Source organism: Colwellia sp. Bg11-12 (genome assembly GCF_014076955.1).
In the GTDB taxonomy this organism is placed as follows: domain Bacteria; phylum Pseudomonadota; class Gammaproteobacteria; order Enterobacterales; family Alteromonadaceae; genus Colwellia_A.
In genome coordinates this window covers 1-57,671 of sequence record NZ_JACGUZ010000086.1, presented here as the reverse complement: position 1 = coordinate 57,671, position 57,671 = coordinate 1, and the positions used below count along the sequence as shown (strand labels likewise).

The following is a 57,671-nucleotide window of genomic DNA, read 5'->3' as shown; positions in this document are numbered from 1 at the left end:
AATTAATCACTCTATGCCAAGGTACATTTTTCCCTTTCCAACCATTATCAGGTATTTTTCCTAACGCTTTTCCAACGAGCCTTGCTTTACCAGGTAAGCCGGCTAAATCAGCTATTTGACCATAACAAGCCACCTTTGAATACGGGATCGCTTGTACCGTTTGCCAAATACGTTGGTAATTAGCGTTAGGTGGTGGTTGATTTTTTAACATTGCCTACATCCATATAATTTAAACGGTTTAATTGCTTCGGTAACATCCATAAAAAAATGATCTTTAGATGATAATAATTGATGAAAAGTAGCCGTTATATTTTTATGATCGACAGATGTTAATTCATTCATTAAAGGCTCTATATTTTCCAAAGTTAAACTATTATAACTGCCTGCTGGTATATTAAAAAATAAGTCAGTTTTATTTTTAAGTCGTAAATAGCCTGTCAGTTAATCTATAGGCAGACATAGCCTAACAACAAAACTTTACCCCTATTGAAAGACATCTTTTTTGTGTATAATCGCGCGCAATTGACACACCAGCTTAAATGCACGACCAAGGATTATCCTATACTTACAGCAAATAATATCACCCAACAATTTGGCGCAAAACCGCTTTTTGAAAATATTTCACAAAAATTTGGTGGCGGTAACCGTTACGGTTTAATTGGTGCAAATGGTTGTGGTAAATCAACACTAATAAAAATATTAGGTGGTGATTTAGAGCAAACCTCTGGAAATGTTAGTTTAGACACTAACGAACGTTTAGGTAAATTGAGCCAAGACCAGTTCGCTTTTGAACACTTCAGTGTTATCGATACGGTTATCATGGGTCACACCGAATTATGGGCTGTAAAAGAAGAGCGTGACCGCATCTATGCTTTGCCTGAAATGAGCGAAGCAGACGGCATGAAAGTCGGCGATTTAGAATCTGAATATGCTGAGATGGACGGTTACAGTGCTGAAGCGCGCGCTGGCGAATTATTAATGGGTGTTGGCATTCCTATTGATCAACACTATGGTTTAATGAGCGAAATAGCGCCTGGCTTCAAACTACGTATTTTATTAGCACAAGCGTTATTCTCAGATCCAGATATATTATTACTCGATGAACCAACCAACAACCTTGATATTCATACTATTCAATGGTTAGAAGAAACATTGAATGCACGTGATTCAACCATGATCATTATTTCGCATGATAGACATTTCTTGAATAGTGTTTGCACGCATATGGCTGATTTAGATTACGGTGAACTTAGAGTTTTCCCAGGTAACTACGACGAATATATGCTTGCGGCCACTCAAGCTCGCGCTAATTTACTTGCTGACAATGCTAAGAAAAAAGCACAGATTGGTGAGCTTCAAGCATTCGTTGCACGCTTTTCAGCGAATGCTTCAAAAGCGAAACAAGCCACTTCTCGCGCTAAACGCATAGATAAAATTCAGCTTGAAGACGTAAAACCTTCAAGCCGTACCAATCCATTTATTCGTTTTGAGCAAGAAAAGAAGCTATTTCGTAATGCTTTAGTCATTGAGAAATTAAACAAGCACTTTGATGATGCGCATATTTTAAAAGATATTTCTATGCTGGCTGAGGTCGGTGAACGTATTGCCGTAATTGGTGAGAATGGCATAGGTAAAACAACCTTTTTACGAACGTTATTAAGCGAAGTCGGCTACGAGTCAACGTCGGGAGAATTTACTTGGTCTGAAAATGCTAATATTGGTTATTACGCACAAGATCATGAGTTTGAATTTGAAAATGACATGACATTATTCGAATGGATGAGCCAATGGCGCCAACCTACTGACGACGAACAAGCTGTACGTGGTTATTTAGGACGATTATTATTTTCTGCCGATGATATTCTAAAATCAGTTAAAATATTATCCGGTGGCGAGAAAGGTAGAATGCTTTTTGGCAAACTGATGATGCAGTTACCTAATATCCTTGTAATGGACGAACCAACCAACCACATGGATATGGAGTCTATTGAATCGCTTAATATGGCTTTGGAAAATTACGAAGGCACCTTGGTATTTGTTAGCCATGACCGTGAATTTGTTTCAAGCTTAGCAACACGTATTATCGAATTAACCAAAGACGGTTATATAGACTTTGCCGGTACTTATGATGAGTACTTAGCAAGTCAAGCGTAGACGCAAATAACACCGTCTATACCAATAGATAAAACACTGATCAAAGAGTGTTTTATCTATAACTTCCCCTCCCCATTTTAGATTAAGGAATTCCTTTGCTCAGTTATCGTCATGCTTTTCACGCAGGAAACTTCGCTGATGTTTTAAAACATTCAGTGTTAACACTCGTACTTGAATATATGGTGCGAAAAGATAAAGGCTTTACTTATATTGATAGCCATTCTGGTGCAGGTATGTATTCGCTCAACGATGAATATGCACAGAAAACAGGTGAATACAAAGACGGCATTGCTAAAATTCTTAATGCGGTAAGTGATGAAAATTTCCCTGAGGCATTAACGCCTTATGTTGAATTATTGCAACAATTAAACGCTGAAAATAGCGAGTTAGAAATTTACCCAGGGTCGCCAGGTATTGCCAAAAAACTGATGCGCCGCCAAGACAGTGCTCACTTATTTGAGTTACATCCTACCGACATTCAACATTTGACTGAATTCTGTACGCGTTGGAATAAGTCACATGTAAAACAGTCTGATGGTTATCAAGGTATATTAGGCTTAGTGCCACCGCCAAGCCGTCGAGGCGTTGTACTTATCGACCCACCTTATGAATTAAAAGAAGATTACGCTAAAGCGGTTAAGACTATCGTAAAAGCGTATAAAAAATTCAATTCTGGTACCTATATCCTCTGGTATCCGGTGGTTACCCGTGAACGAATTAACGCCATGGAAACAGATTTTTCACGCAGCGAAGTAAAAAATTTACTGCAAGTTGAGTTTTGTTTACATGCCGACAGTGATAAATATGGGATGACTGGTACGGGGTTATTTATTGTTAATCCTCCTTGGCAGTTAAAAAAACAACTAGAAGAAATACTTCCTTTTATGAAAGCAAAGCTAGGTGAAGCTAGCACAAGCTTTACTTTACAACAGCTTATTGCTGAATAATACACTGCTGAACTACACTTTATATAACGATATAACGCAATACCTTGCACTGTAAAGCACCCACTTAAGGAAAATGATGAAGCCAATAGTCTTAATAACAGGTGGTAGTCGAGGCATTGGCGCTGCAACAGCAAAAAACCTTGCTCAGCAAGGATATCGTGTTTGTATTAATTATCGTTCAAATGAAGATACTGCCAATAAGCTTGTCGCTGATATAAAAAAAGACGGTGGTGAAGCCATCGCAATACAAGCCGACGTAAGTGATGAACAAGCTGTGATAATGCTTTTCAAAATTATTGATGAAAAAGTGGGTGCACTAACGCATTTAGTCAATAATGCGGGTATTTTATTGCCGCAAATGAAAGTAACAGAGATGTCGGCACAGCGTATTAATAAAATGCTCGCGACCAATGTGACCAGTTACTTTCTCTGCGCAAAAGAAGCGATAAAACGTATGAAAGACGGTGGCGCTATTGTCAATGTATCTTCAGCCGCGGCAAGGCTAGGAGCCCCTAATGAATATGTAGATTATGCTGCATCTAAAGGTGCCATCGATACCTTTACAACGGGATTATCGTTGGAAGTGGCAAGTCTAAATATACGTGTTAACGGGGTGCGCCCTGGGTTTATTCATACCGATATGCATGCTGACGGTGGAGAGCCAAACAGAATAGAACGCGTTAAAGGCCTTATTCCTCTGCAACGAGGTGGTAAACCAGAAGAAGTTGCTAGTGCTATTGCTTTTTTGTTGTCTGAACAAGCGTCCTATATTACAGGGTCTTTTATCGAACTTGCCGGCGGTAAATAAGTTTTACAAAGCTCTATATCTATTGGCACCACTGAACGTGCTCAAGTCGTTAAACCTCACACCATTTTCTCTCATCACTTTATGCGCTGTACTCGCTAACATTTGGCGCAAATAAAAAGGTTGCTGCACGACAAAATGATGAATCGCATGTGTGCCAGCAAAATTAAAAGTAAAAAGGTTCAGTGGCCAAATAACGATCCCTTTAAATATTTGCGTTTGCTGTAATACACTCTTAACGCCACCGTAGTAATGCAAATAAGACGTCACTAGGTTTAAGCAGCCAGACCGTAAAAAATTAGGCGCGATAATAATTACCATCATAAGGTTACTTAATTCAATAAATGTCAGCAACCATTGAGGATAGACATACGCACTCGGCATGAAAAAATGGATACTGTGAAATAAAAGGAAACTATAACCGAAAATATAATAAAAAATTGTCAATGGGAAGCCCGCATTAAAAACCGTTAAAAAGCTAAAAAATTTCACCTCTTTATTCAGTTTATCTCTTTGCAAAACCAAACCGAGTAAACCATCAAACATAACGATAAAACGTACCAATAGATTCGCAATACCATTACCAACAAGTCGCTCCTCTAAATCTTGCGCTGTGCCAGAAGTCTTATGATGTTGTAAATGAATTTTTCGACGATACCATGGGTTAATCGTACTGGGACGCATTAACCAAACGACAGTCATCATAAAATTATGCATAAAGGGGTTATGGCGAAAATACAGTTTATGAATTAAGTCATGCTCTAATTCATGTGATATGGAGGCAAAAATGGCAGCCAAGATAATACAAAGCCATGCAGGAATAAAGGCATAATAATAGAGGGCTGCACTTGAAGCCATTCCACAAAATGAAACAATAAGTATGATTAATCCGATACTGTCTTGTTTATTGAGTAAGGAATATTTTTGTCGTAAACGGTCTTCTTCCGCTTTAACACTCGACACTATGTTTCTAATTTTTTGAGCGTCTGTTTGTACTTTCATTTTTAAACAACCGATGTTTATATTCAGACGATCATGATAAACCGAGTCAGTAACCGTCTTTATTTTTCATCAATACATTCATCGTATGAAGAGACAATATTTTTAAATCATATTTAAAAACACTTCATAATATGAATGCTTTATAACACGATGTACTTAATTTTCTTCAGAACCACTCTCTATGTCACTGGCGGGTAAAATAGCTTTCTTACGTAGTACAGGTAACTCACCAACATCTTGTGCAACAAAAACTCTCTTTATCACTTTTTTAGTTTGAGTGTTTTTACTTTGCTCACGCGTTTTCACTGCTGATTTTGTTTTAACAGCTACTTTAGCTTTTTTAGGTTTGATACCTTTAAACTTAGCTTTTAAACCATCAATAACATCAAAGTTAAAGGTTTGCTGTAAAAAACCTTCAACATTTTTGAAACTGATCCAGTCTTTAGGGCCAACAAATGAGATAGCATCACCTGTACTTCCCGCTCGGCCTGTACGACCAATGCGGTGAACAAATTCTTCAGTGTGTTTTGGCATATCGAAATTGAATACATGTGAGACATTCACCAAGTCTAAGCCCCGAGAAGCTAAATCAGTGGTGATCAATATTTTTTGTTGCCCCTTACTAAAACCGTCCATTATTTGATTACGCTGACCTTGATTAAGCTCGCCACTTAAGGCAACCGTACTTAATCCCTGCTCGGTGAGCAACTTTGATAGTCGGTCAGTGTCACTGCGCGTAGCAGTAAAAATAATAACTTGTTGGTAGGTTTCTGTTTTCAAAAAGTGTTCTAGTAAGTCTTGCTTATGGTCTAAGTTGTCGCATAGATAAAAGCGTTTAGTAATGTCTTTGTGCTCGGTATGTGCGGAACCTATGGCAATGCGTTTTGGTTTTTTTAATAACGCCAGTGCGAATTCATTCACTTGTGCGTGATCTAATGTCGCTGAAAACATCAATGTTTGGCGTTTTCGATGATCGGCTGCGCTATTAATTTGTTTTAATTGTTTTGAAAAGCCAAGATCTAACATTCGATCAGCTTCATCGAGAATAAGAAGCTCTAAGCCCTTTAAATAAAAATGACCTTGCGATAGGTGATCAGCTAACCTGCCTGGTGTAGCGACAATAAAATGAGGGTCTTTCTCTAGCGTTTTTACTTGATCATTAAAGTTTTCACCCCCTAATATAAGCACCGCTTTAAATTGCGAGCCTGTGGTAAATAAACGTAACTGAGTAAAAACTTGTTTTGCTAACTCGCGCGTTGGCATAAGAATCAGTACACGAGGATCACGTTTAGATAATGCCCTATTTCGAATTAAACGTTGCATAGCAGGAATGATAAACGCTAAGGTTTTTCCTGAACCTGTTTTTGACGAAGCAATTAAATCATGCCCAGCCATTGCAGCAGGAATAGCTTGCTGCTGAATTTCTGTCGGCTCTAAAAAACCTAAATGCTCAACCGTTGACATTAAACGACTGTCTAAACCAAAATCTGAAAACTGCAAACTACACTCCAAAACAAGACCAATAAAAACACCGTCATTATACCCTGCTATCAACAAGAATGGCGTATAGTATTTCTATCGGTTAGGTAAAAAAATAAAAAATCTAAAAAAGAGCCAAAATCTGTGCAACTTAACACCGTATTAAACATGTTCGTCGCGTAACCAATCAACATAACCGACAAAAAAGTGCTGCCAAAAGTCGTTGGTTTGCGAAAATTCAACCAGTTGCTTGCCAAAGGATTCTAATACCTGGAGATCAAAAATACAGTTATCGTCAGGAAGATACATTGCTGACTTTTGTTCGCATTGCTGATAAATTGCCGTTAAACACTTTTCAAAGCCATCCAAGGAAGCACTAACGAGTGTGGTTTGCCATTGATTTTCCTCTTCGGCAACTGCAGTATAAACGGCTAAGTGTTCGTCAGCAAAATCAATAAAATAGGGATCGCCTAATTCGGTATCTGTGGCAATAACAAACCATGAGCTTTGCCAATTACCAACATCACTATTAACTAAACTCGCTCCTTTTTTATCGATAGCGTAGCCAATTTGTGCTTTTTTCAGTACGGCGGTTTTAGTGATAACACTAAAACCTTGTGGACCAAAAAAAACCTCTTTATGTTCAAAAGCCTTTAATCTATTTAATAGTTCACTTTGGTTCATATTTTATCTCGCCCTTTTCAATACAATAAGGCCGTTGATAGCTAACCATCAACGACCTTATATTTTGTTAAAATAAAACTTTATATAATTAGCTATTAGCTATTCTTGCTTCAACCACTTCAATAGCATGGTCAATACGGGCAAGTACTTTATCTTTATCCAATAAAGCCAAAGTAATATCTAAAGACGGTGAATTTCCACCACCAGTAGCCGCAACACGCAATGGCATACCCACTTTACCCATACCGACTTCAAGCTCTGTGGCTGTATCGTTAATTGCGGCATGAATGAGTTCAGGTGACCATTCGCTTAAGGCGGCAAGTTTAGCTTTCACGAGAATAAGTGGCTCTTTAACAACAGGGCGTAAATGCTTTTTAACAGCAGAAGCGTCTAGTTCGCTAAAGTCTTCATAAAAGTAGCGAGATATTTGCGCCATTTCTTTAAGCGTTTTAACACGGTCAGCTTGAATTTTAACGATTTCTTCAAGCGTAGGGCCGTTCTCAGTATTAATACCTTGATCATTCATGTGCCAAGCTAAGTGTTTTGCAACATCGCTTGGGTCCATGGTTTTCATGTAATGCTGATTTACCCAAATTAATTTATCGGTATTAAAACCAGAAGCTGCACGGTTACAATCTTTTAAATCAAATAATTCGATCATTTCTTCACGAGAAAAGATTTCTTTATCGCCATGAGACCAACCTAAACGTACTAAATAGTTCAGTAACGCTTCTGGTAAATAACCGTCATCACGATATTGCATAACACCAACAGCACCATGACGTTTAGATAAACGTTTACCGTCATCACCTAAGATCATCGGGATGTGGGCATACTCAGGGAGTGTTGCCCCTAAGGCGAGTAAAATATTAATTTGTTTTGGCGTATTACTAATATGGTCGTCGCCGCGAACAACATGCGTTATCTTCATATCCCAATCATCAACAACAACGGTTAAGTTATAAGTCGGTGTACCGTCGCTGCGCGCAAGAATTAAATCATCGAGCTCTTCGTTAGCAATAGTAATATCGCCTTTAACCATATCTTTGATAACAACTTCGCCATCAAGTGGGTTTTTAAAGCGAATAACATAAGGCTTGTCTGCAGGATAGTCAGTGCGGTCACGCCACATGCCGTTATACTTTTCTTTTGCGCCTGTTTCACGTGCTTGTTCACGCATTGCTTCAACTTCTTCACTGGTACTGTAACAACGATAAGCATTGCCAGATTCGAGTAATTGGTTAATAACTTCTTTATAGCGGTCAAAGCGTTGAGTTTGGAAATATGGGCCGTGTGTCCATTCAAGATTTAACCAGTTCATACCGTCCATAATTGCATCGACAGATGCTTGGCTTGAACGTTCTAAATCAGTGTCTTCTATACGTAAGACGAAATCACCGCCATTTTTCTTGGCATATAACCAACTATAAAGGGCAGTACGTGCCCCACCAACGTGTAAGTAACCGGTAGGACTTGGCGCAAATCGAGTTGTTAAGCTCATAAAAATCTCACTATAAATTTTAAAACTCAAAAGAAAACTCTTTAAAGTCTATAATTGGTACGATAAAAACTGCTGATATTTTATCAGGCATAGCTAAGGAAAACATCATTTGGAATAAGAAACAAAGAAAAGAAATAAATAAAAGAGGATAAAACAATCAAGGTGTTGTATTTTACAGCAAGTAAATTAAATATATGAAAAAAATTGAAAAAAAAGCAGAAAAACCTTTCTTTTAGGTTGACAGCTTTTTTCATCTCCCTATAATACGCCCCACTGAAACGCAGACAGTCTTTAATTAATTAGGCAGTTAACGATTCAGAGAATTAAGATTGGGCGATTAGCTCAGTTGGGAGAGCACCGCCCTTACAAGGCGGGGGTCACTGGTTCAAGCCCAGTATCGCCCACCAATCTTAATTTTGATACAAAAGTAATTATGGGCGATTAGCTCAGTTGGGAGAGCACCGCCCTTACAAGGCGGGGGTCACTGGTTCAAGCCCAGTATCGCCCACCATAATTACTTACCTATAGATATAAATCTATATGGACGATTAGCTCAGTTGGGAGAGCACCGCCCTTACAAGGCGGGGGTCACTGGTTCAAGCCCAGTATCGTCCACCATCTTTATTTGATTCAAATCCTGCATTAAAATAATAATATACATACCTTCGAATTGTTAATCCTTCAGCTAAATATAATTTAAAATTTCCTATAACATCATTTTTTATTAAGTTTTCTAAAGCAATAACTGCAAATATCCCCTAGTTTTACTTCACACCTCAACAATAGAATAACTAATTTTTTTTATTATCGACAATTTGTATTTAAAAACGCTTTTGTTACTTGAAGAAGCTTTACACGGTTGTTATTAAAACTATGGTCGTCTTTGATTAAGGTATAATTTACATTATTATCTTTCACTTTGCGCATTGCGTTAACAAGCGTATTTATTTCGGTAATAGGAATAACATCACTGTCTGCAGGAATAAATAAGATTGGACGAACGCCAATTTCATCAGCTCTAGATAATAAATTTAATTGCTCCCCCCTCTCTGCTAACTCTCTAAAGAATACTTCACCAGACCAGCCACGCAGCATAAACAAGGAATCGGCATACGAAGTCCAGAAATTCTGAGTTTTTACATCATCGCTTTTGAATGTCACACCAATATTGGCTCCATCGTAAACAACACCACAGGTCACTTCAGGGTTATCAAACAAACCTGAAACAGCCATGTGTCCGCCCATACTGTGCCCAACATAAGATATTTTCTTTGTATTTACTTTGAATTTTTCAGCATTAATCGGGGTTTGAAAGAATTGGGTTACCGCCGTTACATCTTGCTCCGAACCTGTAAATGAAAAGTTTCCCTCGGCTCCCCAAGCCCCCCTATAGTGGAAAAAGATCACATTCCAACCCGTGTCACGCATTCCTTGTGCGATATCCAAGTTTTTTTCATTTCCAGGATAACCATGCAACAATATAATGGTAGGATGAGGCCCTTTGCCCTGCGCACCATAATAAATAACGGGTAAACGTTTACCATGAGATAACACGGTAATTTCGGCAGAGTGCTTCGGGTAAACCTCTCCTTGCGACAGATCAAGCTTGGCGTGAACGCTAAAAGAAAAACTCAACAGTAGACTGACTAAAATATACCGATAACTCATAGTAATTTCCATGAACAAGACTCCAAACAATAAAATACAAAAGATGGCACGCGATAGATAAAACTATATATAAGTAATAGCTTTAGCGCAAAGCTAACTTTTAAGCAGTAAAAGCTTTTATACAAACAGCAGTAAGTAGCCGTTCGCTTGTTTAATTTTAAAGTCCTCAAAGGTTTATATGAATTTTAGTCATGAAGCACTTTTATTTACGAGCCGTGGGGCTTGTGGTTATGGTGAGATGACAACTGGTGGCTAATAAAATCGTATTTTAAGAATGAATTTGTGCTCTATTTTTTCTGGTTTTGCAAGATTCGTTACGCTAGAGTGCACAGACTAACAAGGAGTTAATGTGATTGAAGTCAAAAACTTGTGTTTTAGCCGTAGTGATGGCGAGAACAAAGAGAACATTTTAAACCAGCTTAATTTATCAGTACCTGCAGCGCAACACCTAGCTTTACTCGGTGATAGTGGCTCGGGTAAAACTACTTTGCTGCATGTTTTAGCAGGACTACTGCAAGCCGATAGCGGTTTGGTTAGTGTTAATGATCAAGAGCTATCTTTGCTTGATGAAACACAACTCACACTTTATCGTCGTAAAATTGGACTAATATTCCAACATTACCAATTACTTGATTGCTTAACCGTCAAACAAAATATTTTATTTCAACACAAACTAAACTTTCCAAAACAAGATGCTAATGAATTTGACCATCTTGTCACTGAATTAGGTCTACAAGACAAGCTCGATGCATTACCTCACCAGTTATCGGGTGGCGAACAACAAAGAGTTGGCATCGCAAGAGCCTTACTTAATAAGCCTCAGATAATTTTTGCCGATGAACCCACCGGTAACTTAGACAGAAAGCGCTCACACCAAGTTGTTAAGCTACTTACCGAATTGTGTAGTGCGCGAAAAATCAATCTAGTGATGGTGACGCATAGCCACCAATTAACCGATTATTTTGATCACGTAAAAGTGCTGAGAGACGGTCGTTTTGACTAATGAAATCAAGCTGATCCTAGCCACCCATTTAGCGTTTTATCGAAGACATCCTTGGTTAATGGCGTTATTCTTTTTAGGGTTTAGTTTAGGTAGTGCACTCTTAACTGCAATTTCGGGTCTTAATCAAGAAGCTAATACCCGCTATAAAAATTCGTCAGCGTTAATCAATAACCCCGTTACGCACTTAATTAAACCATTAACAGGAAAGTACTATATTGATGGCAACTTATGGCTTACTTTACGACAACATGGCTTTATCAATACACAACCTGTTTTACGTGGTCGATTAAAAACCAATAATGGGCAAACACTTGCCATTCAAGGTGTGGATACTTTGTTGTGGTTAAACCGAAAGCAATACCAACAGAGCGATGCAAGTGCAGATAAAACACCTCAGCGCTTTTCCCTTTCTACTTTATTAGTTGACTCGCAATTTACCGAGCGCCTATTCAAAAAAGCGGATAACCCAGTAAGTTTTTCGCTGCAAAATGACCAACAGCAACCTGAAGTTGTATTAGCTGACGATATAGGACTTTGGGCGATTACCGACATTGCCAATGCTGACTATTTATTAGAGGCTAAAGGGCAGCTCAGTTTTATTGAGCTCTCACATGTTACCGAGCAGCAGTTAACAAAAATAGAACAGCTAATTGCGGGGCAAGCACAGCTGATTGAGGCAAAGCAACAATCGTTTGATGTTTTATCTAAAGCCTTTTTTTTTAATCTCACAGCACTTGCTATGCTTGGTTATATTGTTGCCGCATTTTTGAGTTTTAACGCGATAAAACTGACGCTAACCGCACGACAAAAATTACTCGAACAAATGCAGTTATTAGGCTGTATTAAACTAAGCATTCAACTGAGTCTTGTTATTGAGCTTATTATTGTCAGTATTTGTACAGCGTTATTAGGGACATTAGGTGGCTACGTAATTGCCAATGCATTAGTGCTTGATGTTAATAGGACCTTGGTTGGCTTATATCAACTCGATAAAGCGCTTGTTATCAATTGGCAATGGTCTAATGTTTTATTGGGTTTTATCCTTAACATTTCTGCTTTAGCGGTAATATTGCTAGCACAAGCCAAGCAAGTTGCCCAAAAAAGTCAACTGATGTTCTACACTTTGTTGGTCAGTACATTAGTCGCCGTCGCTGGGTTACTCTATTATGCGACTAACGAGTACCAAGCATTACTGTTATGTTTTGCCCTGTTAATGTTATTTATTTTGATAGTGCCCAAAGCGCTATCTGGTTTGGTTTCATTACCTTTCGTAATTTCAAATCCATTAACGCAATGGCTTCATGCCGATACACGTCATCATGTAAAAGACCTCCATATTGCTATTATTGCAATTTTAGTCGCCCTTGGTAGTGCTATCGGAATGCAAATAATGGTGAAAAGTTTTAGTCATACCTTAAATGCCCATCTTGAAAAACAATTGAGTGCAGATATATATTTGCGATCAGATAAACTCGATAACAGCTTAAGGCAAACACTCAGTAACTTGCCTGAAGTTGAGAAGTTAAGTGTTTATGTAGAAAGCGATGGTTCTGTAAATAATATTCCTACAAACCTTGCAAGCTTTGGTGGAACCTCAGCGCATTATCAACATATTTCTCTAACCTCTGGATTAGCTATTAGTGAGGATAATTTCACAAACAAAGGCTGTTTGGCTAATGAGCAAAGCAAAATTAAATTTGGTTTTTCGCTAAATGATATTGCGGTGTTTGACCAAAACTCAAACACATATACTTGTCGTATAACGGGATTTTTTTATGATTATGGTAATCCCAGAATTTTGCTACTTACATTAGAGGAGCGGCAAAAAACGTCAAGGCTAAATCGAGATTTTTTTGGTTATTCAATTCGACTAAAAAACAGTACCTCCGTTGCTATCTTTAGTGAGCGCTTAATCAACGAATTTCAACAAGACAGTACAAAAATTTTACCTAATAAAAGGTTTAAAGAAATAGCCAATGCTTTGTTTGAAGATACTTTTGTAGTCACCAAAGCACTGAATGGTTTTATTCTCGCCATTGCATTGTTAAGTTTGTGTACCAGCCTATTAAGTTTAAGTGTTAATCAATTAAAACAATTAACCATATTACGTAATCTCGGCGTAACCCAGCAGCAATTATTATTCATGAAACTACTACAAACAATAGGCGTGGTGTTGTTTACTGCATTATTTGCTATTCCGCTTGGCTTTGCATTGGGCTTTGCGTTATTGAAATTTGTCATGCCAATTGCCTTTGGCTGGACTATTCACTTTAGTTTAGATTTAAGTAGTTTATTAGTAACCTGTTTAACGCTAGTGGGTGTCTCTGTTTTATGTGCGTATTTACCGATTCGAAAATTAACAAACCTAGCTAACAAGGGGGAATGATCGCGTGATAGAAAAACGAATTTTGAAAGGGTTATCACTTACACCGTTTGTTGTTGTGCTATTAATTTTTGTGCTGTGTGCGTGTCAGCCGACCGAACAAAAAAACACATCATCTACCTTGCAAGTGGCTATTGGTAAACCCGTTATACAAGGCACTGCACTAAAATTTCCAGCTGACCATGGTATTCATGCTGAACAAGGTATTGAGTGGTGGTATGTAACAGCCAATTTAAAAAGTGACACGGGCGAAACTTTTGGAGTTCAATGGACATTATTTCGCACATTAATGCCAAGTAATGTTGAATCAAAGTGGTGGGATAACAATCTTTATTTTGCCCATTTTGCAATGCAACACGAACAAGATCATGTTGCGTTTGAGCGATTTTCACGAGCGAGCCAAGCTAAGGTTATTAGCTCGCCATTTTCTGCCAGCATTGATGATTGGCAATTAAGCAGTACGAATTCTGAGTTTTTGCCACTCAAGCTAATAGCAACACATGAAGATTACAATATTGCATTAACATTAAGCGACAGCCCAATAACATTGCACGGTAATAAGGGTTATAGTCAAAAAACACAAAGTGGCCATGCTTCTTATTACTTTAGTTATCCCTTTTTAAAGGTAAAAGGCCGTCTAGTTTTTGCGGGAAAAACCTATAATGTTTCCGGTAATGCATGGTATGACCGAGAATGGTCAGCGAGTCTACTCGACAAAAATCAACTGGGTTGGGACTGGTTCAGTCTCGTCGACGTTCAATCAGATACTCAATCAGACAAACAAGGGCTAATGCTTTTTTGCATTCGAGGTAATGATAATAATTATGATTATTGTAGCGGTACTCAGATAGCCCCTAATGGTGAAGCAACACAACTTTCAAAAGAAGACATTTCACTGTCTGTTATTGAAACTGTGACATTGAATAACCACGATTATCCAAGCAAATGGCAGGTTGAATTGACCAATAACCCCACCATTATTATTGAAAGCATTACCAAAGATTCTCGTAATCAATTAACGATTCCCTATTGGGAAGGTCGAATAAAAGCAACAGGTGGCTTTAATGGAATTGGCTATGCAGAAATAACAGGAGACTAATTAAGCAAGACTAAATTACCGCCATCGTTGTGAAGCCCCTGCAACAAACCAATATGAGTCGGTACAATTTAACGTGCTAATCGCTTTACTGTTTATGTAAAGCGCCATTAATAAAATGACATTAAATAATATATGCCTTATCCATGTAACTATTCTTTATGTTATAATTATTGTTACTAAACTTACTATTATTTGGCTAAATTTTCATGTCTGAACACCCTATTATTAATATCTCGATTGAACCTATCGAGCTTTGTAAATTACTAAAAATTGCCAATATGGTTGGCGGTGGCGGTGAAGCAAAAGTTGTGATCAGTGAAGGTTATGTTCTCGTTAATAATGAAGTGGAATTTCAAAAACGCAAAAAAATTCGCCATGGTGATACGATTGAATTTGATGGCGAAATCTTTGAAGTCGCCTATAATCCAAAACTAAAGTCCTCAGGCCCTGCTAAACCTGTTGCTGGTGTTAATAACAACGCCGTTAAGAAGAGCAAAGCTAAAGTATCGGTTAATTCAATAGAGCAATCTATTGACCCCTCACCTTTACCAGCGAAAAGAAGACCTATTTCATTTTAAAAATCAGCGACGTTAACACCCTCTTCTTAACGTTCGCCTTTATGGTGTGGGGAATTATCATCCCCTCGCGATACCTTTCCTAAAGCAATATTTATTCATTGTGCTCCATCAATCGATGCTCAGCATTATTTTTTGAAAAAGGTAATAAGGAAATGCCAAAATAAAACCAAAAGACTCATTTCGCCCTCTTCGTAGCTATTATGGCGAATGAAATCACGCCAAGTTTTATTCACCTCACTCTATATTTTTCTTTTGCCTATCGCCCAGCCCTGCTAGAATAACCGATAATTATTTACTCGATATTTTACGGAACCTTTAGTCAATGCGTACTACTCAATACCTACTTTCAACCTTGAAAGAAACGCCAGCGAGCGCCGAAGTTATAAGCCATCAATTAATGTTACGTGCTGGACTTGTTCGAAATGTTGCTTCAGGTTTATATACTTGGTTACCGACTGGACTTAAAGTATTAAGAAAAGTTGAAAATATCGTTCGTGAAGAAATGGAACGAGCGGGTGCAATTGAAGTGCTAATGCCGATGGTTCAACCTGCAGATTTATGGGAAGAATCTGGTCGTTTAAACGATTATGGCCCTGAATTACTCCGTATAAATGACCGTCATAATCGTGCTTTTGTTTTAGGCCCAACTCACGAAGAAGTTATCACGAAACTCATCGCTAATGAAATAAATAGCTATAAACAATTACCGCTTAACGTTTTTCAAATTCAAAATAAATTCCGTGACGAAATACGCCCTCGTTTCGGTGTGATGCGTGGTCGTGAATTTTTGATGAAAGATGCTTACTCATTCCACTTAGGTGAAGAATGTTTAAAGAAAACCTATCAGAAAATGTTTGACGCTTATTGTCGTATATTTGATCGCTTAGGTTTAGATTATCGTCCCGTTATTGCAGACACAGGCTCAATCGGCGGCGAAGCGTCACATGAATTTCATGTACTAGCAGACTCTGGCGAAGATGATATCGCTTTTAGTGACAATAGCGATTTTGCTGCCAACGTTGAAAAAGCAGAAGCCTTAGCACCAAAAGGTGAACGAGCAGAGCCAGCTCAAGATATTAGTACGGTGGAATTAAAGCTTGAACGTTTAATAAAAACCTCAGACATAGATTTAAAAACGACCGTTAAAACGCTCTTAGTGCTGGGTTCTACTGTTGAAGGTGAACCAGAAAAAATTATTGCACTAGTACTGCGTGGAGATCATCAGCTAAATGAAGTTAAAGTTGAAAACTTAGCAGGTGTAGCCTCACCTCTAACATTTACAACTGATGAACAAGTGTCTGCCGTTGCTAATTGCCATATCACCTCACTAGGGCCTAAAGGCTTAACTGTTGACATTATTGTCGATCGTAGTGCCGCTCATCTAAGCGACTTTGTGTGTGGCGCTAACGTAAATGGTCAATCTTATACTGGCGTTAACTGGCAACGAGATTGTGGTGAAATTAATATTCAAGATATCCGTAATATTGTAGAAGGCGATCCAAGCCCATGTGGTAGTGGTAACATTGTTATTAAACGGGGTATTGAAGTCGGTCATATTTTCCAGCTTGGTGATAAATATGCCCAAGCTATGAACTGTGGTGTTTTAACGGAGAATGGTAAAAATCAAACGTTAACTATGGGCTGTTACGGCATAGGCGTTTCACGTATTGTTGCTGCGGCTATCGAACAAAATCACGATGAAAATGGCATTAAATGGCCTGCTGCTATCGCTCCATTTCAAGTAGCTATTGTGCCAATGAACATGGCAAAGTCTGCGCGTGTTAAAGAAACGGCTGAAGCCTTATACGAACAGTTACAACAAGCGGGTATTGAAGTTATATTTGACGACCGCAAAGAACGTCCAGGTGTTATGTTTGCCGACCATGAATTAATTGGTACACCAATATTATTAATTGTCGGTGAACGTAATCTTGATGAACAAAGCGTTGAAGTCAAAAACCGTATTACCGGTGATAAATCGTTAATGGCAATCAGTGATGTAATGTCTTTATTTAGCTAAACATCATCAGGCCTTAGTTCGATGTGTAAGAATGCACTCATATTTTCAAAGACATAATGCCTGAGAAAGACTACCCTGAACATAAAACGCGACCTTAGGTCGCGTTTTTTATTGCCTGAAATAAGTATTGTTAATCTCGATAAACGGCTATTTTACGTAAACGCTCATCAATATTGTGCAGCATAGTTTGGTAAACTAACGAATCTATGTCGTAATAATATTGTTCAAATTTTTGCTGAGAAATACCTTCTGGTAATCCGGTCAATTCAGGTAATAGTAAATCTTCATCAATGATATCAGCTAAGTGCTCTTGTACTTTTAATGCGCTTTCATCAGAGTCTGTCGCAAGCATTGCCAAGCGAGTGCCTGCTCGGTCAGCCATCAAGTCGGCAAAACTAAAACCACTTCCGCCACTGTTGGAATCTAAAAATTCTTTTAATTCACCAATAGCATTACTTGCGGTACTTGTTCCAAATAACTGTAAAGCAACAGAGTAAATAAAGTGTTTTTGAATATCGACTCGTTCTCGCAACATCACCCTTGAGCGACGTTTAGTTCGTTGTTGAAATTGCTTAGTTGACAGTTTAGAGATATCTCCAACAAGTAACTCAAACTTATCTGTGCCAAAATAAAGAACTAAGGCCATTAAAGCAGCTCGGTTTTCCTTAGCTGGCGAATCAGTTATTTCGGCTAAATTACGTTGTTTTACTAAACCAAAAGTAAAACCAATATATTCTGCCAACGAAAACTTCATCGTGCCTGATTGCTCTATCGTATCAACGAGGCTTTGATGATAAAAGCGAATGACTTCAACATCACCATATAAAGCAAGTTTATCGCGTAACGCAAAGAGACTATCTTTATGACTTAATGGTTTATCTTGCAAGTTTTCAGAAAGTACAATCCCCATAGAGATTTGATTTGAAGTAATATCAACACTTTTAATCATGCTTAATAAAGCCGTACCAAACTCTTTTTTAACATATGAATTAGTTAACCATTCAGCCAATTTAACTAACCCATTCCCTGGTAGAGGGAGACCTCCAATATAAACGGTGCCTAAATCAATACCTTCTTTTGAAGAAACAAGCATCAGCTCAACATTTAGGTACCTAATAAATTTAGGTAATGGTAACGCCAAAGAAAAACTAATCAGGGCACTGTCTTGAAACAGAATAATATCAGAAGTTAATTGAGGAATTGCCCTATGGCCAAAAGCACTCAGTCCATGAAGTTCAGCTTGAGTGGCCTGCAAACGTATCGGTTGTTGATCACTTTTCAATGACTGTATTAAGCGTTGTGCTATACGTTGATTTTCTGCGGCAGAATTAGCATCAATTTGATGAATACGCTGCAAGCTTGGAGATGATTGCAACGCTATAAAAATAACAATAGTAACGACGCAAAACAATAAAACGAACAAGCATAAAATTCTTTTTAACCAAACCTTCAAAAGTAAACCTCAATTAACCCAATATTATTGAGCTATATTCTGATTGCCTTACCGATAAAAGTATAGCGATAAATTGTGCTAATTTAGGTGATTAGGTAGTGAAACATCACAAAGGTCCCAATACACTTTTCGGTTAAATAATTTTGCTAACCGAACATTCAGCGCTTTAAAGGTTGTTAAAGGATCATCATGGGGTTTAAAGCATTGCCAAATAAATTGGTGACAGTTATTTTCTATTAAATGATAATCTCGGTATTGAAAGATTTGTTGCTGAGCTCGTTGCGCGGCAAGTTCACTGGCAATAGGTTTAGCTTTTGAATCACAAGCAATATAAATATGTTTACCTGAACGCTCTTTAGTAAAGCGTTGCGCTGAAATAGCTTTAATTAAGCCATTACCATCAAGTTCAACAATCGTATTATCGCCCACCCAAATACCCGTATGATCGAGTATACCGCCAACGCCACAACAAACAATTGCGCCGACTTCTGGCTTCACTTTTTCTGTTGTACTAAAAAAATCAGTTGGATATTGAACAATAGGTGACTCGTGTTGCTTAAGCATTTGTAGGTTTTGCGCATGTTGAGAATAAGAGCGCTTTCTTTGTTGTTTTTTACGGTCTTGTGCTAACTCTTTAACCGCAAATGCAGATACCGCTGCCGCGCCTAACCATAATAAAGGTATTGGCATACACCACCTCTTGCTTAAATTTCACTCGATTAATAACAAGATGACGCTTTTATTTCATTAATGCTATAAAAAACTTGCAACTAACTGTTTCAAAGCGGCTAGTTATTAGTAACAATGAGGGTACGCCGTCGACTACTATTTGAAAATATTCTATGAGAAACCTGTAATGAAAAATATCAAAAAATCATCAAAGTTGAATAATGTTTGTTATGAAATTAGAGGGCAAATCGCTGCAGAAGCCAGACGATTAGAAGACGAAGGCCATAAGATATTAAAACTCAACATTGGTAACCCTGCCCCATTTGGTTTTGCGGCACCTGATGATATTTTAAAAGATGTTATTCGCAACCTCCCTACTGCTCAGGGATATTGTGAGTCTAAAGGTATATATTCTGCACGTGTGGCTGTTATGCAGTATTTTCAACAGCAAGGTATTCTAGATGTTAACGTTGAAGATATTTTTATTGGTAATGGCGTCAGCGAATTAATTGTTATGGCGATGCAAGCATTGTTAAATAATGACGATGAAGTTTTAATCCCTGCACCTGATTACCCATTATGGACAGCATCTGTGGCACTTTCAGGTGGTAAGGCTATTCATTATCGCTGTGATGAAGAAAACCAATGGTTTCCTGATTTAGTTGACATGGCAAATAAAATTACCGATAAAACCAAAGCTATTGTCTTGATCAACCCAAACAACCCAACCGGTGCTGTATACAGTGAAGCCCTATTGAATGGCATTATTGAGCTAGCACGTAAGCACGATTTGATTATTTTTAGTGACGAAATTTATGATAAAATTTTGTATGATCAAGCGACACATATTCCTACCGCGAGTTTGGCGCAAGATGTCTTAATTATCACCATGGGTGGCTTATCGAAGAATTACCGTATCGCTGGTTTTCGCGCTGGGTGGATGGTCATTAGTGGTCCTAAATTTCATGCCCAAGATTACCTAGAAGGTTTGAACATCCTTGCTTCAATGCGTTTATGCGCCAACGTACCTTGCCAACATGCTATTCAAACAGCGCTTGGTGGTTATCAAAGTATTAATGAATTAATAAAAGACGGCGGCCGCTTAATCAAGCAACGAAACCTAGCACATAAAATGATCAATGAAATTGATGGTTTATCCTGTAATCCAGCCATGGGCGCGTTATATTTGTTTGTTAAAGTTGACCAAGAAAAATTCAATATTGTTGATGATGAAAGAATGATTTTAGATTTACTCAGACAAGAGAAAATTCTGTTAGTACATGGCGGGGCGTTTAATATTACTGAAAAGAATTATTTCCGTTTAGTTTTTCTACCCCATGTTGACGAGTTAGTGCCTGCGATGGCTAAACTTAGCCATTTTTTTAGCACATACCGCCAGTAAACCACACACTTATATTAGGGAAAAACAATGCAAAGTACTTTCTTAGCTTGGATGTTCAGAATGCCATTAATCAAACGTTGGGCATTAATGTTTTGTGTAAAACCTGAAAACGTTGCTGAACACTCACATCAAGTGGCCATTGTCGCTCATTTGTTAGCCGTGATTAAAAATAAAAAATTTGGCGGAAACATCAATGCAGACCGTGTAGCAACTATTGCTTTATATCATGAGGCAAGCGAAACTCGATATGGCGACATTGTCAGCCCAACTAAATATGCGAATAAGGAAATTGCAAGAGAATTCAAAAAGATAGAGTATTTAGCAGAAAAAGAATGTTTAGCGTCTTTACCGGAAGAATTCCAAGAACTTTTTTCAGATATTATTGTGCAAGATAACGTTGAAGTCCATTATAAAGCGATAGTAAAAGCGGCGGATATCTTAGTCGCTTACATTAAAGCCCTTGATGAACTCAATCACCACAATCCTGAGTTTTCTCATGTTAAAGAGCGATTAGAAATAAAATTAAACGGATTAAAACAAGAAATGCCAGAAGTTGAATACTTCATGGAAATGTTTTTACAGGCATGTTCTGCAACCGTTGATAAAATAAGCCAAAACTAGGTTTAATCATCATGTAGAACATCGCTAAAATGTTCTACATATCTTCCCAAAAAATAATAACGTCCAATAATAATAAAGGCTTAAAGTACCGGATGGTCGGGATTGAGCACTCTAATTTGGCAAAACTCATCATAATGTTCGATGAAAGTATCAATCATTTTCGCTTGAAACTTTTTGCCTCGCTGTTCAATTAAGAACGTTTTTATCTCGTCATCACACCATTTTTCTTTATAACAACGATTAGAACCTAAGGCATCAAAAACGTCTGCAATGGCCATAATACGTGCTTCAAGCGGTATTTCTTCACCACTTAAGCCATCAGGATAACCGCTACCGTCCCAGTTCTCATGGTGATAATGCGCCAGTCGTGCACCTAACTTTGAAACACTGGTTTGAGATTTTGACAATAATTGAAATCCTGCATCAGCATGAGTCTTCATTATTTCCCATTCGTCATCATCAAGCTTTCCTGGTTTGTGAAGTAAGTTAACGGGAACAATCACTTTTCCAATATCATGTAACGGCGCAGCTAAGCGAATAGCATGTATAAAAGCTTCACTTAATCCTAATTTTTCTGCTAACAATTCACAGATAAGTGCAACACGATGTACGTGAGATCCTGTTTCTTTACTACGCGCTTCAATCGCTTCACCCACAATATATAATAGCTCTTTTTGTGTTTTTTCTATTTCGTGCTGTCTAGATAAACTATCAAGGATAAGCGCAACATTTGTCGCAAAAAGTTCAGCTAGGTTAGCTTTAAAGTGTTCTGAGTCATCTTCGAATTCGATATAAAGTACTGAGATTGAATTACCTGTTGTTTCATAATAACCGACAAAAACTTCGTCAGTTGAATAATGCCTTTTATTATCAAACGCTTTTTGGATTAAATTTTTAACGTCACTGGATATATCAGAAGTTTCAAGACTGTCTGACTCACTGACATATTTTCCTGTACAAGCAATAATAAGATTTGAACTAGTTTCATCAAACTCTAATTGGCTTCGAGCAATATAAAGTGCAGAACTGTCAACGTCCATTAATGTCAGTAAGTGTTCTAGTGCTGCAGAGCCAAAAGGTTTAAATTGTTTGATTTTTAGAAGGTCGTGGGTTGCTTTTATCAACTGTTTAAATGCATCTAAACTACGCTGAATGGTCATTATATCGCGATATGCCCGAATACTTGCATAGACCGTAGTTGTCATTTTACCTGCGGTAAAATCAGTCTTTTCTTTATAATCATTAATATCAAATTCTTTAATTACTTTAGCTTCTGGCGCGGTACCCGCCTGGCCTGTTCTTAAAATAAGACGTATCGCTTGATTTTTTAAAGTATTACGGATCCATTCAACAAGCTCCAAACCCGCATGATCGGTTTCCATAACAACATCGACAAAAGCCATACAAAAAGTATCGTCTTTGATTAAGATCTCTTTTGCTTCTTTAGAGGAGTATGCTGAAACAATGTCTAAATTTCGATGTTCTATGTAAGCATCAGCTAATACAAGCCGTGTGACTTGGTGTACAGATTCATCATCATCAACGACCAGTATTCGCCAAACCTTATTATTCTTAGGTTTAGACGCTAATGAGTCGTTTGTGGCTTCTTCTTTAAAGAGAAAATTTGACATTATTGATTCATATAGTATGTATGATTAATCATAAGTGTAATAAATATATGGAAAATTTCCTGCTATTTATGTAAATAATTAATCAATGTAAAAATTAAAGTTTTTGAAAAACAAATAAAAATTCAAACGTATTGTTTTATGCTAAAACCAAGTGATAAGTTATCATTATTTAAACTTTACAATGACTTGAATAACAGTGTCCACCATTATTTGATGATCATTTATGTAAATCAATATTTTGCCAGCAAAATATTGATCTGTAATTAACCTTTTGGCTATGACACTCAACGATATTATTGCAATGGCGAACGTTACTTATACTTAAATCATTAAAATAAAATTAAAATATTATGAGGTTATTAAACTTTATTGTAATTTTTTGTTGACACATCTAGCAAAACATTTTACTAATAGAAGCATAAATAATTTCTTTTCGGATTCAATTTAAATGAATTTCATTATTGTACTCAATGTCCTCCTCTCTGTCGTCTTGGTGATTAAACCATTACGGAGTTGGTGTTGTGTGTAAGAAAAGTTAGTCAATAACAAATACAATAAACCCTCGCTCTGTACAAGACCGAGGGTTTTTTTATTCTTGTAACTTTACTTTAATTCTACTTTATAAAAGGCAAGCTCATGACAAAAAAGCAATTCACTGGCGCACAGATGGTGGTAAAAGCATTAGCTGCACTAGATGTGAAGTATATTTTTGGCTACCCAGGAGGTACCGTACTAGATATTTATGATGCATTATTTCAACAAACTGAAGTTGAGCATATTCTTGTACGTCATGAACAAGCGGCAACACATATGGCTGATGGCTTCGCTCGAGCCACTGGTGAAGTGGGTGTTGTGTTAGCTACATCAGGGCCAGGAGCTACAAACTGTATAACGGGTATTGCCACCGCTTACATGGATTCAATTCCAATGGTCGTACTTTCAGGGCAAGTACCTTCAACACTTATTGGTGATGATGCTTTTCAAGAAACCGATATTGTTGGCTGCTCTCGCCCAATCGTTAAACATAGCTTCAACTGCAGAGTCGTTGAAGAAATCCCTAATATTATTGCTAAAGCTTTTTATATTGCTAGCACAGGAAGACCTGGACCTGTGGTCATTGAGCTACCTAAAGACTTATTAATGCCAACAAGTATGGGTGAATTTCATATTGATACTGATGTAAAAATGCGTTCTTACAATCCCAATATCAAAGGTCATCATAAACAAATTAAAAAAGCCATAAAAGCCATCTCTGAAGCTAAGAAGTTAGTTATCTATGCCGGTGGCGGTATTATTATCGCTAATGCATCAGAGTTGTTAACAGAGCTTGTTGATAAGTTGGATGCTCCTATCACGAATACCTTAATGGGTTTAGGTGGGATTTCAGGGACGCATAAAAACTATATTGGCATGTTAGGAATGCATGGCTCTGTAGAAGCAAATAAGACAATGGCGAACGCTGATGTAATTCTTGCCCTTGGCGCCCGATTTGATGACCGTGTGACAAATAACGTGAAGAAATTTTGCCCTGATGCAAAGATTGTTCATGTAGACATTGATCCAACCTCTATTTCAAAAACGATAAACGCTCATATACCAGTTGTTGGCCTGCTCGATGTAGTATTACAACAATTATTAGATGAGTTAATCGCAACAGACTTTGCACCCAATAAAGAAGAAAGAGTGAACTGGTGGCATGAGGTTAATCAGTGGCGTGAAATTAACCGCGTAAGTTATGTACAAGAAGGCGATCAAATAAAACCACAGCGCGTTATTGAAGCCATGTATAAAATTACCAAAGGCGAGGCCTATGTTTGCTCTGATGTTGGTCAACATCAGATGTTTGCTGCCCAATATTATCCGTTTGCTAAACCTCGCCAATGGATAAACTCTGGCGGTTTAGGCACTATGGGCTTTGGTTTACCCGCCGCTATGGGTGTTAAATTAGCTTTTCCTGAAAGTCATGTTATTTGCATAACAGGTGATGGCTCTATTCAAATGAATATTCAAGAGCTTTCAACTTGTTTACAGTACAATTTACCCGTGGTTATTATTTCATTAAACAACCGTTCTTTAGGTATGGTTCGCCAGTGGCAAGATATGGTTTATGGTGGTCGACATTCTTCGTCGTATATGGAATCTCTTCCTGACTTTGTAAAACTTGCCGAATCTTATGGGCATGTGGGCATGCAAATAAACCATTTAGATGAATTAGAAGACAAACTTAACGAAGCATTTGCGATTAAAAACCGCTTAGTTTTTGTCGATGTATTAGTTGACGAAAAAGAACACGTTTACCCAATGCAGATACGATTGGGCGCTATTGATGATATGTGGATAAAAAAAGGAGTGAAAGCATAATGCGCAGAATTTTAGCTGTTCTATTAGAAAACGAACCCGGTTCTTTATCACGTATTGTTGGCTTATTTTCACAACGAGCCTTTAATATTGAAAGTTTAACGGTTGCCCCGACTGAGGATCAAAGTTTATCGCGAATCACAATAGCTACAAGAGGTGATGATAAAGTGCTCGAACAAATCGTAAAACAAGTGAATAAGCTCATTGACGTTATTAAAATTACTGACTTAACTGAACGCAGCCATGTTGAACGTGAACTATTGCTGCTTAAGGTTCTGGCAATGAATGATAAGTCGCGCACTGAAGTTAAGCGTATAACAGACATCTTCAGGGGCTCTATTGTTGATATTGGCAAGCAAGTTTATACCATTGAGTTAACCGGTGATGCTGAAAAACTTAATGCCTTTGTCAATACGCTCGCCAATGAAACTGAAATCATTGAATCAGTCCGTTCAGGGTGTGTCGGGATTGCACGCGGTGAAAAAGCCCTTAGACTATAAAAATACAAATAAAACCAAGTAAATGCTTGGTTTTTCATTTTATAATAATAAAAACAGTTATAAATAACACTTATGCAAATAACTATTGTTACGGCCACTAAAAGCGATAAAAAATCATTGATGCGCTTTTATAAACAGCAACACTATAGCGCAGGGTTACTCGGCTTTGACCACACTTATTTGATAAAGTCTTCATCAGAAATTATTGGTTCGGTTATCGTTTCGGCTATAATTGAAAATAACCAACAATTATTTTTACATGCCTTAGTAATAAAGCAAGCACACCGACAGAAAAAATTAGCCACAAAACTTATCCAACATGTCCTACTTCAACATTATCACCAAAATATTTTCTGTTTTGCTAATGAAACCCTCCGCTACTTTTATCATCTAAATGGTTTTAGCCAAATAGCGCAGAGTCAGTTAGATCAGCTATTATTAAAACGATATTTAGGGATAAAAAAAACCAATAGTACATTATTGGTTTTTCAACGTAAGCTGTTATCCCACAAAAATGAGCAATGATATGGAGTAAAGTTAACCGTTAAGTCTTGCCGCTTCGACAGTGTTTTTTAATAAACAAGCGATTGTCATCGGACCAACACCACCTGGAACAGGTGTAATTGCTCCACATACAGGCTCAACACTCGTAAAATCAACATCACCAACAAGCTTGCTTTTACCCTTTTCGTCTTCAATATGGTTAATACCCACATCGATAACTGTTGCGCCTGGCTTTATCCAGTTCGCTTGCACAAAGTTAGGACGGCCAACAGCAGCAATTAAAATATCAGCTTGCTGACAAATTCCAGCTAAATTTTGAGTACGGGAATGGGCGATGGTCACAGTACAATTTTCTTGAAGGAGCAATAAAGCAACGGGCTTACCAACAATATTCGAGCGACCAATAACCACCGCATGCAACCCAGATAAATCTGCGCCTAAATGCTTTTTAGCTAGCATGATACAGCCTTGAGGAGTGCATGGGACTAATGCGCCTTGCTCGCCATTTAACAAACGACCACCGTTCATCGCATGAAAACCATCAACATCCTTATGAGGCGCAATAGCAGCAATGATGGCACTTTCGTCAATATGTTTAGGTAAAGGTAATTGTACTAATATTCCGTGCACCGCATTATCGTTATTTAACACTTGCAGTTGCTCTAATAATTGTAATTGTGTTGTCTCGCTAGGTAACTTAATTTCATTCGAAATCATACCTACTTCACGTGTTTGCTTTACTTTATTACGGACATAAACTTCGCTTGCCGGATCCTCCCCAACAAGCACAACAGTTAAGCCAGGTACAATACCCTTATTTTTTTTTAATTCTGCGACTTCTATAGCCAATGTTTTTCGTAAATCAGCAGCTACCTGCTTACCATCAATGATCATGTATGTTTCACTTTACTGAGAATGAGAAGAATTATTGGCTTTTCACCACTTTCGTATTTTTACAAGGTAGGAATATTTGTCGATGGTATGCTATTGAATTTTTTCAAATTAAGCAAAGAATTTAATTGATTATCCATTTGAGCTAAAATTAAAAGGTTGCATCAATTTCAGCGACATTAAATACTTTTTTTCGTTGTTGTTCTAATTGTGTGACTAAACGTTTTATATCGCCATGCTCAATAAAATCAGCAAAAGCCTGCTTAGTAAATTTAGCCATCACTTCATCTGTTTCACGATCAAAGTATTGACTAAAATGATCCGCTCTGTCTAACTGATCTTTACCTTGTTACACCAGTTCATTTGGATACTATTCCCATAAAAGGTGTGGTGTTAGGACGTCTTTTTTTTGCATTAAAAAGAGACTGGGTTTCAGGTAAAGGCACTAGTAAGATCGCCAAAAGTACTTGGCGTCTTAAAATAAAAGGAAAAGATTTAACTTAATCAATATCATTTAGTGGCCATGAAACAATATAATCTTCAAAATATTCTATTGCCACATCATCATCTTTAACGATTTTACCTCGCACCGACATACCCGCTTTATGCATTGCTGACTTTTTACCGTTATTAAGCAATGGATGCCAAGAAGGCATTCCACGGCCTTCTTTTAAACGCCGGTAAGTACAACTGGGCGGCATAAAAAAAACACCGTCTAAGTTTTCTTGTGTTAAACGCACACAATCGGGTACTAATGTCGTGCGTTGTTCATACTTTGAACATTGACAACTTTTCTCGTTCAATAAATGGCAAGCAATATTCGTGTAATGAATTTGCTCACCTTCGTTGATATAAGTTGTTGGCAATAACTCTGTATCCTGTGTTGTTTCATCGTCGTCAATAAATTTGTTTAGACAGCATTTAGCACAACCATCGCAAAGAGATTCCCATTCAGGTCGACTCATTTCTTCTAATTTTTTGGTTTCCCAAAAAGGAGCTTGTTCGCTCATAAATATTTTCTCTTTTACTTATACCAATTGCACTCATTAAGTTATCATTTTCAGAGAATCTAAATACCCAAGAGCTTCATTGCTTTCAATCCCAATAGTCAGCTATTGCTAAATCAAGCACCTTGTTCTTGAGATCTTTTCTCATTGAACTCTGTAACCTTAATTAATCCAAATGGTATTATATTAAATATAAACCCGTTCTACTTATTGAATAGGTGGAAATTTTATTCGATCTGATAGATGCCCCACCGAACTCACAAAGTAATAAGACAAATTCCAGTGCATTAAACTCTTGTAGTTATTATAAGCTAAATAAACTCGGCCATTTTCATCATCAGGAAATACCAGCGCTGCTTTCACATCAACTGTAGGTAAATTGGTACCATCTGCACGCCTGATACCAAGACTTTGCCATTGTGCTAAGGTTTTTTCTGTTCGTGTCCAAGCTTTTAACCAGTTTTTGCGGCTGCCCGTATTTTTAGGGATCGCCAACGATGTATCAAAATTTAGTGGTAATTTAACCTGCCTACCCCAAGTTAATTCGTCGTTCCAACCTTCTTTTTTGAGATAATTTGCCATTGATGAAAATACATCAACCGGATTTCCCCAAATATCTTTTTTACCATCACCGTCTCCATCGACTGCATAGGCTAGAAACGACGTTGGCATAAACTGATTTTGTCCCATGGCACCCGCCCAAGAACCTTTCATATTTTCAACACTAACATGCCCTTGTTGAACAATAGTTAACGCGGCCCAAAGTTGTTTTTTAAAAAAAACTTCACGACGGCCTTCATACGCTAACGTTGTAAGCGCAGAAATAACATTATAGTTGCCCATGATTTTACCAAAATTAGTTTCTAATCCCCACAAAGCAACAATAAAGCGGGGCTGAACACGATATTTCTTAGCTATTTCAGTTAACAAAGGTAAATGTTCTTTATACATCGCACGTGCTTTATTTATTTTCCAATCGGGTACACGTTTTGGTAAATAGGTATCTAAGGTTTCAACTGTTTCAGGTTGAGAGCGATCGGCCTTTACCGCACGTTGATGAAATTTAACTTTTGAAAAGGCACGGTTAATAAACGCTGTATTATATCCCTTGGTTAACCCTTCTTTTTTGAGAGCAGCAACATATTTTTCAAAACCGGCTTCCGTCAATTCTTTAGTTGAGGCTTGCGCAGGATTTATTAAACTAAGTAATAAAGAAAACACAATGAATATGCTGTATTTATTGATTTCAAACAATAGAGTCATGCTACGCTCCTTAATCTTCTTTGTTGTTTTTTAATTTCATTTCTTCTTTATGTTGATCAAGTAAGTTTTCCACAGGCGGTGGTAGTTGCAGATAGAACCCTTGTTCGTTTAAGTTTGCTTTAACTTTTTCAATATCTGCTAATGCCAGTTTTTTTTTATTGGCTAGACTCATCACAGTAACAAGTGAAGGTGTACCAAAAATCAACATTAAGGGTGCTGGCACAGCAGAAAAATCATTACGATGTTTAACAAAAAGATATGTTTGGGCTTTTTTAGTACTTTTATAAATGGTACACAGCATAAAGGAGACCTATGTTTATAGTTTAAGTGTTAAAAGTGTCTTGTTAACACTTTTATTTAAAATCATTATTGGCAAATTCTGTTAAGTGATCACCAAATAGTACTTTACGCCAGCCCGATAATATATCGATGGATTCGCTATATTCAGGCGCATTCGTTAAGGCAAAGTGCGATGACAAAAATTGATTAATTTGTTTTTTAGACGCTAAATTTTCGGGTGAAACTTCAACCTTTTTAGCTTGTTCAGCAACGAAATTTTTTACTTTTTTAAATATTTGTTTGTAACCTGGGTATTCATCAAGACGGAGGATCTTCTCTGGATATTCTCCACAATCTTCTTGTTCTGCTCTTTTCAACACCATTAGCATTGATTTACCTTTATGTCGAACATCTAACATTTCAACACCTTCAAGGTTTGCCATACTGCCCACGTTATCTGGGTTATGCACAGCTAACGCGAACAAGGTATGGTCTTTGGCAATAAACCCTATTGGCATATCACGACTTTTGGCTTGCTGAAAACGCCAGCTGGCTAAATACTGCAATATATACAGTTGCTTAGGGCTAAGCTTCCAGCTTAACTTAATATTACGATATAGTTTGCTTTCATCAATGGGTGTAAACTTTTTCTCAATCAGTAGCTCACTTTCTTCTTTAGCCGCATCAAGCCAACCAGCTTGTTCAAGCTCATGGAGAATACGCGGGTAAAGTTGAAATAAATACTCAACATCAGCTTGCGCATAATCAAGTTGCTTAGTACTTAAAGGACGCTTCATCCAATCAGTTCTTGATTCTGATTTATCAACTTCAATGTCTAAATAATGATTCACCATAGCGGCGTACCCCATCGACAAACCATGCCCAAGGAACGACATCATTATTTGGCTGTCAATTAAGTTAACCGGACGACAATTTGCAGCGGTTAGAAAAACCTCTAAATCTTCTGAACAGGCATGTAAAACTTTACAAATCTTTTCATCGGTTAATAACTGCCAAAAAGGTGATAAGTCATCTATAGCAACGGGGTCAATTAGCGCTAAGTTTTCCCCGTCATTCACTTGAATAAGACCTAATTTAGGATACAAGGTACGCGTACGAACAAATTCGGTATCTATTGCCAAAAAGTCTGCTTTTGCAAGCTTCTGACAAAGCGCTACCAATGAGGCATGATCTTCAATGTATGTTTTATTCAAGTTATTGTTCCCTTATAACTAACGACGACGACGTGTTGCTTGTTGACTTCTTTGTTGATGTTTTTTAACTGAGCGGCGAATACGACGACTTTTAGCATTATCCATCACTTTTTCATCCACTTTTACTTTACTTTGCGTTTCTACCGGCAGATTAACTAATTTGCGATAATAGTTCACTTCAGGTAATGCCAACTCTGTCCAACCGCCATTAGGTAATTGGCGCTTCATTTCCATATCACCATAGCGAACACGAATTAAACGACTGACTTGAACTTCTTGGCTTTCCCATAAACGACGAACTTCACGGTTTCGTCCTTCAGAGAGCACAACATGAAACCAATGATTACGGCCTTCACCACCTTTATAAGTGATTTTTTGAAACTTCGCTGGCCCATCTTCCAATTTAACACCCGCACGCAATGTTTGCAGCATGGCTTCATTAACATCGCCAAAAACACGTACGGCATACTCACGTTCAACTTTTTGTGAAGGATGCATTAAGCGATTAGCAAGTTCACCGTCTGTGGTGAATAACAACATACCCGAGGTGTTAATGTCTAAACGACCAACGGCAACCCAGCGACTATTCTCTAAGGGGGGTAAACGATCAAAAACCGTTGGGCGTCCTTCAGGATCTTTACGGGTACACATTTCGCCTTCGGGCTTGTTGTACATAATGACACGACATAAGTCGTCTTCTTTAGGTTTTAACTTAACGATATGACCATCAAGACGTATCTGCTCGGTTCCTTCGATGCGGTCACCCAAAAAAGCGGTTTTTCCATCAATACTGATACGACCAGCACTAATAAAGGTTTCCATTTCACGGCGTGAGCCTTTACCAGCACGGGCAAGGACTTTTTGTAATTTTTCAGACATGGGGTTTAACTCTCTTTACGTCAGTAACTTCACGGTATTTACCGCTACGTTGCTGGCTCTATAATAAATAGTGTTTGTATATTTCTATCAATACGGTGCTGTTGCTATAACTAAACCACTTCTTAATTAGGTCTATCTATAACGCCTAAATCAGCCATAGGCAATAATTCGGGTAACTGGCTTAATGATGTTAATGAAAAATAATCTAAAAACACTTTGGTGGTTGCATATAATGAAGGCCTACCGGGCACTTCTTTGTTACCTACCACTTTTACCCAGTTTCGTTCTAACAATGTTTTCATTATATAACTACTTACCGCGACTCCGCGAATATCTTCTATTTCGCCGCGCGTTATTGGCTGTTTATAAGCAATAAGTGCAAGTGTTTCTAAAAGTGCCCGAGAATACTTAGGCGCTTTTTCTTTGGTGAGCTTAGCAACAAATAAAGCTAAATCTTCATTAAGTTCATTAATTGTTTCAAATCGGTAACCTGAAGCGACCTGCACCAAATTAATGCCTGAATGTTTATATTTTATCACCAATTGGTTGATCACATCACGAATTTGCTGATGAGTAACTTGATAATTAACTAACAACTCTACTTTAATTTGCTTAACACTCAGTGGCCCATCACTGACAAAAAAAGCCGCTTCAATAAGTTTTACTAATGTTGCTTGTTCACTTGTTGTCATGCGGGTAAACGCACTCTTAATTGACCAAAGATGGTTGTTTGTATGCATTCTATCAAACTTTCTTTAATCAGCTCTAAAATAGCTAAAAAAGTTACCACAACACCTTGTCGACCTTCTTGCACGGAAAATAGCGCGCTAAACTCAACAAAAGCATTAGCTGTTGTCGCTGCACGTTTTAAGTGCGCGAGTATCGCAGACATTCGTTCTCTGGTTGACAAAGATTCCTTTTCAATATGATGATGTTCAAGCGCTTTGGTTCGTTTAAGTATGCCTTGTAGCGCACTCACCAATTCATTTAACTCAACATCCGCCTGAAAAACAGCCGCTTGAAAGTCTTCAGACAATTCAACACTCGCTTGAAAAGTATCACGTTCGAGTCGAGGAATTCCATCAAGTTGCTGCGCCGCATTTTTAATCACTTCATATTCTTGCAAGCGACGCACTAATTCGGCGCGAGGGTCTTCGTCTTCTTCAACTACCGCTTGTTTAGGTAATAATAAGCGTGATTTAATTTCCATCAAAATGGCGGCCATTACTAAGTATTCGGCCGCTAATTCCATTTTAATTTCTTTCATTAATTCAATATATTGCATGTATTGCGTGGTAATGGGCGCAATAGGCATATCAAGAATATCAAATTTTTGTTTTCTAATAAGGTATAGCAATAAATCAAGAGGACCTTCAAACGACTCTAAAATAACTTCTAAGGCATCAGGTGGAATAAATAAGTCTTGTGGTTTGTTTACCACAACTTCACCACGGATCAATGCTAAGGGTAAAACCTGCTGCACCATATCACGAGGTAGGGTAGCTTTATGTTGACTAGCGGACTGACTCACTGTTTATTTACCATTGCCAAGGTCATGTTATTCAAAAGGTGTTGGGTCTCCTTCACCCACTCGAATAATATTCACTTCATCATCGGAAAAATCAATCACGGTCGTTGGGTGTTCACCTAAATGCCCACCATTAATAATTAAATCAACTTGGTGCTCTAAAATATCGCGGATATGCTCAGGGTCATATTCAGCTCGTTCTTCACCAGGCATTATTAGCGTTGTCGACATAATAGGTTCTTGTAGCTCAGCCAATAAAGCCTGCACAATGGCATTATCAGGCACCCGAATACCAATGGTCTTTCTTTTAGGGTTTAATAAGCGCTTTGGCACTTCTTTTGAACCTTTAAAAATAAAAGTATATGGGCCTGGGGTATTACTTTTTAATAACCGATAAGCGCTGTTATCAACACGGGTATATTCAGATAATTCAGATAAATCACGACACACCAGTGTAAAATTGTGATCTTTACCGATATTTCGGATATTACAAATACGCTCAAGCGCTTTTTTGTCACCGATATGGCAACCTAAAGCATATCCTGAATCGGTAGGATAAACGATAACACCACCTTGTTGGATAATTGCCGCCGCTTGTTTCATCAAACGACCTTGCGGATTATCTGGGTGTACATAAAAAAACTGACTCATAAGTTTACTCCACTGCAGGTGTTAATGTTAATGCCAAAGATCCCAAATAGGCTTTACCGTATCTGGCATGCGTAAATTACGGCCTAAATCACTCCATCGGGTTGGATAATGAAAGTCGGAGCCCATAGAGGCATGTAAATCATATTCTAAACAAAAGCTTAGCATTAATTTTCGTTGTTCGTTACCCATTTGCGGTAATACTATTTCTAAACCATCGCCCTTTGCGGCTTTAAACTGCACCACTAAACGACGTAACCATTTGGTTGATAAGTCATATCTAACTGGGTGGGCAATAACAGCATTACCGCCAGCATGATGAATAGCCGCAACCGCCTCTTCAATAGAACACCAAGTTGGCTTTACAAAAGCACGTTGCCCTTTGCCAATATATTTATCAAAGGCTTTTTGCATATGGTCAACATGCCCTTCTTGTAATAATATTTTAGCAAAGTGTGCGCGGGTAATAGAGCCTTCGCCCGCTAAATCTTTCGCTTGTTGATAAATACCTGGGAAACCACACTTTGTCAGTTTTTCACCCATGCTGGTTGCTCGTAACTCTCTTGCTGCTTGTTGGCGACTAATTAAGGTTTGTAACTCAATATTGTTAACATCAATATTAAGACCAACAATATGAATTTCAAAACCATGCCAACTGGTTGATATTTCAATACCACTCACTAATGTTAATGGATGATTTTTTTCTAAAATATAATCTTTAGCTATAGATAAACCTTTTACCGTGTCATGGTCAGTAATGGCTAAAACATTCAATTGGAAGTTTACCGCCCGTTCAACAAGCTCTTGCGGCGTTAAGGTTCCGTCAGAACATTTTGTATGGCTGTGTAAATCAACCCGCAGGCTATAATAATCAGCTAAATCAGAGGTTGACAATACAGTCATAATCGGTTCTTCTATAGGGGAATTAATTGCTCATGCAATTTTACTGAGATGAAGACAATAATGATACAAGTAAAACAAACTATTTTGATGATTTTTTGGTGGCATAACTCTACATAAGTGGGTTGTGATGTTTACTTGTACGTAAAAATTCAAAAAGCCTGCTTATTTTATAGATAAGTGGGCTTTTTACTTTTTAGCATATCGCTAAAGAACTTTGAGAGAAAAATAATGATTACAACACGTGTTAAAAGTTGGTTTATATGGTGGCTACTGCCTATTTATGCAGGTTGACCATTAATTAAAATTAGACGTTAAAAGCTAGGAAAGAATATGAACCCTCAGAATATGCTTACAATAGATAAGCAAACTGGCAGTGTTAGCACCCTGTCAGAAACCGTAAAATATCAGACCGATCCCTTGGCGATATTTCACCAGTTAAGCCAAAACAGCGACAATAACTTATTATTAGAATCTGCTGAAATTGATAAAAAACATCAATTAAAAAGCTTATTACTGACCGATGCGGCATTAAAAATTACCTGTCATGGTAATATTGTCACTTTTGAAGCATTAACGAACAATGGACAAGCTGCCCTTGAATTTGCGCAGCAGCAACTCGCTGCACACGCGACGTTAACCGTTAAAGATAAAATACTTAACGCTGTTTTCCCCGAATTAACTCAACAACTTGATGAAAATTCACGCTTACTCGCTATTAATCCTTTTCAAAGTTTGCGTTTATTCAACAAACTAGATAATAGCAACAGTCACCCTTTTGCCATATTTTTAGGTGGCGTATTCGCGTTTGATATGATGTCGATGACCGAGCAATTACCGACGGTAAGTAATGGCGACAATACCTGTCCAGACTTTGTCTACTATTTAGCTGAAACCGTTGTAGTTATTGATCATGAAGCGCAATCAACTGAAGTTATCGGTAATATTTTCTCAGGAGAAGATGCCAATAATAACCTCGTGACTATTCGTCAACGGTTAGCTGATATAAAAAGTATATTGGCTCAGCAATATGTTGCTCAAGAAGTACCTCACGACAAGCAAATTGAAAAAAATGAGGTTATTAGCGATATCTCAGATCAACAGTTCTGTGACACGGTTAATCAATTAAAAGAAAATATTCGCGCTGGTGATATTTTTCAAGTGGTGCCCTCACGTACCTTTTCGCTAAAGTGCTCAAATACCTTAAATGCTTATAAAGCGTTAAAACAAAGTAACCCTAGCCCTTATATGTTTTACCTGAAAGATAGCGACTTTTGTATTTTTGGCGCCTCTCCAGAATCTGCCTTAAAATATCAACATAAAAATCGTCAAGTAGAAATTTACCCAATAGCAGGAACACGTCCACGCGGACTGAATAAAGACGGATCAATTTCGCTTGATTTAGACAGTCGAATTGAACTCGAACTACGTTTAGATAAAAAAGAGTTAGCCGAGCACACTATGCTGGTTGATTTAGCACGCAACGATATTGCCCGCGTTAGTCAAGCAGGTACTCGCTATGTTGCTGACTTACTTAAAGTTGACCGTTACTCTCATGTAATGCATTTAGTCTCTAGAGTTTGCGGCACTTTAGCGCTTGACCTTGATGCCCTGCACGCTTATCAAGCTTGTATGAATATGGGCACTTTATCGGGTGCGCCGAAAGTAAAAGCGACACAGTTAATTCGAGAAGTAGAAGGCAAACGTCGGGGTAGTTATGGCGGCGCGGTTGGTTATTTAACCGGTGACGGTGAAATGGATACCTGTATTGTTATACGTTCTGCTTTTGTAAAACACGGTATAGCGCATGTTCAAGCGGGTGCAGGTGTTGTTTACGACTCAGATCCCCAGTCAGAAGCCAATGAAACCAAACAAAAAGCGCAAGCAGTCATTAATGCCATCCAACATGCAGAACTGTTTACGGTTAAGATTAGTGCAGCCCAGAATAACGACGCCGCTAACCTAGGCAACAAGTGCAAGGAGAATAATCATGCATAGTCATCAAGAAAGCCATGATAATGGCAAGGTTAAAATCTTCATGCTCGACAACCTTGACTCTTTTACTTACAACTTGGTCGATGAATTTCAATGTTTAGGGTTTGAACCGACCATATATCGAAATACCCTATCAGCAGATTTTATCTTTGAACAAATGCAAAAATCGACTGGCCAGGTATTATTGGTATTATCGCCTGGCCCAGGTGAACCCAGTAAAGCAGGCTGTTTAATGGCATTAATTGCCAAATGCGCCGGCAAATATCCCATCTTAGGTATTTGTTTAGGCCATCAAGCTTTAGTTGAACACTACGGCGGTAAAGTTGTCCGTGCACCTGAAATTGTCCATGGTAAGGCCTCGAGCATTACCCATCGTCAAACAGGTGTTTTTGACAAGATAAATCACCCTTTACCTGTGGCTCGCTATCATTCATTAATCGCAAGTGAAGTCCCTAATACCATTGATATTATTGCTGAATATATAACGGCTGAACAAATCAACTTACCGATGGCCATTGAGCATAAAGCGGATGTAGCTTTAGGATTTCAATTTCATCCAGAGTCAATTCTAACGACTTATGGTGGCACGTTATTAGCACAAACCATTGACTATTTACTGGCCTCATCACAGAAAGCAGCGGAAGGTTCTTATGAGTAAAATTTTACAACAACTCGTTGACGGAAATGATATTAGCCAGACTGAAGCTGAAGATTTTTTTAAAAATATGATCAAAGGTGAAGTTGAGCCCGTACTGTTAGCGAGTGTATTAACTGCCTTAAAAATAAAGGGTGAAACGGCTAACGAAATTTCAGGTGCGGCCTTAGCTGTAAGAGGCTCAGCAACACCATTTCCGCAGCAAGAAAATAACGTCGCTGACTGCGTAGGTACCGGTGGCGATGGCGCGAATACCATTAATATATCAACTACCGCGGCAATATTAGCTGCGGCATGTGGTTTAAAAATGGCAAAACACGGTAACCGAAGTGTTTCTAGCATGTCTGGCTCCGCAGATTTACTTGAAGCATTTGGCGTTAATTTAATGATGTCGCCAGCAACAGCAAGTGAGTGTTTAGCGCAAACAAATTTATGTTTCTTATATGCGCCGGCTTATCACCCGGGTTTTAAACATGCAGCTCCAGTTAGAAAATCTATGGGGGTTCGCACTTTATTTAATATATTAGGGCCATTAGTAAATCCTGCTTCACCCAGCACGATGTTACTCGGTGTTTACACGCCAGCGCTTATCGATGTTATGGCAAAAAGTTTACTGTTAACGGGGGTTAAACGTGGCTGGGTCGTTCACGGGAGTGGTTTAGATGAAATTGCCCTACACGGTAATACGCAAATTAGCGAAATAGCAATGGGGCAGTGTACAACTCGGATAATTTCTCCTGCTGATTTTGGTATAGCAAGTTACACATTAGAAGATATTAAAGGTGGTACGCCACAAGAAAATGCCGAGTATATTCGCGCTATTCTTAGCGGTAATGGCAAGCCCGCTCATAATGCAGCCGTCATTATTAACTGCGCGGCATTATTATATCTACATGATAAAGCAAGTGATTTAAAAGTAGCCGCTAAGATGGCAAGTGAAGTATTAGCTTCAGGTAAAGCATTAACGACTTTAGAAAACATGGTCGTGATTTCAAACTCAAATTCAGACTCAAAGGCAATGGCATAACATGGCAAATGTATTAGAAAAAATTGTTGCTGATAAACGTATCGAAATAGCGCAACGTAAAATTGATTTTCCATTAAGTGAATTTATCGACACCTTAATTCCGACTCAAAAAGATATGTATGCCGCACTTGATAGGAAACAAGGTCACGCGCACGCTGGGTTTATTTTAGAGTGTAAAAAGGCTTCTCCGTCAAAAGGTTTAATACGCAAAGATTTTGACCCTAAAGCTATTTGCCAAATTTATGATAAATATGCCGCCGCTATTTCTGTCTTAACCGATGAGAAATACTTTCAAGGTACTTTTGAGTATTTAAAAATAGTGACTGACTCGGTAAATTGTCCAGTACTTAATAAAGATTTCTTTGTTGATGCCTACCAAGTCTATTTGGCACGATATTACGGTGCTGATGCAATATTATTAATGCTCAGTGTTTTGTCTGACCAAGAATATAAAGACTTATCGGCTATCGCTGAGCAATATAATTTAGCGGTCTTAACTGAAATATCCAACGATGAAGAGCGCGACCGAGCCATTGATTTAGGCGCAAAACTCATTGGTATTAACAACCGAGATTTACGCGATTTATCCACCGATATTACTCGAACCTTTGATTATGCGCCGACACTGCCTGCTGATCGCATCGTTATATCTGAATCGGGTATTTATACCAACGAGCAGGTTCGCGAGCTAGCACCAGCGGTTGATGGCTTTCTAGTGGGTAGTTCAATTATGGCAGAAGATGATATTGATTTAGCTTGTCGTAAACTCATTTATGGTAATAACAAAGTCTGCGGCTTAACACAAGTTGACTATGCCCAAAGTGCTGTTGATACCGGCGCACAATTTGGTGGCTTAATTTTCGCTGAAAAGTCGCCAAGATATGTTAACGAACAACAAGCAACAATGATTGTCGAGCAGGTTCCTTCTTTACGTTACGTCGGCGTGTTTGTTAATCACGCCATTGAAGATGTAGCAAAACTTGCCCACAAGCTAAACTTATTTGCAGTGCAACTTCATGGTAATGAAACTTCACAATATATCGCTTCGTTGCAGCCATTATTACCCAAATCCTGTCAAAGCTGGAAAGCTTTGCCGGTCGAGAGCGAAGTACCTGAATTAATGGATAATGCGCAATTTTACGTTTTAGATGGTAAAAATGCTGGCAGTGGTGAAACGTTTAATTGGCGAGCGTTAGCCGAATCTGAGCAAGACTTGACCCATTGTTTTCTAGCGGGCGGTTTGTCTATTGATAACATAGCACAAGCGATTAGCCAGAAAACAACGCTAGATTTATTTGGTTTGGACCTCAACTCAGGTGTTGAAACAAGCCCAGGCGTGAAGAGCCGTGAAAAACTACAACAAGTTTTCGCCGCCATCAGACACTATTAATAGTAAAGCATTAGGAATAAAAACAATGACAGAGCAAACGATGAAACAAGAAACCACAAAAACAAAAACGACTTTACCTGCTTATTTTGGTGAGTTTGGCGGCATGTTTGTTGGAGAATTATTAGTACCTGCCCTTGAACAATTAGAACAGGCATTTATTGACTCACAACAAGACGAAAGTTTCTTAACTGAGTTTAATGACCTTTTAAAAAATTACGCTGGTCGTCCAACACCACTGACCTTAACCCGCAATTTATGTAAAAACCCACTCGCTAAAATATATTTAAAACGCGAAGACTTATTGCATGGCGGCGCGCATAAAACCAATCAAGTACTTGGTCAAGCATTACTCGCTAAACGTATGGGTAAAACAGAAATTATTGCCGAAACAGGTGCTGGGCAACACGGCGTTGCTACAGCTATCGCTTGTTCGTTATTAGGTTTGAAATGTCGAGTTTACATGGGCGCATTAGACTGTGAACGTCAACAACCGAATGTATTTCGCATGAAATTAATGGGAGCAGAAGTTATCCCTGTTACTGCAGGCTCTGGTACCTTAAAAGATGCCGTTAATGAAGCTTTGCGGGATTGGTCTGCAAACTATGAAAATGCTCATTACCTACTAGGCACCGCTGCGGGGCCTCACCCGTTTCCAACTATCGTTCGTGAATTTCAAAAAATGATTGGTGAGGAAGCTAAACAGCAAATCCTGAAACAAGAAGGTCGCTTGCCTGATTATGTCATCGCTTGTGTCGGTGGTGGTTCAAATGCCATTGGTATTTTTCATGATTTTATTAAAGAAAGCAGCGTAAAATTAATTGGTGTTGAAGCGGGTGGCAAAGGTGTAGACACCAATCAGCATGGCGCCACATTAGTTGCCGGAACAAAAGGCATGTTACATGGAAATTATACTTATATTATGCAAGACAAGTCAGGGCAAATAGAGGAGTCGTATTCGGTTTCAGCAGGTCTGGACTACCCAGCTGTAGGTCCTCAACATGCGTTTTTAAAAGATACTGGCCGTGCTCAATATGTGCCCATTAATGACGATGAAGCGTTAGCAGCTTTTAAAATGTTAGCAATGAATGAAGGTATTATTCCAGCGCTTGAACCGTCTCATGCCCTTGCCCACACCATTAAGATGGCAGAAGCAGTTACTGAGGAAACGGTATTCCTTGTTAATTTATCAGGGCGAGGTGACAAAGATTTAGCGCATGTGCAAACAGTGTTACAAGCTGAAGAAGACAAAAAAAATCAAGGAGAAGCATAATGAGCTTAGACGTAACGTCAAACAAGCAGATGACTACTCGTTATCAGCAAACTTTTGCTCAATTAGCAAAAAAGAATCAAGGCGCTTTTATTCCATTTGTGACCGTAGGCGATCCAAACCTTGAGCAATCATTTGAAATAATCAAAGCATTAATAGATGCTGGTGCTGATGCGTTAGAGTTAGGTATTCCATTTTCAGACCCAAGTGCCGACGGCATTACTATTCAAAAAGCAGCACTGCGCGCACTGAACGCTGGGGTAGATACAGATGCTTGCTTAACTATTTTAGCAAAAGTTCGCGCTTATGCGCCTCAAATGCCTATCGGTTTATTACTTTATGGGAATTTAGTTTTTGCTCGTGGTATTGATACTTTTTATAAAGATATGGCTGCTGCTGGTGTTGATTCGGTGTTAATTGCCGATTTACCTTTACGTGAAAGTGCTCCCTTTCGTGCAGCCGCCTTTAAGTATGGTGTTGCGCCAATATTTATAGCGCCGCCTAACGGCAGTGAAGAAACATTAAAGCAGGTTGCACAGTTCAGCTATGGGTACACCTACGTATTAAGTCGTGCGGGTGTAACTGGGGTGGATACGCCTAAAAGTGCATCGGAAGAAGCCACTAATCCTGCTATTCATTTAATTGAAAAGCTAAAAGCAAATAATGCCTCACCAGGGGTGATTGGATTTGGTATTTCTAACCCCGAACAAGTTAAAGCGGCTTTAGCTACAGGTGCCGCTGGCGCAATAAGCGGTTCAGCTGTGGTTAAAATCATTGAAAATAATCTTGATGATAACCAAGCCATGTTAGCGGCATTAACAAGTTTTGTTCAACAAATGAAAGCGGCAACGCGTTAATAAAAGATATATTTAGGGCGTGTAAAAAATCGATAAAGCCAGCTTAATTGACACTAGCTGGCTTTATATGATTATTTTATACGTGACTACCCCCTTTCTTAAAAAAATCATTCTTCAATCTAAGGCTCGAGCAATAGATATAAATGCCCTTCTTGCGCGCTCTCGCTGGTCAAATTCCTCATAATCATGTAGATTAACTTCCGATTTAAATACACCTTATAGATAATGTTGGCGGTAATAACTTAGCCGTTTTAAAAATCTGTTAAGTTAATAATTTTGGGGTTTACTAGTTTTTTATGAATTCACGTTTAATTACCTTTGCTTTATTAGCAACCATTATTTGTAAAAGAGCTAGGTAAGTCAGGCTTTATTCACTAATGGATGAAAAAATTTTGGCAATTCTGAAGCCAATACACTTTGAATCGGCTTTAGCTACTGGTTGTTTAGATTGCTGCTCGTCTATCATTTTAGTTTGACTAATGACAAAGTTTTTCTGCTCGTTGGTGTTAGCAAATAATATTAAGTTATTTAGCGAGTTCAGTAATCTGATGGTAACTGATACATTGTTAGTTGCTTCTTGTCTTATCTGGTCAAATGCCGCTCTAGCGATATCATCAAACGTTAACACCTTGCAGACTAATCTCAATTGACCTGCTTCATCATAGTGTTGTCTTGCTGGAAATACTCTTTTAGTGAGCCCACATAAAACAGAATTGAGTTTATCAACACACGTTATCGCCGTATAAGGGTCGTTAATACCGGGTGAAAGTGCACGTAAAGCGATTTCAACTAACTGATGGATAGCAAATTCGGGGTCTTGCACCGGCGTTCTGTATGCCCCTAATAAAATAAAATCAGATACTTGCTTGACTGTCTTTTTATTAATAGCATTATCTGAATGAATAATCGCGATAACGGAGTCTTCAACAATATAATCTCCTGGATAATATATGCATTCAATTAACGCTTTATTTTCAGTAGCGAGTGCTAAAAGTGCTATGTGTTCAATAGTTTGAACATATCCACTGCACTTGGCTAATACGTCAATTTGATTAACTTTCTGCGTTAAAACTTTATCGCATGATTGAGCAATAGCCGATGATTTTTTTTGCTTTGAAATAGATGGGAAGAGGTTGTCAATACTACATTGAAGCTCTTGGTAAACATCATCAATAACAACATCGGCTTGAATAGCCTTAGCGACATGATGAATAAAGTAAATTAAAACACCAACGCTAATACAAGTCATTATTACAGCGATAAGTACGGTTAAGCCCGGTTTGAAAATATAGGGCTCTTGAAAGCTAATGGCACAAAAGACGAGGATACAAAACAAGAAATTAGATATAAAAGCACCAAGCACAACTTGAGTGCCCGTATCCATCATAAAGTTACGCAGTAAACGAGGACCAAACTGTGATGAAGCCAAGGTTAAAGCAACGATAGTAAGAGAGAATGCAATACTGGTAACCGTTATCATTGCCCCAGCTATTGTTGCTAACAATGACCGAATAGCATCAATATCCATTTTATAAACTAATGGAATGGTGAACTCAATACTCTCAATATATAAAGCATCAATACATACCGTAAAAACCGCTAACACTATTGATGATAGCACCATAAATGAGGGGATAAACCAAAAACTGGTACGTGCTTTTTCTATTATTGATCCATATTTGATAATATTAAATTGCAAAGCATTACCTTCTTCAATTATTGAAATCTATTTAAGTTCATTGTCGAAATACGCAACTTAATACCCTGTAACCCAATAATAGCCGATCATTAATTACCTAAAATGGCTACTTAGCTTCTTTGTAACAGAATAGTAAAATAGTATAAAATAACGTCAACAGGCAACGGTTCCAAAAAATTATAGTGCTACAAAAAGTGCTAAAAATATAACTCTGTGCGTTAATAGCTCGACAGACGCTGGCGATAGAGTAAAAAGAAATCCTCGTACTCTATTCATTGGTTATTCAAAAGCACTTGATGTTAAGTTACGTTCGCTTTAGAAAAACTTTAATTGTATACCTAAGCCAACTCTTTGCTGATGGCGATTATAATCAATTAATGAGTCACCGTAGCCATTAAAATATTGAAATAAAATATCATAATTATCGGTTATTGGGTAACTAACGTTAAACTCAATACTGCCTTTGTTCTCACTCGTTCTTAAATTATTCCTCAGCAAACCTACTATATTAAAGTCACCCCAATGAGTTCCATAACCTAGTTCGATATTCCCCAAAAAGCGAGTAATATCAGGATTGTCATCTCCTTGAGCACTTGTTGGCGTTTCTTTTTCATCTTCAGGGATCCTATACCATGTTTTGATATAATAAAATGATGATTTATCACTGAACAATGCAGAGGCAAATGCCCTATTCCAACTTCTAGAAAGCTCATTCGACTGACCATTTGATTGATGATTCAAACCCACTTGCACTCCATTAAATTTAAACCCTAATATGGACAACTCATTGTGCCACGCATAGTAAACTTCAGGCTCGTAATCTGTTGCACGAAAAGGTTTAGACACATCACTGTTATAGACCTGCCAGTATGACTTTGCTGTAAAACCTAAATACAAACCAGACGTACTATCTTGCTCAATATATAAAGGCAACTTGACACTAATTTGATATTTAGCTTCAATATTGTCGACATTTTCTTTATTGAGGTCGTCAACAGTCGCTGTATTAGGTTTGGTGATATAAGTAACAGGAAGGAGATAGTTACGTCTATGTTGAGATATAACAAACGGATTTGCTATGGCTTCTTTAGCTGATTCCAACCGCTCATCCAGAATTGAATCAGTGCTGGCGATAACCTCAACTTCTGTCTCTATTATTGGCTTTTTAGCTAATGCTTGGCTGCTTTGGCTAAAACTTAAAAAAGACACACAACACACGGTGACAATAAAAAACACCGAGATCAAATTTTTCATACTAGATCACTCATAAATTAACAGTTGTTAAGGTTTGATAATAAGCACCTATTCAATAGGCACTAACAAAAGTTGGGTTATAGTTAACATACAACAGATTAAACGTTGTAAATAATGAGAGCATAGTCAGTTATGCTCCTATTTTTTACCTAAAATGTCTTTAAAATAAAAGCGAGGTATTTATTTTATCAAAAAAAAATTATTACATGATAGATATTTCAGGGCTGTTCTTAGGTTATATGATTAAACCCTCATATTAACCTATATCGATACTAAAATTTTTAAAGGGAATCCCTTTATCTGTATCTTTTATTATCTATGGTTTATTGCCTAGGCATCATTTTGGACTTAGCCAGTCAATATTAAAATAGCACCACAAAAAAGGGCTTAGTGCCCTTCTTTGTGGTTGTCTAATAATTAACAATCTTTATCTTTAGCTTTAACTCCTTCTTTAATATTTTCACAAGCATCTTCGATGGCGTTACCTGCATCTGTTGCGGCTTCGCCCACTTTTTCGCCCGCATCTTCAACAGCATTTCCTACATCCGTTATAGCTTCATCAACTTTTTCACCTGCGGTTTCAGGTTTACTGTCACATGCTGATAAAGCAAGTACAGCGGTTAAGGCGATCAAAGAAGTTGTTAAAAATTTAAGTTTGTTCATAGTTATCTCCATTTATTAATTTTTGAGTTTATACGCTGCATTTATAGGTCGTTAAATCTTTGGACCTTTGCCACGAACTGCGTTTGCGATTAATGATATGACCAGTAATACGACGAATACAAAAAATATAATTTTAGCAATTTCTGTTGCCGCACCTGCAATGCCACCAAAACTAAATAACGCCGCTATGATTGCAATAATAAAAAATGTTAATGCCCATCTCAACATAATGTAATTCCCTATATTATTTAATAATAAAATTAGTTCACTGCTTTAATAGCAATAAATAAGCCAGCTTTACTTGAAACTATAAAGCGTTGTTTTATAGTTACTTTATCAAGAAATTAATATTAAAAAATATCCACTAAAAAATAAATTGTAATAATTACATTATAATAGGTGTTATTTTCCTTTTTAACAACGCCTTACCTACTAAGCTAAAACCTGATGGCTATGCTGATTAGTAAGTACTATATAAGTTAATGGGCATAACATCTAAGACTAATAGAATAACACTATAAAAAAGTGTTATGGCGAAAATAAGATTGAATAACTTATTAGAGATTAAATTTTGACAGCTGATACGTGACATCTTTTGAATAGATGTAGATGTAAATATAAAAATGAAAAAACCTTTATATCCCAGTAAGTTTCCTACGGTATATAAAGGTTTTTAACATAACCAAGTGGCTAATTAGTTGTCCATTTTAGCCCAAGTATCTCGTAAACCTACCGTACGGTTAAACACAAGCTTGTCACCTGGTGAGTCTTTATTATCACGACAAAAATAACCTTGACGTTCAAATTGAAAGGCTTGTTCAGGTTTAGCATTGACCAATGACGGCTCTACTTTAGCGTGACTAATGGTAATTAACGAATCTTCATTCATCACACTCTGAAAATTTTCTGCTGCTGCCGGATTTGGTACATTAAATAAACGGTCGTATAAACGAATTTCTGCATCAATAGATTGCTCAGCGGCAACCCAATGAATAACACCTTTTGGTTTAGTACCATCTTCAGGGTTTTTACCTAAGGTATCGGCATTATAATTACAATAAACGGTAGTAACATTGCCTTCGCTGTCTTTGTCACAACGTGTGGCGGTAACAACATAAGCACCACGTAAACGTACAGCTTTATCAAGCACTAAACGCTTATATTTCTTATTGGCTTCTTCACGAAAGTCTTCCGCTTCAATGTAAATTTCTGCGGCGAAAGGAACAATGCGAGTACCTTGTTCATCATCACTTGGATGATTTTTGACGTTTAATTCTTCTACTTGTCCCGCTGGGTAGTTTTCGATGATCAACTTAATCGGGTCAAGTACCGCCATAGCACGTGGCGCATTGTCATTTAGGTCTTCACGAATACAAGCTTCTAAAACACCAATTTCAACGGTATTGTCCATTTTAGTAACGCCAATACGTTTAGCAAACTCACGTAATGAGCTAGGAGTATAACCGCGACGACGAAAGGCAGCAATCGTAGGCATACGCGGGTCGTCCCAACCATTGACGAGTTTTTCATCAACCAAAGTATGAAGTTTACGTTTACTCATTACCGTGTATTCAAGGTTTAAACGTGAAAACTCATATTGATGTGGTACAACATCAATCGATACATTATCAAGCACCCAATCATATAAACGACGGTTATCTTGAAACTCTAACGTACAAAGTGAATGGGTAATACCTTCAATAGCATCAGATAAACAATGGGTAAAATCGTACATCGGGTAAATGCACCATTTGTCAGCTGTTTGATGATGATGAGCAAAACGGACACGATAAAGAATCGGATCACGCAAACACATAAAGCTTGATGTCATATCAATTTTAGCGCGAAGTACACATTCGCCTTCTTTACATTTACCGTCTTTCATTTTGGCAAAAAGTGCTAAGTTATCTTCAACACTCGTATCACGATACGGGCTATTTTTCCCTGGCGCTTTGAGCGTACCACGGTGTTCGCGAGCTTCATCCGCATTTAAGAAACAAACGTATGCCAAGCCTTTCTCAATTAACTCAACAGCAAAACCATGCAATTGATCAAAGTAATCAGAAGAGTAATGAACCTTACCCGCCCAATCAAATCCTAACCATTTTACGTCTTCTTGAATTGAGTTAACGTAATCAATGTCTTCTTTTTCAGGGTTGGTATCATCGAAACGTAAATTACATAAACCTTGGTAATCTTGAGCAATGCCAAAATTTAAACAAATGGCTTTCGCATGGCCAATATGTAAAAAACCATTGGGCTCAGGTGGGAAACGAGTTTGCACACTCGAATGTTTACCACTTTCAAGATCCGCATCGATAATTTGACGAATAAAATTTGTTGGGCGTTTTTCAGCTTCCGACATCCACAAAACCTCTAAAAAGAATTTAAACTACGTTATTTTTCGGCATTATAACAACTGTTAATCAAAGGGAATAGCGCTTATCTCGGCAAATTATAAATTTTACGCATTAAGGGCAAAAGTTGCTTAAAAATTAAATAAATATCGAGTTATTCCTAGAAAAAGCAATTAACGTCTGATTATCATCAATAGGTAATTACGTAATCCCCATAAAAAAGAGAAGTACCAAACGGCACTTCTCTTTTATAAGGATTTTTTACTGCAAGAGACTATAGCTTAGGCTTTTTTATTCGCTATATAGGTATCAACCAATTGAGCTAAAACATTTAAGGGTACAGGACCATTACGAAGTACCACATCATGAAACTCACGAATATCAAATTTCTCAGCAAGTTCGACTTTAGCGTGTTCACGTAGCTCAATAATTTTTAACATACCAATTTTATAAGCGGTCGCTTGTGATGGCATAACAACATGGCGCTCGACCATTTTTACAGCGTCAGACTTAGCATTCGGTGTATTCGTTACATAATATTCAATACCTTGAGCTCGCGTCCATTTTTGTGTATGAATACCGGTATCTACTACTAAACGACAAGCTCGCCATAACTCCATAGCTAAACGACCAAAATCAGAATAAGGGTCTTGGTATAAACCAATTTCCTTTGGGATCATTTCTGAGTACAAACCCCAACCTTCGGTGTGTGCGGTATAACCACCAAATTTACGAAATTTTGGAATATTTGTTAGCTCTTGTTTTATCGCTATTTGCATATGATGACCAGGAATTCCTTCGTGATAAGCAAGCGCTGCCATTTGGTAAGTTGGCATTGCTTCCATGTCATAAAGATTGGCATAATAAACGCCTGGACGAGAGCCATCAGGTGCAGGTTGTTGATAAAAAGCTTTACCTGAAGATTGTTCACGGAAAGCCTCAACCGCTTTAACCTTTAATTTAGCTTTAGGTTTGGTTAAGAACAAGCTGTCTAAGCGCCCTTCCATATCATCAATTAAAGCAACAGCTTCATCTAAGTAACGTTGTTTACCGGCTTCATCAGCTGCGTAATAAAATTGTTTGTCATTTCGCATGAATTCAAAAAACTCACCAAGTTCGCCTTCAAAGCCAACCTTTTCCATAATTACGCGCATTTCACCGTGAATTCGATCCACCTCACTTAACCCAGTTTGGTGAATTTGGTTAGCGGTTAAATCTGTTGTGGTGGTGCGTTGTAATGCATTATTAAAAAATGCTTCACCTTCTGGAAATTTCCATGCGCCATCTCTATTGTCTGCTTTTTTTTCTAGCGTTTCTAAATAACTGACTAATTGCTGATAGCCAGGTTTTATGCTGGTTATTAATGCGGTATTAACCTCTGCTAAGAGCGTGCTTTTTTCAGCGGTACTGATCTCAAGCTTATTCACCTTTTTAGTGAAGTCAGCTAAAATCGTACTGTCTTTTCCGTCTTCAAATGGAGCACCTGCAAGAATATTTTGAGAGTCACGAATAACGTGAGGAAAAACAAACTTAGGGGCGATAATACCTAAGTCTTCACGCAATTTTAGTTGTGTCGTTAATTGTTCTAAAAGTACTTTAGCACCCTGCACTCGAGCAATATAATCTTGTGCTTCTTTGACATTGCTAATGGAATGCTGATTAATTAAAAATGCAGGTAAACTCGAATGCAAACCACGCATTTGATTTACAGGATAGTTATGAAAACGCCATTTATGGTCAGCAATTTTATTTTCTAATTTTTGTACCAATAAGTGATAGCTGATCATTGTCTGCTCATCGAGTTCGCGACTATCGATAGCTTTAACACGCTGAAGGTTTTCATGAGTAATCGCTAATTCTTTTAGCGTGTTTTCTTCTGAAATATCATCCCATTTATCATAATCAGTTTTTATACCTAAATAAGTTTGCATCATCGGGCTTCGTGCAACACCTTCATCAAAAATAGCATCAAATATTTGGTTAGCTTTTTCTGATTCAGACAATGCGTTAATTGCACTCTTTTTCTCAGCTTCTTTTGAGCTTGTTTGTGGTGTATCAATACCTTTTTGTTCTGTGCAAGCTGCTAGTAATGAGCTAGAAATAGCCACTACCAGTAATGTACTTTTAAAAGTCATAAGCATCTCTTTTTTATAGGAATATATAGTTATAATGGAATAACTGTAAATGTGCTAAATTAAAAATTATTTTATCTAGTCTTGATCAAAACGGATAGTGTTGGCAATAGCTGTTCGACAAATCGCTTTGTAATTACGATAAAAGGAACGTTACCTCTTCTATTTTTTATAACACATAAAAAAGAGCTTATACCGAGGTAAAGCTCTTTTTATTTAGAGTGTATATTTATAATAATATGATTAACAAAGAAAAATTTAATCTCGAGTGTTACATAATATAAATAACGACGCGTAAAACCTAATTTTTATAAATATCTGAAGGCTTAAGTTTTAACACTTTTCTTTTAGGTTTATCATCGTTATCTGTTGCTTTAGTGGCATTGGGGTTTATGTATATTTTGCTCACTTTAGGCTTAGCTGTTTGATAGTCTTTTTTAGGTAACTCAGGTTTTTTTACCGCTTCGACTTCACGTTTAGGGGTGAATTTTTCAGGGCGGTTAACGTGATATTTAGTATCAATAGCTTGGATAAAGTTTCTTAAGAACTGATCTTTACACTCGCGGTAATGTTTATGATCGGGTTTACGAAAAAATGCACTTAATTCTGGCTTAGTCATACGTATACCTGACGTAGACATCATATCGATAACATCTTCAGCGCGCAGCTCAAGGGCTATTTTCAATTTATTGAGCACAATATTGTTATTCATACGCTTTTCTGGTTGAGGGGTTTCACCATCACGTGCGCCGCGTTTATCAATAATTAAACCATTCAAAAAAGTAGCGAGTTGAACATCACTGCAGTTAACAACTTGTGGATCATCTTCTTTTTTTAACCAATAACTGATTTGTTCACGACTTACCGTTAACTTTGCTAAATTAAATAGGTCGATCATCTTTTGATCATTAAAATTAAAGGTATATCTTAAACGACGTAAAACATCATTGTTGGTCACAAAACTCTCCAAAAAAACAGCAGGCCCTACCCAATGTAAAGCTGGGCATTATTATATCACTATAGTTTTTTAAACAAAAAAGTATTTACTCGTTCTTAAAGTTTACCGTTAAGTCATGCTAAGATAATGCGCTGTTTTAGCGCGCCTTATTAACAACAAAAATATTTAATAGAGAAATCATGAGTAAAACTGCTAGCTTATTTGAACCGGTATTAACTAAACGTCGCGGCAAACATGCTGATAAAAAGCATTGGACTAACTTATTAGGCAGTAGTGATACGTTAGCGATTTACCATGGTGCCCTCAATGCCGATGCCCCAGTGTTGTTATTAACCAACGATACCCAGTCAGCATTGCGTTTTGAGCAAGAGCTAAAAAGTTTAAATAAAAAGCGGCAACTCCCTATTTGCTTATTTCCAGATTGGGAAACACTCCCCTATGATAGTTTTTCGCCACACCAAGACATTATTTCCCAGCGATTAGCGACGCTTTATCAATTATCGAACATGAAAAACGGCATCATTATTGTGCCTGTTTCTACATTATTACAACGCCTGGCGCCAACTCAGTATTTACGCACGAATAGCTTGATCGTAAAAGTAGGTGACAAAAAAGATTTACATCTAATGCGCCAAAATCTTGAAGCCAGCGGCTATCGCAGTGTTGAACAAGTAATGGAGCATGGCGAGTTTTCAGCACGTGGTGCCATTCTTGATATATTCCCGATGGGTTGTAAAACGCCTTTTCGATTAGATTTTTTTGATGATGAAATTGATGATATTCGCTTGTTTGATCCTGAAAACCAGCGTTCAAGTGATAAAATAAATGAAATCAATTTATTACCCGCACACGAATTTCCTACCGACGAAACAGCAATTAATTTATTTCGCCGCCAATATCGGGAAGAGTTTCCAAATACCATCCACAAAGAATCGATATATCATCAAGTCAGTGATGGCATTTTACCGGCAGGTATTGAATATTACCTACCACTGTTTTTCGATGAAACAAGCACCTTGTGTGATTATTTAAGCGAAGATACCCGAATAATGCTCAGTGGTGATATTGACAAAGCGATTGAACAATATTGGCTTGATATTGATTACCGCTTTGAAGAGCGTCGCTATGATTTAACACGACCATTATTAGTGCCCAAAAAACTATTTTTAAATAACGACGAATTTTATAGTGCGTTAAAACCTTTTGACCGAATTTCAATAGAGAAAACACCAGTAATATCCACATTAGAAATAACGGATACTAACGAAGAGGCGAAATCGAAAGCCGGGCATATCCGTTTTGATGTAACGCCCTTACCTGATATTACGGTTAATCATCAACTAAAACACCCTTTTGAATTAATTAATAACTTCATTAGCCACAAAGAAACACCTGATAAGATCTTATTTGTGGCTGAAAGTGAAGGCCGCCGAGAAAGTGTTTTAGAGCTATTAGAACGTAACCATATTAAGCCACAATATTTTGATGATATTGAAAGCTTTGTAGCAAGCTCAGAAAAACTGGGCATCACCGTTAATACCCTTAACAGTGGTTTTATTTTTCAAAGTAAAGGCTCTGCCAAGAAAAATGCTATTGCCTTAATCACCGAAGATGAACTCTTGGGTGAGCGCGTAAAACAAAGTCGCCGCCGCACTAAACAGCAAAATATTCAAGCAGACGCTATTTTCAAAAACTTAGCCGAGCTTTCAATCGGCCAACCTGTGGTACATTTTGAACACGGTATTGGCCGTTACATGGGTTTACAAACCATCGAAAATAGTGGCATAACCACTGAGTTTTTGGTTTTAATTTACGCGGGTGAATCAAAACTTTATGTCCCTGTTGGTTCATTACACTTAATTAGTCGATATTCTGGTACAGACGCAGAAAGTGCGCCTTTACATAAGTTAGGCAATGATACTTGGAGTAAAGCAAAGCAAAAAGCCGCTGAAAAAGTACGGGATGTTGCTGCTGAACTCCTCGATATATATGCCAGTAGAGCAAATAACAAAGGTTATCAATTTAAACGTGACAAAGCAGAATATCAAGCCTTTTCAGACAGTTTTCCGTTTGAAGAAACCTTCGATCAAGAGCAAGCTATTAAAGCCGTTGTTTCCGATATGCTCAGTGATAAAGCCATGGACAGGCTTGTTTGTGGGGATGTAGGTTTTGGTAAAACCGAAGTCGCGATGCGTGCCGCCTTTGTTGCGGTTAATGATGGTAAACAGGTTGCTATTTTAGTCCCAACAACCTTGCTTGCCCAACAACATTATGAAAACTTTCGCGATCGTTTTGCTAACTTACCCGTTGTTATTGAAGTACTGTCACGCTTTAAAACAGCTAAAGAGCAAAACGTTGTTATTGCCGATGTTGAATCAGGTAAAATAGATATTCTTATCGGCACGCACAAACTATTACAAAACAGCATAAAATATAAAGATTTAGGATTATTAGTTGTTGATGAAGAGCATCGATTTGGCGTAAAACAAAAAGAAAAAATCAAACAATTACGCAGTAATGTAGATATATTAACACTGACCGCCACCCCTATTCCACGCACCTTAAACATGGCTATGGGTGGAATGCGCGACTTATCGATTATTGCCACACCGCCAGCAAAACGTTTAGCGGTAAAAACATTTGTTCGTGAACGTGACGATGCCCTTATTCGCGAGTCTATTTTACGTGAAATTCTACGTGGTGGTCAGGTTTACTTTTTACATAACAATGTAGACACTATAGATAAAACCGCCGCAGATATTCAAAAATTGCTCCCCGAAGCCAAAGTAACTACGGCTCATGGGCAAATGCGTGAACGAGAACTTGAACGTATTATGGGTGACTTCTATCATCAACGTTACAATGTATTAGTTTGTACAACAATTATAGAAACGGGTATTGATGTACCTACTGCCAATACGATCATTATGGACAGAGCCGACCACTTGGGTTTAGCTCAGCTCCATCAATTACGAGGTCGTGTCGGTCGTTCACATCATCAAGCGTATGCTTATTTATTAACGCCTCATGTTAAACGTATCACTAAAGATGCGAAAAAACGTCTTGACGCAATTGCCTCACTTGAAGATTTAGGTGCTGGCTTTACCTTAGCCACTCACGATTTAGAAATTCGTGGTGCAGGTGAATTATTAGGTGAAGGACAAAGTGGCTCGATGAGTCAGATTGGTTTTACCCTCTATATGGAAATGCTTGACCAAGCAGTTGCGGCCTTAAAACAAGGTAAACAGTTATCACTTGAAAATATGACAGCTAAGCAAACTGAAATTGAATTGCGTGTACCGGCACTGCTACCCGATGATTATATTTTTGACGTAAGTTTACGATTAAGCATTTATAAGCGTATTGCCAGTTGCGGCAATAAAAATGAACTTGACGAAATTCAAGTTGAGCTCATCGACCGTTTTGGTTTGTTACCGCAAGCCGCTAAAAATTTAGTCCATATTGCTAAATTACGTTTAAAAGCTCAAAAAATAGGGGTTTCTCGAATTGAAGCAGGCCCTACTGGTGGCTCAATTGAATTTAGTAACGAGACAAAAGTAGACCCCATGCTTATTATTGGCTTAATTCAGCAACAGCCGCTCGTTTATAAATTAGTTGGTGCCAATAAACTCCAATTTAAAATTGCGACTGAAGACAGCAAGTCGCGTTTTATTTTAGTGACTTCTATGTTAAATGATTTAGTAAAAACGAAAAAATAACCGTAAGATAGGACAATGAACATTGCACTTGAATTTGCCTTTTCAATAAATGGCTTCAAGTCATAACGTTATGTAATAAGTCAGTGTAAAACATTACCGAATGGATGATTAATGAAATTAAAACATTTAATGCTGTTATCAACAGCATTCATATTTTCACAGCAAGCGAGTGCAGTGGGTGAAGATAATACCGACCGTTGGTTTGAAGTGGAAGTGATCCTCTTTAGTCAGTTAGGTGACAAAGCCCTGTTAAAAGAGAATTTTCCAGATAATACTGCTTTACCAGAATATCGAAATATCATCGACTTATTAGGCCCTTACCTTAATCCTGATATTACTAGTTTAAAACAACTATTGCCTAGTTGTGATACGCCTGTTTACGCTGAATCATTTATTGATCAAGCGATAACGACAATAAAAGCACAGCCTTACTTCGCCGTAAAAAGCTTGGCTGATTTTACAGCAATAACAGATCAATCGATTAATAATACAAGTTCAAGCACGCCAATATCACATTTTAGCGATGGCAGCGATAAAGCTAACGAAGCACAAAACAGCAAGCCTGTTGCGAATACTGAAGATGATTTTTACGCAAAAAACAGCCTGTTGATTGAACAAAGAATATCGAGCGAAGCGGATCCTCTTATTAGCCATAATGCCCTAGAGGTAATAGATCAGCCACCGATATTAAGTGCAAAAGAATTAGCGGAACGTACAGAGTTACTCGAAAAAGCAGCGACTGAATTTTCGGCTATTCAATTGAATTATGCAGATGAAATCGCTTCATTTTCTCAAGCTATTTGTACAATTACTCCTGAGCAGTTTAACAAATTTAACCAATCTAGAAGTGGACACATTTACGAAAGTTATACGGCTTTTACTATTAGCAACGTTCCGTCAACTATTGATAACAATGAAAACATCTACCTTGATCAAGACTATTTACTCAGTGAAGCATCGTTACAACTTGACGATATCGTTCAAGAAATAGCGCGAAGTAGGAACTTCAAACCGTTAATGCATTTTGGCTGGCGTCAAAAAACAAAAACAAAACAATTAGCAATACCACTGAAAGTATTTGCCGGTGAAAATTTTAGTGTTCATTATCAACAAGAGTTACAGCAATTTCAGCATCAACTTAAGCAAGCGCAGACACAAGAGGCGCTTCTACACAAAGCCCTTTATAAGCAAAGTTCACCTTTAATAGGGCTTTCAGAAGAAGCATTGCAACAGAAATTAGTAAAAGAACGTTTACAAGAACTTATGGTGAAGTTACCCAGTTTGCCTGTAGAAAAAAGCAACTTATTGACCGAAATAGACACAGATATAGACAATACGCGTAGCATGTTAAATTCAACTAACATGCAAATAGCGCCAATTCCCCCCCCTCAGGACTGGACTATTGAAGGTTTTTTGAAAGTGGAAGTTGATTTTTATTTACACATTACTGCTGATTTTAATGTCATGAATATGTCGTTAGCCGAACAAGCCACACAAAAATTATTACCTGGCAGTAAAAAACAGCAATCTGCACAGTTAAAAACCATAAACTTTAAACAAGACCGACGCGTAAGAAGTACCGAAATACACTATTTTGATCACCCTTATATTGGCATGATAATTCGGATTTTACCTTATCAGAAACCTACTAAGGAAGTTGAAGAGTCCGCTTCACTTCATTAAATATAGAGATAATTATGGATAAAGAAATTGAAATACAAGCCGCTGTTTTTCGCCGTTTACTTGCTCATTTAGACAACCGAAAAGATGTGCAAAATATTGAATTAATGAATTTAGCGAGTTTTTGTCGTAACTGCTTTTCTAAATGGACGGTTGCAGAGGCAGAAAAATTAGGCGTTGAAGTAGATATCGATACCGCTCGTCAACAGATTTACGGTATGCCTTACAGCGAATGGAAAGAAAAACACCAATTACCAGCAACACCTGAACAAATGGAAAAGTTTAATCAGTTACAGAAAAAATAGAAATTTTTCTCTTCTAAATTTTTACTGAAATGCCATATTTAGTCGCTCGACGATCACTTCTGTCGCGCGACTCTAGCCAACGGCCCCGTTTATCTTTTAACTTACGCCGATTAACCGATGAACGACGTTCGTACCCTTTCCAAAAAACGTGTTTTATCGCCGCACTGTTTTCAACACCACTAGACACACCCGCATGGTTTACGGCTGAGTTCATTTGACGACTGTATTTATTACGTTGTCGCTTATCTTTCTTTGAACGCTCTGTTTGAACTTGATTGACAGAAGGTAATAGATCTATAAGTACTTCCACATGACTTGTCCATTCGTTAATATTATTATATTGAACATTTAATCGGCAGATTAAAATAAAAGTTTGATTTTTAATTTTTAATTTTTAATTTTTAACTCAGAAAGATACCTTTTTTGCTCAACTTTACTTATTTCAGTATCCTCATTTTTTTCAATTTCTTTACATTCCTTCTTTAATTGATCCTCTTTACTCGCAATAACTTCCGCTTCCTTAAGTTAAACATTCTTATCATGTTTAAGTTTTGTCTATAATATATGTATACTTTTCTCGACCTTAACTAATTTTTCATAATACATCACTTTATTCTCATTATACTTATTAACAACTTGTTCA

General features: G+C 37.8%; 50 protein-coding genes and 3 tRNA genes (1 of these 53 running past the window's edge). 25 read left to right on the top strand and 28 right to left on the bottom strand.

The features are described from left to right. Positions 1-211 carry the 5' portion of an MGMT family protein gene (locus H4J39_RS18230; RefSeq protein ID WP_182229749.1) on the bottom strand. It extends 161 nt beyond the left edge of the window, so 211 of the gene's 372 nt are visible here — the first part of the coding sequence; the start codon lies at positions 209-211; its stop codon lies off the left edge, out of view. A 350-nt stretch (positions 212-561) separates the two neighbouring features. Here H4J39_RS18230 and H4J39_RS18225 point away from each other — a divergent pair, with 350 nt between their 5' ends. The 3 genes from H4J39_RS18225 to H4J39_RS18215 all read left to right on the top strand — a co-directional run bounded on the left by H4J39_RS18225 (position 562) and on the right by H4J39_RS18215 (position 3,909). Continuing rightward, a complete protein-coding gene (locus H4J39_RS18225) occupies positions 562-2,154 on the top strand; it encodes an ABC-F family ATPase (RefSeq protein ID WP_182181596.1) in 1,593 nt (530 codons plus the stop codon). 95 nt (positions 2,155-2,249) lie between these two features. Next, positions 2,250-3,101 (top strand): 23S rRNA (adenine(2030)-N(6))-methyltransferase RlmJ, encoded by an 852-nt coding sequence (locus H4J39_RS18220; protein ID WP_182223203.1) that lies wholly within the window; start codon positions 2,250-2,252, stop codon positions 3,099-3,101. 76 nt (positions 3,102-3,177) lie between these two features. Beyond that, complete coding sequence (locus H4J39_RS18215) at positions 3,178-3,909, top strand: SDR family oxidoreductase (RefSeq protein WP_182229748.1); 732 nt, start codon at positions 3,178-3,180, stop codon at positions 3,907-3,909. A gap of 3 nt (positions 3,910-3,912) precedes the next feature. On the opposite strand, the gene H4J39_RS18210 is transcribed toward H4J39_RS18215, so the two are convergent. From H4J39_RS18210 to gltX, 4 genes are all read right to left on the bottom strand, one after another. Next, complete coding sequence (locus H4J39_RS18210; protein WP_182229747.1) at positions 3,913-4,908, bottom strand: fatty acid desaturase; 996 nt, start codon at positions 4,906-4,908, stop codon at positions 3,913-3,915. A 156-nt stretch (positions 4,909-5,064) separates the two neighbouring features. After that, positions 5,065-6,408 (bottom strand): DEAD/DEAH box helicase, encoded by a 1,344-nt coding sequence (locus H4J39_RS18205; RefSeq protein WP_182229746.1) that lies wholly within the window; start codon positions 6,406-6,408, stop codon positions 5,065-5,067. Positions 6,409-6,549: 141 nt separating this feature from the next. Then, the gene (locus tag H4J39_RS18200; protein ID WP_182229745.1) at positions 6,550-7,071 is read right to left on the bottom strand and encodes a hypothetical protein; all 522 of its coding nucleotides are present in this window, start codon (positions 7,069-7,071) and stop codon (positions 6,550-6,552) included. A gap of 88 nt (positions 7,072-7,159) precedes the next feature. Further along, a complete protein-coding gene (gene gltX, locus H4J39_RS18195; protein WP_182229744.1) occupies positions 7,160-8,572 on the bottom strand; it encodes a glutamate--tRNA ligase in 1,413 nt (470 codons plus the stop codon). A 331-nt stretch (positions 8,573-8,903) separates the two neighbouring features. Between gltX and H4J39_RS18190 the strand changes: the two genes are divergently transcribed. The 3 genes from H4J39_RS18190 (at position 8,904) to H4J39_RS18180 (ending at position 9,190) form a co-directional block, all read left to right on the top strand. After that, positions 8,904-8,979: transfer RNA gene (locus H4J39_RS18190), tRNA-Val, on the top strand. 28 nt (positions 8,980-9,007) lie between these two features. Next, a tRNA-Val gene (locus tag H4J39_RS18185) sits at positions 9,008-9,083 on the top strand. A gap of 31 nt (positions 9,084-9,114) precedes the next feature. Beyond that, positions 9,115-9,190, top strand: a tRNA-Val gene (locus tag H4J39_RS18180). Between the two features lie 186 nt (positions 9,191-9,376). Here the strand turns inward: H4J39_RS18180 and H4J39_RS18175 are convergent. Then, positions 9,377-10,240: a S9 family peptidase gene (locus tag H4J39_RS18175; RefSeq protein WP_182229743.1), complete on the bottom strand. Its 864-nt coding sequence runs from the start codon at positions 10,238-10,240 to the stop codon at positions 9,377-9,379. Positions 10,241-10,589: 349 nt separating this feature from the next. On the opposite strand from H4J39_RS18175, the gene H4J39_RS18170 reads away from it, so the two are divergent. The 5 genes from H4J39_RS18170 to H4J39_RS18150 all read left to right on the top strand — a co-directional run bounded on the left by H4J39_RS18170 (position 10,590) and on the right by H4J39_RS18150 (position 17,323). Beyond that, positions 10,590-11,243, top strand: coding sequence for an ABC transporter ATP-binding protein (locus tag H4J39_RS18170; protein ID WP_182229742.1), 654 nt, complete (start codon positions 10,590-10,592; stop codon positions 11,241-11,243). Beyond that, entirely contained in the window at positions 11,236-13,629 is a 2,394-nt protein-coding gene (locus H4J39_RS18165; protein ID WP_182229741.1) for an ABC transporter permease, read from the top strand. The genes H4J39_RS18170 and H4J39_RS18165 overlap by 8 nt, the downstream gene beginning before the upstream one ends. A 4-nt stretch (positions 13,630-13,633) precedes the next feature. After that, complete coding sequence (locus tag H4J39_RS18160) at positions 13,634-14,725, top strand: lipocalin-like domain-containing protein (protein WP_310649773.1); 1,092 nt, start codon at positions 13,634-13,636, stop codon at positions 14,723-14,725. A gap of 206 nt (positions 14,726-14,931) precedes the next feature. After that, on the top strand, positions 14,932-15,303 hold the full coding sequence (locus H4J39_RS18155; protein ID WP_182229740.1) for an RNA-binding S4 domain-containing protein: 372 nt from the start codon (positions 14,932-14,934) through the stop codon (positions 15,301-15,303). Between the two features lie 322 nt (positions 15,304-15,625). Further along, complete coding sequence (locus H4J39_RS18150) at positions 15,626-17,323, top strand: proline--tRNA ligase (RefSeq protein ID WP_182229739.1); 1,698 nt, start codon at positions 15,626-15,628, stop codon at positions 17,321-17,323. 130 nt (positions 17,324-17,453) lie between these two features. On the opposite strand, the gene H4J39_RS18145 is transcribed toward H4J39_RS18150, so the two are convergent. Together H4J39_RS18145 and H4J39_RS18140 are read right to left on the bottom strand one after the other, a co-directional pair. Beyond that, the gene (locus H4J39_RS18145; protein WP_182229738.1) at positions 17,454-18,776 is read right to left on the bottom strand and encodes a hypothetical protein; all 1,323 of its coding nucleotides are present in this window, start codon (positions 18,774-18,776) and stop codon (positions 17,454-17,456) included. Positions 18,777-18,854: 78 nt separating this feature from the next. Next, positions 18,855-19,466 (bottom strand): lecithin retinol acyltransferase family protein, encoded by a 612-nt coding sequence (locus H4J39_RS18140; RefSeq protein WP_182229737.1) that lies wholly within the window; start codon positions 19,464-19,466, stop codon positions 18,855-18,857. Between the two features lie 166 nt (positions 19,467-19,632). Here H4J39_RS18140 and H4J39_RS18135 point away from each other — a divergent pair, with 166 nt between their 5' ends. Then, the gene (locus H4J39_RS18135; protein ID WP_182229736.1) at positions 19,633-20,847 is read left to right on the top strand and encodes a pyridoxal phosphate-dependent aminotransferase; all 1,215 of its coding nucleotides are present in this window, start codon (positions 19,633-19,635) and stop codon (positions 20,845-20,847) included. A gap of 27 nt (positions 20,848-20,874) precedes the next feature. Beyond that, positions 20,875-21,468, top strand: a complete 594-nt coding sequence (yfbR, locus tag H4J39_RS18130) for a 5'-deoxynucleotidase (RefSeq protein WP_182229735.1) — start codon at positions 20,875-20,877, stop codon at positions 21,466-21,468. Positions 21,469-21,548: 80 nt separating this feature from the next. On the opposite strand, the gene H4J39_RS18125 is transcribed toward yfbR, so the two are convergent. Beyond that, positions 21,549-23,099: an HD domain-containing phosphohydrolase gene (locus tag H4J39_RS18125; protein ID WP_182229734.1), complete on the bottom strand. Its 1,551-nt coding sequence runs from the start codon at positions 23,097-23,099 to the stop codon at positions 21,549-21,551. Between the two features lie 636 nt (positions 23,100-23,735). Here H4J39_RS18125 and H4J39_RS18120 point away from each other — a divergent pair. The 3 genes from H4J39_RS18120 to H4J39_RS18110 all read left to right on the top strand — a co-directional run bounded on the left by H4J39_RS18120 (position 23,736) and on the right by H4J39_RS18110 (position 26,482). Beyond that, a complete protein-coding gene (locus H4J39_RS18120; protein WP_182229733.1) occupies positions 23,736-25,460 on the top strand; it encodes an acetolactate synthase 3 large subunit in 1,725 nt (574 codons plus the stop codon). Further along, positions 25,460-25,957 carry an acetolactate synthase small subunit gene (gene ilvN, locus H4J39_RS18115; RefSeq protein ID WP_182229732.1) on the top strand — a complete coding sequence of 166 codons (498 nt, stop codon included), beginning with the start codon at positions 25,460-25,462 and terminating at the stop codon, positions 25,955-25,957. The genes H4J39_RS18120 and ilvN overlap by 1 nt, the downstream gene beginning before the upstream one ends. Positions 25,958-26,029: 72 nt before the next feature. Continuing rightward, positions 26,030-26,482, top strand: coding sequence for a GNAT family N-acetyltransferase (locus H4J39_RS18110; protein WP_182229731.1), 453 nt, complete (start codon positions 26,030-26,032; stop codon positions 26,480-26,482). Between the two features lie 12 nt (positions 26,483-26,494). On the opposite strand, the gene folD is transcribed toward H4J39_RS18110, so the two are convergent. The 11 genes from folD to H4J39_RS18060 all read right to left on the bottom strand — a co-directional run bounded on the left by folD (position 26,495) and on the right by H4J39_RS18060 (position 35,073). After that, positions 26,495-27,355, bottom strand: coding sequence for a bifunctional methylenetetrahydrofolate dehydrogenase/methenyltetrahydrofolate cyclohydrolase FolD (folD, locus tag H4J39_RS18105; protein WP_182229730.1), 861 nt, complete (start codon positions 27,353-27,355; stop codon positions 26,495-26,497). Positions 27,356-27,503: 148 nt separating this feature from the next. Beyond that, positions 27,504-27,632 carry a hypothetical protein gene (locus H4J39_RS19240; RefSeq protein WP_259368884.1) on the bottom strand — a complete coding sequence of 43 codons (129 nt, stop codon included), beginning with the start codon at positions 27,630-27,632 and terminating at the stop codon, positions 27,504-27,506. A gap of 220 nt (positions 27,633-27,852) precedes the next feature. Further along, complete coding sequence (locus tag H4J39_RS18100) at positions 27,853-28,362, bottom strand: YcgN family cysteine cluster protein (RefSeq protein WP_182229729.1); 510 nt, start codon at positions 28,360-28,362, stop codon at positions 27,853-27,855. A 204-nt stretch (positions 28,363-28,566) separates the two neighbouring features. Next, positions 28,567-29,622 carry a lytic transglycosylase domain-containing protein gene (locus tag H4J39_RS18095; RefSeq protein WP_182229728.1) on the bottom strand — a complete coding sequence of 352 codons (1,056 nt, stop codon included), beginning with the start codon at positions 29,620-29,622 and terminating at the stop codon, positions 28,567-28,569. A gap of 10 nt (positions 29,623-29,632) precedes the next feature. Further along, positions 29,633-29,923: a YcgL domain-containing protein gene (locus H4J39_RS18090; RefSeq protein WP_182229727.1), complete on the bottom strand. Its 291-nt coding sequence runs from the start codon at positions 29,921-29,923 to the stop codon at positions 29,633-29,635. Between the two features lie 52 nt (positions 29,924-29,975). Further along, the gene (rnd, locus tag H4J39_RS18085) at positions 29,976-31,115 is read right to left on the bottom strand and encodes a ribonuclease D (protein ID WP_182229726.1); all 1,140 of its coding nucleotides are present in this window, start codon (positions 31,113-31,115) and stop codon (positions 29,976-29,978) included. Positions 31,116-31,133: 18 nt separating this feature from the next. Then, on the bottom strand, positions 31,134-31,994 hold the full coding sequence (gene rluB, locus H4J39_RS18080; RefSeq protein WP_182181544.1) for a 23S rRNA pseudouridine(2605) synthase RluB: 861 nt from the start codon (positions 31,992-31,994) through the stop codon (positions 31,134-31,136). A gap of 122 nt (positions 31,995-32,116) precedes the next feature. Continuing rightward, positions 32,117-32,686 (bottom strand): SMC-Scp complex subunit ScpB, encoded by a 570-nt coding sequence (scpB, locus tag H4J39_RS18075; protein ID WP_182229725.1) that lies wholly within the window; start codon positions 32,684-32,686, stop codon positions 32,117-32,119. Then, entirely contained in the window at positions 32,683-33,480 is a 798-nt protein-coding gene (locus tag H4J39_RS18070; RefSeq protein ID WP_182229871.1) for a ScpA family protein, read from the bottom strand. The genes scpB and H4J39_RS18070 overlap by 4 nt, the downstream gene beginning before the upstream one ends. A 72-nt stretch (positions 33,481-33,552) precedes the next feature. Beyond that, positions 33,553-34,173, bottom strand: a complete 621-nt coding sequence (locus tag H4J39_RS18065; RefSeq protein WP_182229724.1) for an L-threonylcarbamoyladenylate synthase — start codon at positions 34,171-34,173, stop codon at positions 33,553-33,555. Positions 34,174-34,200: 27 nt separating this feature from the next. Next, positions 34,201-35,073: an RNase RNM gene (locus H4J39_RS18060; protein WP_182229723.1), complete on the bottom strand. Its 873-nt coding sequence runs from the start codon at positions 35,071-35,073 to the stop codon at positions 34,201-34,203. A 330-nt stretch (positions 35,074-35,403) separates the two neighbouring features. On the opposite strand from H4J39_RS18060, the gene H4J39_RS18055 reads away from it, so the two are divergent. From H4J39_RS18055 to trpA, 6 genes are read left to right on the top strand one after another with little or no spacing between them, the layout of a single operon-like run. Continuing rightward, the gene (locus tag H4J39_RS18055) at positions 35,404-37,068 is read left to right on the top strand and encodes an anthranilate synthase component 1 (RefSeq protein ID WP_182229722.1); all 1,665 of its coding nucleotides are present in this window, start codon (positions 35,404-35,406) and stop codon (positions 37,066-37,068) included. Continuing rightward, the gene (locus tag H4J39_RS18050) at positions 37,061-37,723 is read left to right on the top strand and encodes an aminodeoxychorismate/anthranilate synthase component II (RefSeq protein WP_182229721.1); all 663 of its coding nucleotides are present in this window, start codon (positions 37,061-37,063) and stop codon (positions 37,721-37,723) included. Before H4J39_RS18055 ends, H4J39_RS18050 begins: the two co-directional genes overlap by 8 nt. Continuing rightward, entirely contained in the window at positions 37,716-38,747 is a 1,032-nt protein-coding gene (gene trpD, locus H4J39_RS18045; protein WP_182229720.1) for an anthranilate phosphoribosyltransferase, read from the top strand. Before H4J39_RS18050 ends, trpD begins: the two co-directional genes overlap by 8 nt. A 1-nt stretch (position 38,748) precedes the next feature. Beyond that, a complete protein-coding gene (gene trpCF / locus H4J39_RS18040; protein ID WP_182229719.1) occupies positions 38,749-40,137 on the top strand; it encodes a bifunctional indole-3-glycerol-phosphate synthase TrpC/phosphoribosylanthranilate isomerase TrpF in 1,389 nt (462 codons plus the stop codon). Between the two features lie 40 nt (positions 40,138-40,177). Further along, positions 40,178-41,407: a tryptophan synthase subunit beta gene (trpB, locus tag H4J39_RS18035; RefSeq protein WP_182229870.1), complete on the top strand. Its 1,230-nt coding sequence runs from the start codon at positions 40,178-40,180 to the stop codon at positions 41,405-41,407. Then, on the top strand, positions 41,407-42,261 hold the full coding sequence (gene trpA, locus H4J39_RS18030; protein ID WP_404842700.1) for a tryptophan synthase subunit alpha: 855 nt from the start codon (positions 41,407-41,409) through the stop codon (positions 42,259-42,261). Before trpB ends, trpA begins: the two co-directional genes overlap by 1 nt. 367 nt (positions 42,262-42,628) lie before the next feature. On the opposite strand, the gene H4J39_RS18025 is transcribed toward trpA, so the two are convergent. The 7 genes from H4J39_RS18025 to H4J39_RS17995 all read right to left on the bottom strand — a co-directional run bounded on the left by H4J39_RS18025 (position 42,629) and on the right by H4J39_RS17995 (position 51,324). Next, positions 42,629-43,960, bottom strand: coding sequence for a DUF2254 domain-containing protein (locus H4J39_RS18025; RefSeq protein ID WP_182229718.1), 1,332 nt, complete (start codon positions 43,958-43,960; stop codon positions 42,629-42,631). Between the two features lie 315 nt (positions 43,961-44,275). Then, a complete protein-coding gene (locus H4J39_RS18020) occupies positions 44,276-45,214 on the bottom strand; it encodes a phospholipase A (protein ID WP_182229717.1) in 939 nt (312 codons plus the stop codon). A gap of 417 nt (positions 45,215-45,631) precedes the next feature. Continuing rightward, positions 45,632-45,877, bottom strand: a complete 246-nt coding sequence (locus H4J39_RS18015; protein WP_182229716.1) for a hypothetical protein — start codon at positions 45,875-45,877, stop codon at positions 45,632-45,634. 51 nt (positions 45,878-45,928) lie between these two features. After that, positions 45,929-46,105: a DUF1328 domain-containing protein gene (locus H4J39_RS18010; RefSeq protein WP_182229715.1), complete on the bottom strand. Its 177-nt coding sequence runs from the start codon at positions 46,103-46,105 to the stop codon at positions 45,929-45,931. Between the two features lie 466 nt (positions 46,106-46,571). After that, the gene (glnS, locus tag H4J39_RS18005) at positions 46,572-48,242 is read right to left on the bottom strand and encodes a glutamine--tRNA ligase (protein ID WP_182229714.1); all 1,671 of its coding nucleotides are present in this window, start codon (positions 48,240-48,242) and stop codon (positions 46,572-46,574) included. 273 nt (positions 48,243-48,515) lie between these two features. Next, positions 48,516-50,369, bottom strand: a complete 1,854-nt coding sequence (locus H4J39_RS18000) for a DUF885 family protein (protein ID WP_182229713.1) — start codon at positions 50,367-50,369, stop codon at positions 48,516-48,518. Positions 50,370-50,667: 298 nt separating this feature from the next. Beyond that, the gene (locus H4J39_RS17995) at positions 50,668-51,324 is read right to left on the bottom strand and encodes a DUF1456 family protein (protein ID WP_182229712.1); all 657 of its coding nucleotides are present in this window, start codon (positions 51,322-51,324) and stop codon (positions 50,668-50,670) included. A gap of 179 nt (positions 51,325-51,503) precedes the next feature. Here H4J39_RS17995 and mfd point away from each other — a divergent pair, with 179 nt between their 5' ends. From mfd to H4J39_RS17980, 3 genes are all read left to right on the top strand, one after another. Continuing rightward, the gene (mfd, locus tag H4J39_RS17990) at positions 51,504-55,043 is read left to right on the top strand and encodes a transcription-repair coupling factor (protein ID WP_182229711.1); all 3,540 of its coding nucleotides are present in this window, start codon (positions 51,504-51,506) and stop codon (positions 55,041-55,043) included. Positions 55,044-55,154: 111 nt separating this feature from the next. After that, positions 55,155-56,726 (top strand): CsiV family protein, encoded by a 1,572-nt coding sequence (locus tag H4J39_RS17985; RefSeq protein WP_182229710.1) that lies wholly within the window; start codon positions 55,155-55,157, stop codon positions 56,724-56,726. A gap of 14 nt (positions 56,727-56,740) precedes the next feature. Further along, entirely contained in the window at positions 56,741-57,028 is a 288-nt protein-coding gene (locus H4J39_RS17980) for a DUF1244 domain-containing protein (protein WP_182181529.1), read from the top strand. 13 nt (positions 57,029-57,041) lie between these two features. On the opposite strand, the gene H4J39_RS17975 is transcribed toward H4J39_RS17980, so the two are convergent. After that, positions 57,042-57,338, bottom strand: a complete 297-nt coding sequence (locus H4J39_RS17975; RefSeq protein ID WP_182229709.1) for a hypothetical protein — start codon at positions 57,336-57,338, stop codon at positions 57,042-57,044. Positions 57,339-57,671: the final 333 nt, after the last annotated feature.

What these genes read in the sequence shown, in the direction of transcription:
- H4J39_RS18000 (WP_182229713.1), bottom strand. Translation starts at nt 50,369, where the DNA reads ATGACTTTTAAAAGTACATTACTGGTAGTGGCTATTTCTAGCTCATTA.
- H4J39_RS18055 (WP_182229722.1), top strand. Translation starts at nt 35,404, where the DNA reads ATGAACCCTCAGAATATGCTTACAATAGATAAGCAAACTGGCAGTGTT.
- H4J39_RS18215 (WP_182229748.1), top strand. Translation starts at nt 3,178, where the DNA reads ATGAAGCCAATAGTCTTAATAACAGGTGGTAGTCGAGGCATTGGCGCT.
- H4J39_RS18020 (WP_182229717.1), bottom strand. Translation starts at nt 45,214, where the DNA reads ATGAAAAATTTGATCTCGGTGTTTTTTATTGTCACCGTGTGTTGTGTG.
- ilvN (WP_182229732.1), top strand. Translation starts at nt 25,460, where the DNA reads ATGCGCAGAATTTTAGCTGTTCTATTAGAAAACGAACCCGGTTCTTTA.
- H4J39_RS18150 (WP_182229739.1), top strand. Translation starts at nt 15,626, where the DNA reads ATGCGTACTACTCAATACCTACTTTCAACCTTGAAAGAAACGCCAGCG.
- H4J39_RS18095 (WP_182229728.1), bottom strand. Translation starts at nt 29,622, where the DNA reads ATGACTCTATTGTTTGAAATCAATAAATACAGCATATTCATTGTGTTT.
- scpB (WP_182229725.1), bottom strand. Translation starts at nt 32,686, where the DNA reads ATGACAACAAGTGAACAAGCAACATTAGTAAAACTTATTGAAGCGGCT.
- H4J39_RS18155 (WP_182229740.1), top strand. Translation starts at nt 14,932, where the DNA reads ATGTCTGAACACCCTATTATTAATATCTCGATTGAACCTATCGAGCTT.
- glnS (WP_182229714.1), bottom strand. Translation starts at nt 48,242, where the DNA reads ATGTCGGAAGCTGAAAAACGCCCAACAAATTTTATTCGTCAAATTATC.
- H4J39_RS18015 (WP_182229716.1), bottom strand. Translation starts at nt 45,877, where the DNA reads ATGAACAAACTTAAATTTTTAACAACTTCTTTGATCGCCTTAACCGCT.
- gltX (WP_182229744.1), bottom strand. Translation starts at nt 8,572, where the DNA reads ATGAGCTTAACAACTCGATTTGCGCCAAGTCCTACCGGTTACTTACAC.
- H4J39_RS18060 (WP_182229723.1), bottom strand. Translation starts at nt 35,073, where the DNA reads ATGACTGTATTGTCAACCTCTGATTTAGCTGATTATTATAGCCTGCGG.
- H4J39_RS18135 (WP_182229736.1), top strand. Translation starts at nt 19,633, where the DNA reads ATGAAAAATATCAAAAAATCATCAAAGTTGAATAATGTTTGTTATGAA.
- rluB (WP_182181544.1), bottom strand. Translation starts at nt 31,994, where the DNA reads ATGTCTGAAAAATTACAAAAAGTCCTTGCCCGTGCTGGTAAAGGCTCA.
- H4J39_RS18210 (WP_182229747.1), bottom strand. Translation starts at nt 4,908, where the DNA reads ATGAAAGTACAAACAGACGCTCAAAAAATTAGAAACATAGTGTCGAGT.
- H4J39_RS18010 (WP_182229715.1), bottom strand. Translation starts at nt 46,105, where the DNA reads ATGTTGAGATGGGCATTAACATTTTTTATTATTGCAATCATAGCGGCG.
- H4J39_RS18175 (WP_182229743.1), bottom strand. Translation starts at nt 10,240, where the DNA reads ATGAGTTATCGGTATATTTTAGTCAGTCTACTGTTGAGTTTTTCTTTT.
- H4J39_RS18140 (WP_182229737.1), bottom strand. Translation starts at nt 19,466, where the DNA reads ATGCCAATACCTTTATTATGGTTAGGCGCGGCAGCGGTATCTGCATTT.
- H4J39_RS18070 (WP_182229871.1), bottom strand. Translation starts at nt 33,480, where the DNA reads ATGGTGCAGCAGGTTTTACCCTTAGCATTGATCCGTGGTGAAGTTGTG.
- H4J39_RS18050 (WP_182229721.1), top strand. Translation starts at nt 37,061, where the DNA reads ATGCATAGTCATCAAGAAAGCCATGATAATGGCAAGGTTAAAATCTTC.
- trpCF (WP_182229719.1), top strand. Translation starts at nt 38,749, where the DNA reads ATGGCAAATGTATTAGAAAAAATTGTTGCTGATAAACGTATCGAAATA.
- mfd (WP_182229711.1), top strand. Translation starts at nt 51,504, where the DNA reads ATGAGTAAAACTGCTAGCTTATTTGAACCGGTATTAACTAAACGTCGC.
- folD (WP_182229730.1), bottom strand. Translation starts at nt 27,355, where the DNA reads ATGATCATTGATGGTAAGCAGGTAGCTGCTGATTTACGAAAAACATTG.
- H4J39_RS18110 (WP_182229731.1), top strand. Translation starts at nt 26,030, where the DNA reads ATGCAAATAACTATTGTTACGGCCACTAAAAGCGATAAAAAATCATTG.
- H4J39_RS17985 (WP_182229710.1), top strand. Translation starts at nt 55,155, where the DNA reads ATGAAATTAAAACATTTAATGCTGTTATCAACAGCATTCATATTTTCA.
- yfbR (WP_182229735.1), top strand. Translation starts at nt 20,875, where the DNA reads ATGCAAAGTACTTTCTTAGCTTGGATGTTCAGAATGCCATTAATCAAA.
- H4J39_RS18200 (WP_182229745.1), bottom strand. Translation starts at nt 7,071, where the DNA reads ATGAACCAAAGTGAACTATTAAATAGATTAAAGGCTTTTGAACATAAA.
- trpB (WP_182229870.1), top strand. Translation starts at nt 40,178, where the DNA reads ATGAAACAAGAAACCACAAAAACAAAAACGACTTTACCTGCTTATTTT.
- trpA (WP_404842700.1), top strand. Translation starts at nt 41,407, where the DNA reads ATGAGCTTAGACGTAACGTCAAACAAGCAGATGACTACTCGTTATCAG.
- H4J39_RS18120 (WP_182229733.1), top strand. Translation starts at nt 23,736, where the DNA reads ATGACAAAAAAGCAATTCACTGGCGCACAGATGGTGGTAAAAGCATTA.
- H4J39_RS17980 (WP_182181529.1), top strand. Translation starts at nt 56,741, where the DNA reads ATGGATAAAGAAATTGAAATACAAGCCGCTGTTTTTCGCCGTTTACTT.
- H4J39_RS18100 (WP_182229729.1), bottom strand. Translation starts at nt 28,362, where the DNA reads ATGAGCGAACAAGCTCCTTTTTGGGAAACCAAAAAATTAGAAGAAATG.
- trpD (WP_182229720.1), top strand. Translation starts at nt 37,716, where the DNA reads ATGAGTAAAATTTTACAACAACTCGTTGACGGAAATGATATTAGCCAG.
- H4J39_RS18090 (WP_182229727.1), bottom strand. Translation starts at nt 29,923, where the DNA reads ATGCTGTGTACCATTTATAAAAGTACTAAAAAAGCCCAAACATATCTT.
- H4J39_RS18065 (WP_182229724.1), bottom strand. Translation starts at nt 34,173, where the DNA reads ATGAGTCAGTTTTTTTATGTACACCCAGATAATCCGCAAGGTCGTTTG.
- H4J39_RS18125 (WP_182229734.1), bottom strand. Translation starts at nt 23,099, where the DNA reads ATGTCAAATTTTCTCTTTAAAGAAGAAGCCACAAACGACTCATTAGCG.
- H4J39_RS19240 (WP_259368884.1), bottom strand. Translation starts at nt 27,632, where the DNA reads ATGGCTAAATTTACTAAGCAGGCTTTTGCTGATTTTATTGAGCATGGC.